General features: G+C 68.1%; 44 protein-coding genes and 1 pseudogene. 23 read left to right on the top strand and 22 right to left on the bottom strand.

The window, feature by feature from the left end:
- The first annotated feature begins 93 nt into the window (after nucleotides 1-93).
- The 6 genes from OHB12_RS23965 to OHB12_RS23940 all read left to right on the top strand — a co-directional run bounded on the left by OHB12_RS23965 (nucleotide 94) and on the right by OHB12_RS23940 (nucleotide 7007).
- Complete coding sequence (locus OHB12_RS23965) at nucleotides 94-1365, top strand: AI-2E family transporter (protein ID WP_327110833.1); 1272 nt, start codon at nucleotides 94-96, stop codon at nucleotides 1363-1365.
- Entirely contained in the window at nucleotides 1343-2536 is a 1194-nt protein-coding gene (gene macS, locus OHB12_RS23960) for a MacS family sensor histidine kinase (RefSeq protein WP_327110832.1), read from the top strand. The genes OHB12_RS23965 and macS overlap by 23 nt, the downstream gene beginning before the upstream one ends.
- A 76-nt stretch (nucleotides 2537-2612) precedes the next feature.
- Nucleotides 2613-3278 carry a response regulator transcription factor gene (locus tag OHB12_RS23955; RefSeq protein WP_327110830.1) on the top strand — a complete coding sequence of 222 codons (666 nt, stop codon included), beginning with the start codon at nucleotides 2613-2615 and terminating at the stop codon, nucleotides 3276-3278.
- A gap of 82 nt (nucleotides 3279-3360) precedes the next feature.
- Nucleotides 3361-4044, top strand: coding sequence for a DUF1707 SHOCT-like domain-containing protein (locus OHB12_RS23950; RefSeq protein ID WP_327110828.1), 684 nt, complete (start codon nucleotides 3361-3363; stop codon nucleotides 4042-4044).
- A gap of 213 nt (nucleotides 4045-4257) precedes the next feature.
- Nucleotides 4258-4626, top strand: a complete 369-nt coding sequence (locus tag OHB12_RS23945; RefSeq protein WP_327110827.1) for a MerR family transcriptional regulator — start codon at nucleotides 4258-4260, stop codon at nucleotides 4624-4626.
- An 803-nt stretch (nucleotides 4627-5429) separates the two neighbouring features.
- Complete coding sequence (locus OHB12_RS23940) at nucleotides 5430-7007, top strand: DUF2339 domain-containing protein (protein ID WP_327110826.1); 1578 nt, start codon at nucleotides 5430-5432, stop codon at nucleotides 7005-7007.
- Nucleotides 7008-7030: 23 nt separating this feature from the next.
- On the opposite strand, the gene OHB12_RS23935 is transcribed toward OHB12_RS23940, so the two are convergent.
- From OHB12_RS23935 to OHB12_RS23920, 4 genes are read right to left on the bottom strand one after another with little or no spacing between them, the layout of a single operon-like run.
- Entirely contained in the window at nucleotides 7031-10234 is a 3204-nt protein-coding gene (locus OHB12_RS23935) for an MMPL family transporter (RefSeq protein ID WP_327110824.1), read from the bottom strand.
- Nucleotides 10234-10962, bottom strand: a complete 729-nt coding sequence (locus OHB12_RS23930) for an NYN domain-containing protein (protein ID WP_327110823.1) — start codon at nucleotides 10960-10962, stop codon at nucleotides 10234-10236. The genes OHB12_RS23935 and OHB12_RS23930 overlap by 1 nt, the downstream gene beginning before the upstream one ends.
- Nucleotides 10959-11771: a tRNA (guanosine(46)-N7)-methyltransferase TrmB gene (gene trmB / locus OHB12_RS23925; protein ID WP_327110822.1), complete on the bottom strand. Its 813-nt coding sequence runs from the start codon at nucleotides 11769-11771 to the stop codon at nucleotides 10959-10961. The genes OHB12_RS23930 and trmB overlap by 4 nt, the downstream gene beginning before the upstream one ends.
- A gap of 59 nt (nucleotides 11772-11830) precedes the next feature.
- Entirely contained in the window at nucleotides 11831-13177 is a 1347-nt protein-coding gene (locus OHB12_RS23920) for a lipase family protein (protein WP_327110821.1), read from the bottom strand.
- A gap of 193 nt (nucleotides 13178-13370) precedes the next feature.
- Here OHB12_RS23920 and OHB12_RS23915 point away from each other — a divergent pair, with 193 nt between their 5' ends.
- From OHB12_RS23915 to OHB12_RS23900, 4 genes are all read left to right on the top strand, one after another.
- A complete protein-coding gene (locus tag OHB12_RS23915) occupies nucleotides 13371-13574 on the top strand; it encodes a hypothetical protein (protein ID WP_327110820.1) in 204 nt (67 codons plus the stop codon).
- Nucleotides 13575-13639: 65 nt separating this feature from the next.
- Entirely contained in the window at nucleotides 13640-14773 is a 1134-nt protein-coding gene (locus OHB12_RS23910) for a hypothetical protein (protein ID WP_327110819.1), read from the top strand.
- Entirely contained in the window at nucleotides 14760-16391 is a 1632-nt protein-coding gene (locus OHB12_RS23905) for a hypothetical protein (protein ID WP_327110818.1), read from the top strand. The genes OHB12_RS23910 and OHB12_RS23905 overlap by 14 nt, the downstream gene beginning before the upstream one ends.
- 234 nt (nucleotides 16392-16625) lie before the next feature.
- Nucleotides 16626-18458: a phosphoenolpyruvate carboxykinase (GTP) gene (locus tag OHB12_RS23900; RefSeq protein WP_327110817.1), complete on the top strand. Its 1833-nt coding sequence runs from the start codon at nucleotides 16626-16628 to the stop codon at nucleotides 18456-18458.
- Between the two features lie 103 nt (nucleotides 18459-18561).
- On the opposite strand, the gene OHB12_RS23895 is transcribed toward OHB12_RS23900, so the two are convergent.
- Nucleotides 18562-19161, bottom strand: a complete 600-nt coding sequence (locus tag OHB12_RS23895) for a hypothetical protein (RefSeq protein WP_327110816.1) — start codon at nucleotides 19159-19161, stop codon at nucleotides 18562-18564.
- Between the two features lie 675 nt (nucleotides 19162-19836).
- Nucleotides 19837-21009: a glycosyltransferase family 4 protein gene (locus tag OHB12_RS23890; RefSeq protein ID WP_327110815.1), complete on the bottom strand. Its 1173-nt coding sequence runs from the start codon at nucleotides 21007-21009 to the stop codon at nucleotides 19837-19839.
- Between the two features lie 115 nt (nucleotides 21010-21124).
- Between OHB12_RS23890 and OHB12_RS23885 the strand changes: the two genes are divergently transcribed.
- Complete coding sequence (locus OHB12_RS23885) at nucleotides 21125-21910, top strand: class I SAM-dependent methyltransferase (RefSeq protein ID WP_327121375.1); 786 nt, start codon at nucleotides 21125-21127, stop codon at nucleotides 21908-21910.
- Between the two features lie 5 nt (nucleotides 21911-21915).
- On the opposite strand, the gene OHB12_RS23880 is transcribed toward OHB12_RS23885, so the two are convergent.
- Entirely contained in the window at nucleotides 21916-22218 is a 303-nt protein-coding gene (locus OHB12_RS23880) for a hypothetical protein (protein WP_327110814.1), read from the bottom strand.
- A gap of 208 nt (nucleotides 22219-22426) precedes the next feature.
- On the opposite strand from OHB12_RS23880, the gene OHB12_RS23875 reads away from it, so the two are divergent.
- Nucleotides 22427-23872: an aldehyde dehydrogenase gene (locus OHB12_RS23875; protein ID WP_327110813.1), complete on the top strand. Its 1446-nt coding sequence runs from the start codon at nucleotides 22427-22429 to the stop codon at nucleotides 23870-23872.
- Here OHB12_RS23875 and OHB12_RS23870 read toward each other — a convergent pair whose 3' ends face one another.
- The 3 genes and pseudogenes from OHB12_RS23870 to OHB12_RS23860 all read right to left on the bottom strand — a co-directional run.
- Nucleotides 23873-24076 carry a hypothetical protein gene (locus tag OHB12_RS23870; protein WP_327110812.1) on the bottom strand — a complete coding sequence of 68 codons (204 nt, stop codon included), beginning with the start codon at nucleotides 24074-24076 and terminating at the stop codon, nucleotides 23873-23875. It abuts the gene before it with no gap.
- 322 nt (nucleotides 24077-24398) lie between these two features.
- The gene (locus tag OHB12_RS23865) at nucleotides 24399-25349 is read right to left on the bottom strand and encodes a GlxA family transcriptional regulator (protein ID WP_327110811.1); all 951 of its coding nucleotides are present in this window, start codon (nucleotides 25347-25349) and stop codon (nucleotides 24399-24401) included.
- Between the two features lie 130 nt (nucleotides 25350-25479).
- Nucleotides 25480-25587 (bottom strand): annotated as a pseudogene (locus OHB12_RS23860) (helix-turn-helix domain-containing protein); the annotation flags it as partial.
- A gap of 483 nt (nucleotides 25588-26070) precedes the next feature.
- Between OHB12_RS23860 and OHB12_RS23855 the strand changes: the two are divergent.
- From OHB12_RS23855 to OHB12_RS23845, 3 genes are all read left to right on the top strand, one after another.
- Nucleotides 26071-27363, top strand: coding sequence for an ATP-grasp domain-containing protein (locus OHB12_RS23855; RefSeq protein WP_327110810.1), 1293 nt, complete (start codon nucleotides 26071-26073; stop codon nucleotides 27361-27363).
- A complete protein-coding gene (locus OHB12_RS23850) occupies nucleotides 27360-28592 on the top strand; it encodes an MFS transporter (RefSeq protein WP_327110809.1) in 1233 nt (410 codons plus the stop codon). Before OHB12_RS23855 ends, OHB12_RS23850 begins: the two co-directional genes overlap by 4 nt.
- Before the next feature lie 66 nt (nucleotides 28593-28658).
- Nucleotides 28659-29492 carry a phosphohydrolase gene (locus OHB12_RS23845; RefSeq protein ID WP_442800127.1) on the top strand — a complete coding sequence of 278 codons (834 nt, stop codon included), beginning with the start codon at nucleotides 28659-28661 and terminating at the stop codon, nucleotides 29490-29492.
- Between the two features lie 42 nt (nucleotides 29493-29534).
- On the opposite strand, the gene OHB12_RS23840 is transcribed toward OHB12_RS23845, so the two are convergent.
- A complete protein-coding gene (locus tag OHB12_RS23840; RefSeq protein WP_327110807.1) occupies nucleotides 29535-31304 on the bottom strand; it encodes a hypothetical protein in 1770 nt (589 codons plus the stop codon).
- Between the two features lie 163 nt (nucleotides 31305-31467).
- On the opposite strand from OHB12_RS23840, the gene OHB12_RS23835 reads away from it, so the two are divergent.
- Nucleotides 31468-32712: a polysaccharide biosynthesis protein gene (locus OHB12_RS23835; protein WP_327110806.1), complete on the top strand. Its 1245-nt coding sequence runs from the start codon at nucleotides 31468-31470 to the stop codon at nucleotides 32710-32712.
- A gap of 110 nt (nucleotides 32713-32822) precedes the next feature.
- On the opposite strand, the gene OHB12_RS23830 is transcribed toward OHB12_RS23835, so the two are convergent.
- On the bottom strand, nucleotides 32823-33977 hold the full coding sequence (locus tag OHB12_RS23830; RefSeq protein ID WP_327110805.1) for a porin PorA family protein: 1155 nt from the start codon (nucleotides 33975-33977) through the stop codon (nucleotides 32823-32825).
- Between the two features lie 202 nt (nucleotides 33978-34179).
- Here OHB12_RS23830 and OHB12_RS23825 point away from each other — a divergent pair, with 202 nt between their 5' ends.
- On the top strand, nucleotides 34180-35472 hold the full coding sequence (locus OHB12_RS23825; RefSeq protein WP_327121373.1) for an acyltransferase family protein: 1293 nt from the start codon (nucleotides 34180-34182) through the stop codon (nucleotides 35470-35472).
- Between the two features lie 17 nt (nucleotides 35473-35489).
- Here the strand turns inward: OHB12_RS23825 and OHB12_RS23820 are convergent, their stop codons facing one another.
- From OHB12_RS23820 to OHB12_RS23800, 5 genes are all read right to left on the bottom strand, one after another.
- Nucleotides 35490-35909, bottom strand: coding sequence for a DinB family protein (locus tag OHB12_RS23820; RefSeq protein ID WP_442800126.1), 420 nt, complete (start codon nucleotides 35907-35909; stop codon nucleotides 35490-35492).
- A gap of 191 nt (nucleotides 35910-36100) precedes the next feature.
- Nucleotides 36101-40660, bottom strand: coding sequence for an alpha-(1->3)-arabinofuranosyltransferase domain-containing protein (locus OHB12_RS23815; RefSeq protein WP_442800125.1), 4560 nt, complete (start codon nucleotides 40658-40660; stop codon nucleotides 36101-36103).
- Nucleotides 40661-40664: 4 nt separating this feature from the next.
- Entirely contained in the window at nucleotides 40665-40835 is a 171-nt protein-coding gene (locus OHB12_RS23810) for a DUF2613 domain-containing protein (RefSeq protein WP_327110802.1), read from the bottom strand.
- Between the two features lie 188 nt (nucleotides 40836-41023).
- Nucleotides 41024-42118 (bottom strand): isochorismate synthase, encoded by a 1095-nt coding sequence (locus tag OHB12_RS23805; RefSeq protein ID WP_327110801.1) that lies wholly within the window; start codon nucleotides 42116-42118, stop codon nucleotides 41024-41026.
- A 122-nt stretch (nucleotides 42119-42240) separates the two neighbouring features.
- Complete coding sequence (locus OHB12_RS23800) at nucleotides 42241-42714, bottom strand: universal stress protein (protein ID WP_327110800.1); 474 nt, start codon at nucleotides 42712-42714, stop codon at nucleotides 42241-42243.
- A 184-nt stretch (nucleotides 42715-42898) separates the two neighbouring features.
- Here OHB12_RS23800 and OHB12_RS23795 point away from each other — a divergent pair, with 184 nt between their 5' ends.
- The 3 genes from OHB12_RS23795 to OHB12_RS23785 all read left to right on the top strand — a co-directional run bounded on the left by OHB12_RS23795 (nucleotide 42899) and on the right by OHB12_RS23785 (nucleotide 46135).
- On the top strand, nucleotides 42899-44062 hold the full coding sequence (locus OHB12_RS23795) for a glycoside hydrolase family 3 N-terminal domain-containing protein (protein WP_327110799.1): 1164 nt from the start codon (nucleotides 42899-42901) through the stop codon (nucleotides 44060-44062).
- Between the two features lie 99 nt (nucleotides 44063-44161).
- Complete coding sequence (locus OHB12_RS23790) at nucleotides 44162-44761, top strand: TetR/AcrR family transcriptional regulator (RefSeq protein WP_327110798.1); 600 nt, start codon at nucleotides 44162-44164, stop codon at nucleotides 44759-44761.
- Between the two features lie 120 nt (nucleotides 44762-44881).
- Nucleotides 44882-46135, top strand: coding sequence for a DUF5685 family protein (locus OHB12_RS23785; RefSeq protein ID WP_327110797.1), 1254 nt, complete (start codon nucleotides 44882-44884; stop codon nucleotides 46133-46135).
- Nucleotides 46136-46229: 94 nt separating this feature from the next.
- Here the strand turns inward: OHB12_RS23785 and OHB12_RS23780 are convergent, their stop codons facing one another.
- Both OHB12_RS23780 and OHB12_RS23775 read right to left on the bottom strand, forming a co-directional pair.
- Complete coding sequence (locus OHB12_RS23780; RefSeq protein ID WP_327110796.1) at nucleotides 46230-47093, bottom strand: MaoC family dehydratase; 864 nt, start codon at nucleotides 47091-47093, stop codon at nucleotides 46230-46232.
- Entirely contained in the window at nucleotides 47090-48448 is a 1359-nt protein-coding gene (locus tag OHB12_RS23775; protein ID WP_327110795.1) for a 3-oxoacyl-ACP reductase, read from the bottom strand. The genes OHB12_RS23780 and OHB12_RS23775 overlap by 4 nt, the downstream gene beginning before the upstream one ends.
- A 209-nt stretch (nucleotides 48449-48657) precedes the next feature.
- Here OHB12_RS23775 and OHB12_RS23770 point away from each other — a divergent pair, with 209 nt between their 5' ends.
- Complete coding sequence (locus OHB12_RS23770; protein ID WP_327110794.1) at nucleotides 48658-49980, top strand: acetyl-CoA C-acetyltransferase; 1323 nt, start codon at nucleotides 48658-48660, stop codon at nucleotides 49978-49980.
- A gap of 62 nt (nucleotides 49981-50042) precedes the next feature.
- Here OHB12_RS23770 and gnd read toward each other — a convergent pair whose 3' ends face one another.
- Nucleotides 50043-51071, bottom strand: a complete 1029-nt coding sequence (gnd, locus tag OHB12_RS23765; protein ID WP_327110793.1) for a phosphogluconate dehydrogenase (NAD(+)-dependent, decarboxylating) — start codon at nucleotides 51069-51071, stop codon at nucleotides 50043-50045.
- A 316-nt stretch (nucleotides 51072-51387) separates the two neighbouring features.
- On the opposite strand from gnd, the gene OHB12_RS23760 reads away from it, so the two are divergent.
- On the top strand, nucleotides 51388-53283 hold the full coding sequence (locus tag OHB12_RS23760; protein ID WP_327110792.1) for a VanW family protein: 1896 nt from the start codon (nucleotides 51388-51390) through the stop codon (nucleotides 53281-53283).
- An 11-nt stretch (nucleotides 53284-53294) separates the two neighbouring features.
- Here OHB12_RS23760 and OHB12_RS23755 read toward each other — a convergent pair whose 3' ends face one another.
- Together OHB12_RS23755 and OHB12_RS23750 are read right to left on the bottom strand one after the other, a co-directional pair.
- The gene (locus tag OHB12_RS23755) at nucleotides 53295-54380 is read right to left on the bottom strand and encodes a DUF4185 domain-containing protein (protein WP_327110791.1); all 1086 of its coding nucleotides are present in this window, start codon (nucleotides 54378-54380) and stop codon (nucleotides 53295-53297) included.
- 347 nt (nucleotides 54381-54727) lie between these two features.
- A complete protein-coding gene (locus OHB12_RS23750; RefSeq protein WP_327110790.1) occupies nucleotides 54728-56587 on the bottom strand; it encodes an acyl-CoA dehydrogenase in 1860 nt (619 codons plus the stop codon).
- Between the two features lie 483 nt (nucleotides 56588-57070).
- Here OHB12_RS23750 and OHB12_RS23745 point away from each other — a divergent pair, with 483 nt between their 5' ends.
- Nucleotides 57071-57661 carry an alpha/beta hydrolase family protein gene (locus OHB12_RS23745; protein WP_327110789.1) on the top strand — a complete coding sequence of 197 codons (591 nt, stop codon included), beginning with the start codon at nucleotides 57071-57073 and terminating at the stop codon, nucleotides 57659-57661.
- Nucleotides 57662-57671 lie beyond the last annotated feature (10 nt).

Below are 57671 nucleotides of genomic sequence, written 5' to 3'. Positions count from 1 at the left end.
GGCTGTGTCCGATATGCGGCTGCCTCGGCGTTGCCCGGCCCGGTGGGGCTTGCTGGCGGACAGAGTCCTGCTGCGCCCGTTAGGCTCACGGAGATGACCGACCCGAAGTCAAGTTCAGCGCGGAAGGGCGGCCTGGCGGGGCCCGCCGCGGAAGCGGTGCATCCGATCGTGCGCGTGTCGGCGGAGTGGGGCTGGCGGCTGCTGGTGCTGTTCGCGCTGGCGATCGCACTCGCGACCATCGTGCAACGACTGGCCACGGTGGTCATCCCGCTCGCCATCGCGCTGCTCGCGGCCGCGCTGCTCGCGCCGCTGGTGGATTGGATGCAGCGGCTGGGGGTGCCTCGCGCGGTGGGGGTCTTCGTCGCGCTGGTCGGGTCGCTCGGCGTGGTCGCGGGCATCATGACCTTCGTCGTCGAGCAGTTCGTCGCCGGTGTGCCGCAGCTGACCGACGAGTTCACCCACAGCATCCATCAGATCCAGGACTGGCTGATCAGCGGGCCGCTGCAGCTGAGCAACGAGCAAATTCGCAACGCGGGCGACACTATCGTCAAGGCCATCCAGTCCAATCAGGACAGCCTGACCAGCGGTGCGCTCACCACCGCGACTGTCATCGGCGAATTGCTCACCGGCATTTTTCTGACACTGTTCATCCTCATCTTCTTCCTCTACAGCGGCGATCAGATCTGGCAGTTCGTCACCAGGATCATCCCTGCTCGACAGCGGGAGCGGGTGCGCACCGCGGGGCAGCTCGGGTTCGGGACGCTGGTCGGGTTCGTCCGCGCGACCGTTGCGGTCGCGGCGGTGGATGCCATCGGCATCGGTGCGGGGCTCGGCATTCTCGGTGTGCCGCTGGCGCTTCCGCTGGCCTCGCTGGTGTTCATCGGCGCGTTCATCCCGATCATCGGCGCTTTCCTCGCCGGGTTCATCGCTGTGTTCATCGCGCTGGTGACCAAGGGCCTAGTCACCGCCCTGATCGTGCTCGGCATCATCATCGCGGTGATGCAGCTCGAGGGGCACGTGCTGCAGCCGCTGCTGCTCGGCAGGGCGGTCAGCATCCATCCGCTCGCCGTGGTGCTGGCGATCACCGCGGGCGTGGTGCTCGGCGGGATCGCGGGTGGTCTGCTCGCCGTGCCGTTCGTCGCGGTGATGAACACGGCGATCCGGTCGCTGCTCGCGGACAGTCCCGAGGAGCTGTTCGAGGAACTGCGGACCGGTGACGAACACCGCAAGCTGTATTCGGCCGAACCGGATCAACCCGATCCCGGCCGGTTCGACGTGGCCGCGACGTTGGTCGAGGCGGCGGAGAAGAAGGCGGAATCCGCCTCCACCGGTCCGGAACCCGATGACGGCACGTCGAAGGGCTGAGCCGCGCTCGGCCGACGTGGCGACCACTCCGCTGTGGCGGGCAGCCCAGGCGCTGCGGCTGGTGACACTGCTGTACGCGGTCGGCCAGCAGATCGCCTCGGTGCCGTACTACACGAACCAGCGGCTGAGCTGGGTGCTCATCGCGTTGATGGCGGTGTGGTCGGGCGTGTCGGCGATCATGTCGGCGCAATGGCATTTTCCCGATGCGGTCCGGCTGCGCCGCTGGGTGGTGGCTGGCGACCATCTGGTGGTGATCGGACTGATGGCCGCCACGCGGCTGGTCGCCGACTACGACTGGTACCACGGGCATCAGACGTTGCCGACGACGCTCTGGGCCACCAATGCCGTGATCGGGGCCGCGATCCTGCGCGGTCCGATCGCGGGCGTGCTGTCCGGCGCGCTGATCTCCTCAGTGGCGCTGACCGTACGCGACCAGTGGGGACAGGACGTGTGGACGGATGCGACCGTGCCGGTGCTCGTCTCGGTCGGACTGGCACTGGGGCTTGCCGCCAACACCGCGCGCCGCGCCCAGGATCAGTTGGAGCGTGCCGTGCGCCTGACCGCGGCTACCGAAGAGCGCGAACGCCTTTCGCGCGAGGTGCACGACGGCGTGTTGCAGGTACTCAGCTTCATCAAGCGGCGTGGAAGCGAGATCGGCGGCGCCACCGCGGAATTGGCGCATCGAGCCGGGGAACAAGAAGTGGCGCTGCGGGTGCTGATCTCCGAGCAGGCCGATCGCCGTGACTCCGGCGGGGCCGAGGTCGATCTGCGGCCTCTGCTCACCGCGCAGGCCACGCCGAAGGTGTCGGTGTCGACGCCCGGCACTCCGGTTCAGGTCGGGCGATGGGCGGCGAACGAGATCGCTGCGGCCGTCGCCACCGCGCTGTCGAATGTCGACCTGCACGCCGGGCCGGACGCGAATGCTTATGTGCTGCTGGAGGACACCGGTGACGAGCTGGTGGTCACCGTGCGTGACGACGGCGTCGGTATCCCGCCGGGACGGCTGGCCGAGGCGGAAGCTGAAGGGCGGATGGGGGTATCGCGGTCGATCGTCGGGCGGATTGCGGCGCTCGGCGGGAGCGCGGACCTGCTGACCGAGATCGACGGCGGTGTCGGGTTCGGCACCGAATGGGAAATCCGGGTATCGCGGACATCAGCGAGCGGACAATGACCGCAGCCGAATTTTTCGGTCATGGTGGAGCCGAGCGCTAGTGGGGTGGAGGCGTGAGCGAGCGTAGGAGGCGCGGATGATGGACGAGGGGGCTCGGACCATTTCGGTGATGGTGGTGGACGACCACCCGATGTGGCGGGAAGGCGTGTCCCGCGACCTCACCGAGGCCGGATTTCAGGTGACGGCCACGGCCGACGGCGTCGGCGCGGCGACCAGGCGGGCCGCGGCGGTGCGACCGGACGTGGTGCTGATGGATATGCAGCTGCCCGACGGCAACGGAGCGCAGGCCACCGCCGAGGTGCTTCGGGTGTCGCCGGAGAGTCGGGTGCTGGTGCTCTCGGCGTCGGCCGAGCGCGCCGACGTGCTGGACGCGATCAAGGCCGGGGCGTCGGGGTACCTGGTGAAGAGCGCGTCGGCGGCGGAGCTGATCGCGGCCGTGCGCGCGACCGCCGCAGGTCAGCCGGTGTTCACGCCTGGGCTTGCGGGGCTGGTGCTCGGCGAGTACCGGCGGATGGCCACCGCACCGGCTCAGCCCGACGAGCCGCACCGGCCCGCGCTCACCGAACGGGAGACCGAGGTGCTCCGGATGGTGGCGAAAGGAATGTCCGCAAAGCAGATCGCGTCACGGCTCGGACTCAGCCACCGCACGGTGGAGAACCATGTACAGGCCACGTTGCGAAAACTGCAGCTGGCGAACCGGGTCGAACTGACCCGCTACGCCATTGAGCAGGGGCTCGAATAATCGGAGGATGTGACCCGGAGGGGCCGTGAATCGGGGATCGCCCTGATGTGTCCGGAGCCGAACGCTCGGTAACCTCGACAGCATGGGCGGCCTCGAATCGGTATCCAATGTGGTCGGCTCCGGCGGCGGAGTAGGCGACCGGGAACTGCGCGTATCCGATGTGGAGCGCGAACACGTCGGTCAACTGCTGCAGCGCGCCGTCGGGCTCGGCATGCTCTCGCTCGGCGAGTTCACCGAGCGGATGGACACCGCGCTGGTCGCCAAGACTCGTGGCGAACTGAACGCCGTGCTCATCGATCTGCCCGGCGTCCGGCTGGTCGGCCGGCCCGCCGTACCGCCTCCGACCTTCGTGAACACTTCGCCCTCGCTGGTCAAGAGCCAGCCCGGCACCGTGAACGCGGGCAGCGTGATCCGTGCGCGGATGTCCGGGGTGAACCGGCGCGGCCCGTGGCAGGTGGCGCCCTCGCTGTACCTGAACACGTGGCTGTCCGGCGTCACCTTGGACTTCACCGAGGCGATCATGTCCACCCAGGTGGTCGAGTTGCGCGTCGACGACTACTGCAGTTCGCTCAACCTGATCGTGCCCGCGGCGGCGACGGTGGACCTGAACGGTCTGGACCTGCTCGGCTCCAGTGTGAACAACAAGGTCCGCACCGGACCGCCGCTGGGGCCGCTGCACCTGGTTGTGCACGGCCGGATGCGATTCGGGTCGGTGACCGCCAAACATCCGTTCATCGCGCACTGGCGCCGTTTGATGGGTCGCTGAGCCGGAGTTCGGACGGCCGGGGTCGGCCAGGAAGGAACGGTCCGCGTAGTGCGCGGCCATGAGCGGAGTCGGGGTGCCGTCCGCCGCGGCGGACGCAGGTCATCGGGGCCACCACCGGAAGAGATCGGTGGCCATTGCGTTCGTCATGCGGGTATGGTCAAAATTTGACACTGATGTGAGATTTAAGTCGGAACGTGAAAGGCGAGGTGAGAGATGCGAATCGGGGAGCTTGCCGCACGCACCGGCGTCAGCGAGCGGTCGCTGCGCTACTACGAGGAACAGAAGATGCTGGTATCCGACCGCACACCCGGCGGCCATCGCGACTACCCGGAACGGGCGGTGGATCGGGTCATCCACATTCAGGAGTTGCTCGCGGCAGGCCTCACCAGCAAGAAGATCGCACAGATCCTGCCGTGCATGCGGGATGCGGACGGCGGCCCCAACGAGTACGCCACCCCGAAGCTGGTGGCCGAGCTGGAGACCGAACGGGATCGCATCACCCGTACCATCGCCGATCTCGTTCGCTCGCGCGACGTGCTCGACGAGGTGATCGATCGGGCGGCCGAGCACCGCGCGGTCTAGGTGTCGACCCCGATGCGCCGCGCGAACGCGCGCAGCGGCACTCGCCGGTCGTGGTGCAAATCGTTGGCCACGATCGGATCCGCTTTCGTCGGTGGGGTTCCACTCGGCTGCTGGGGTGGGCTGGTCCGTGTTTCGGGGACCGTCCGCGCAGAGCCGATTCGGACGAACCGGCCACATGGTGGGGCGACGTGGCGAATGTCGGGTAGATATCGGCTGTCTACCGGGGGTTTCTACTCATGCTCGGGAGGGGCGGCGGCACTGAGCATGGGGCTATGACTACATCTATCGATCCGGCGCTGATTTCGCGGCTTTCCGGTGGGTTCGCTGCGTTGGGGACGCAAATGGGTGTGCTCGGGCGGGATCTGGAGTTGCTGCGAGAGCAGGTTGCGACGGATTCGGCTGGAGTGCAGAGGAGCCAGGCTGCTGGTTATGCGGACGGTCTGGTGCCGGGTGGGACCGACGCGTCCGCTTCCCATGGTGTTGCGGCTTGGGCGTCCGGTGGGCTCGGGGACCCGGCGGGAGATCGGGTCTCGGCTTCGACCCCGCCAGGTGGGTCGATGGCGGTACCACCGGTGCCACCGCCTTGGCCCGGGCATGGTCCGATGGCCGGAGCAGCGATTCCCGCGTCGCCCGCGTACGTTTCGCGTTTCGGCACGCCGCCCGGCGGTGCCTGGGGCGGAGGTGCTTCGTGGTCGCCGAATGCGCGCGGGCCGATGCCGGGAGCCGTGCCGCCGCATCCGCCTGTCCCACCGCGTGGGCGTGGGCCTCGGGCTCCGCGGACCCCGTGGTGGCAGCGGGACGGTGTGATCAGTCGGATTCTGGCGGTGGCCGGCGTAGCGGTGACCCTGATCGGTGTGGTGATGCTGCTGGTACTTGCCGCGCAAGCCGGATTCTTCGGGCCGATGCCGAGGGTTGCCGCCGGTGCGGTGTTCTCGGCGGTGCTGGTAGGTGCGGGTGCACGAGTATTCGGGCGGACCGGAGGACGGGTTGGCGGCATCGCCCTGGCAGCCACCGGTATTGCGGGCGCATACCTGAATGTCGTCGCTGTGACTGCGATCTATCACTGGCTGCACCCGGTGCTCGGGTTTGCGGTGGCGCTCGGTGTCGCGGCTGGAGGCATCGGGGTGGCGATGCAGTGGCGGTCGCAGCCGTTGGCGGTGCTGGTCGTGCTCGGTGCTGCGCTTCTGTCGCCGGTGTTGACCACGGAGCTTGTGCTGCTCGCGTTCTTGATTGTGCTGCAGTTGGCCTGCGTGCCGGTGCATATGGTTCGGAAATGGCCGTATCTGCACGCGGCGCGGACGGTACCGGCCGTGCTGGCGACGTTCGTGTTCGTCGCGGGCGCGGTCCTCGACAGTCCCGCTCCGGGAGAGCGGATATGGCTGCTCGCGGCCGCGGCTGCGGTCGCGCTGGTCGGGCTCGCCGGGACGATCGTCGTCGTGCGGCGCACTCCCGCCGACCTCACCGCCTCGCTGATGACGGCGCTGGCGACGGTGCCGATGCTGACCGCGCCGGGTCTGTACCACCAGCGGCTCGGCGCGGTAGTCGTCGCGTCGGCTACCGCCGCGGTGCTGCTGCTCGTCGCCGCGGCGCCCATGGTGCCGAAACTGCGAGAGCACGCGAGGATTCCGGCGCACACGGCCGGGGTCGCCGCCGTGGCGGGCTCGATCGCGGTGCTCGAGGCGTGCGTCGGCGTGACTCGGCCGCACACCTTGCCCATCGCCTGGTTCCTGGTGGCGCTGGCCTTCCTCGGTGTGGCCGGCCAACAGCGGTCCCGGGTCGCGGCGGGAATCGGATCGACTTTCGCGGTGCTCGGCGGGTTCGTGCTGCTGAATGTCGCGGGGCCGGAAGTTCTCGCCTCGCAGCAGCGTTCGGAGGCGAGCCTCGGCGTTGCTACCGTGCTCGGCGCGGTGCTCGCGCTCGCGGTGGTCGCGGTGGCGCTGTCGTGTGCGCGGCGGCTGCTCGGCACGGCGACGAGCAGCGGGGTGCGGTGGATCGCCGCGAGTACCGCCGGGCTCTACGCCGTGACCGCCACGACGGTGTCCATCGGTGTCGCGACCGGCGCGCAGAACGGATTCCTCATCGGCCACAGCGCCGCGACGATTTTGTGGATGTCAGGCGCCACCGCCGCCCTGTTGTTCGGCCTCCGCAGGCTCGCCCGCTCACCCGCTGTCACGAGACTCGCCCTCGGCTCCGGATTGCTGGTCACCGCGGCCGCTTTGGCCAAGCTGTTCCTCTTCGACCTGGCGACCCTGGACGGTCTGGTCCGCGTCGCCGCGTTCCTGATCGTGGGCGTTCTGCTCCTCCTAGCCGGAACCCGCTACGCCCGCACTTTCGCCGAGGCGGGAGCCGGCCGCGACCCCGGTGATGCGGCGGTCCGCTGAGACGACCCAGTTACGGTGGTTGTTCACTCGCGATCGCGGCGGCGCAGCAGCTCGTTCACGCTGACCGTGCGTCCGTCGCCGCCATGGTGGCGGCCTTCGTCGGGCTTGCCGATGGGGCGACGGGAGGAACGGAGTTCGGCCATCCAGTTCTCGATGCTGCTGCGGTTGCTGTCCGGGCCGGCGGCGGATTCCGCGGTCGGCTCGTCGCTGGGCGCGGCGTGATGGGTGGGACTACTGGTGGCGTCACCCGGGGTAGTGGGTGGCCGAGGATCCGGTGGCGTGGTGGCAGGCCGCGGTGCCCCGTCGACCGCCGGGCCGTGCGCGATGCCCGACTCGACGGTCGGAATCTGTGCGAGGTCCGAGAGCGGTCCCGGCGCGGTGCTCGAGAGCCGGTGCCGTTCCGGCGCGATGCCCGAGTGTCGGTGCGGTTCCGGTGCGGTGCCTGAATGCGGGTGTGGTTCTGGTGCGAAGCTCGAGGGTGGGCGGAGCTCTGGTGCGGTGCCCGAGAACGGTTGCGGGTCCGGTGCGGCCGCGGTCGTGGGGGTCGGCCGCGGTTCGGGTGGCAGCACCGACGGCGTGATGGGGCGCGGACTATGCTCCGGGGGCGTCGACGGTGCACTTCCGCGTGGCCCGTTCGGCTCCCGCGTGAAGCCCGCGGACGGATTCGAACGCGGGCCCGTCGGATCATGCGGAATGGACATCGACGGCGGTCGCGGGTCACCCTGGTCGGGCGGTGCGGAGCGCGCGCCGTTCAGGGTCCACGGGCGGGGGTGATCGCCCTGTGTCGGTAGGGAGTTCGCTGCTGGTGCCGGTCGCGGCCGGGTCGGATCCAGGGGTGCGGGCGCCTGCGGTGTGGAAGGTGCGGGCGTTGCCGCAGGCGGCATCCGGTCGAACCGCCGGGTGGGCGCCTCGGCCTCGATCTCCTCGACGGTGCGCGGCCTGCGCGGTTTACGCGGCACCTTGTTCGGGTCGGCGACCGCGGCCATCTGCATGGTCACCGGGTCGGTAATCGGAGTGGTCTTGACCAGGTCGACGAGTTCGCCGCCGTCGGCACGCTCATCGTCCAGAATCGGTTCGCCGAGCCCGATCTTCTCCTGCACCTTCTTCATCCAGGCAGGCGCCCACCAGCAGTCGTCGCCGAGGAGTTTCATCGTGGCCGGAACGAGCAACATGCGCAGCACCGTCGCGTCGATGAACAACGCTGCGATCATGCCGTAGGCGATGTACTGCATCATCACCAGGTCGGAGAACGCGAACGCGCCGGTGACGACCAGCAGGATCAGCGCCGCCGCGGTAATGATGCGCCCGGTCTGCGCGGTACCGATCCGGACCGCTTCGGTCGTGCTCGCCCCCGTTGCGCGCGCCTCGACCATGCGCGACATCAGGAAGACCTCGTAGTCGGTCGACAGACCGTAGATGATCGAGATGATCAGCACCAGCACCGGCGACATGATCGGCTGGGGCGTGAAGTTCAACAGGCGCGCGGCATGACCGTCGACGAAGATCCAGGTCAGGATGCCGAGGGTGGACCCTAGTCCGAGCGCGCTCATCAGCGCCGCCTTGATGGGCAGCACCAGCGATCCGAAGGTCAGGAACATCAGCAGCGTCGTGACCAGCAGCACCAGCCCGATCATCAGCGGCATCCGGCCCAGCAGCGCGTCGATGCTGTCCTTCTGAATCGCCGGTTGGCCGCCGACCAACATCGTGACGCCATCGGGCAGTTCCATCGATCGTAGGAACTCGATGGTCGGATCGGCGTGTTCCGAATCGGTCAGCGTCGTCGCGGTCTTGAAGATGGTGCGATCGTTCGGCGCCGTACTCGGCGGGTAGGAGAACTCTCCCGCGAGCCCGGGCGCCTGGCTCGCGTTCTTGACCGCCTGACCCACCGCGGGTGTCAGGTCGGTGCTGTCGATCACGAAGACCAGTTCGATCGGATCGGACTTGCGCAGCGGGAAGACGCTGTCGAATTCTTTCTGCGCCAGCCGAGTCGCGTTGTCGGGCGGCAGGTAACGCTCGTTGATGCCGCCGAACTGGAGATTCTTGACCGGGATGATCAGCAGCAGCAAGACGATGCACAGCGGGATCGCGATCTTGAGCGGGTGCTTCATCACCCATCGGGTGGATCGGCCCCAGAACCCGCTCTCCACCTCCTCGGCGGTCTTGGTCTTGCGGAACCGCCTGAAGCCCAACATGTCGACGCGTTTGCCGAGCACGCCGAGCATGGCGGGCAACACCGTGATCGAGGTCAGCGCCGCCAGCGTGACCGTCGCGATCGCGCCATAGGCGACCGATTTGAGAAAGCCTTGCGGGAACAGCAGCATGCCGCCGAGGCTGGCGACGATCATGGTCGCGGAGAACACGACCGTGCGACCGGCGGTCATCACCGATCTGCGCACGGCGGCCCGGGTGCTGTACCCCTCCGCGAGTTCCTCACGGAATCGGCTCACGATGAACAAGCCGTAGTCGATGGCCAGCCCGAGTCCGATCATCGAAACGACTGGCGAAACGAACGAGTTCACCTCGGTGAACTCGGTGATGAAGCGGACGATTCCCCACGCGCCGATCACCGTGAGCCCACCGACGATCAGGGGAAGCGCGGCGGCGACGATCCCGCCGAAGATGAAAAACAGCAGCACGGCCACGGCCGGGATGGCGAGGATCTCCATCCGTTTCTGGTCGTCGGCCATGGTGTCGTTCAAGGTGCCTGCGACCGCCTGCAACCCGGCAACCTGCACGTCCACGCCCGGGATATCGAAGACGTCCTTCACCTTGCGGTAGTTGCGCACCATCTCGGTGTCGTTGTCGCCCCTGATGGCGATCGAGGCGAAGGCGTACTTCTTGTCCTTCGACCCGAAAAGGCTGGTCTGCGCGGGCGCCGCTTCGGTGCGCCAGTACGTCCCGTTGATCTTGGTGATCTCGTTCGGGTGATCGCGCGGCAGGCTGTTCAGGTTCGCGACGATCTTGCTGCTGAATTCGGGATCGTCGACGGTCTTCCCCTGCGGCGCCGTGTACAGCACGATGACGTCGGAGTTGTGGTCCCGGTCGAATGCCGCGTCCTTGATCTTCGCCGCGCGTGCGGATTCCGACGTGGGATCATCCCACCCGCTGGAGCTGAGGTGGTCTTCCAGACCGAGGCCGTAGGCACCGAGAGCCAGGAGCCCGGCCATGAGGACGCCGATGGTGGCGAAGCGCAGCCGGTAGACCAGATCGCCCCAGCGTGTGAACACTAAGCGACTCCTTGGGCGGGGCGAGAGGTGAGCAGTGCCGACAGCGGCCGGAACGGCTGCAGCCAAGCACCCTCGTCGGGCAGCGATTCGAGGCTCACTCGGGGCAGCGGTTCACGGAACACGCCCGGAATGTCCTCGAGGTCGATGAATTCGAGAGTATCGGATGTTACGGCCCAACTCGCGTGCTCGCGGAAGCCGAGTACCTGAACCGGCACGCCGGTGGTGGCGAGCTCCTCCAACGGTTCGCGGAACGCCTGGCCGTCGGCCGAGGCGACCATGATGCCTGCCAGGCCCGCGCCGCGGCTGCGTAGCGCGATATGCGCGAGCATGTCGGCGTCGACATCGGAGTCCTCATCGATCTTCGGTTTCGCGAAGACCGCGTAACCGACGTTGCGCAGTGCCTCCACCCATGGCCGCACGACGTCCGCGGTGCCCGGCGCGATGTTGGTGAAGACAGTGGCTTCGGGCTCGACCCGGTGCGCGCTGCCAACCGACAGTTCGGCGGTTCGTGCCAGCAGCCAGCGGCCGAGCGCGTCGAAACGGGGGCGGTAGGCGGCGGTCGGCCGCCCGCCCAGGATGGCGCCGAGGCCCATGTCGAGGTTCGGGGCGTCCCACACCAGCAGGGCCCGGCGGACGTCCGGCGTCACACCGCCGAGCCCTTCCGCTCCGCCCCCCTGCACCTCCCCGGCAACATCGACCACTTCGTGGGCAATCGCACTGACGCTCATCGGTCGATCTTCCCCCATATGAGCTCTGTGATGGCGCTACCGGCGCGATGTGCCTTGCCTTCGAATTTCGTGACCGGTCGTTCGAAGCCGATCGGCGCGGTCGCCCGATGCTCGGCGCTGACCCCTCCCGTGGTTTCGTTCAGTCCTCTGAGCAGTGGTTCTGCCATGCCGACCTGGTAGATGTGCTCCGCGTAGCCTGCGTGGTCGGTGGCGACGTGCAACACGCCGCCTTCCTTCAGACGATTCGCGATCAACGCGACCGTCGCAGGCTGCAGCAGCCGCCGCTTGTGGTGCCGCGCCTTGGGCCACGGGTCGGGGAAGAAGACGCGAACGCCCATGAGCGATTTCGCGGCAATCATGTTTTCCAGCACATCGACGGCGTCGCCGCGCAGCAGTCGGATGTTCTCGATCCGCTCGCGCTCGATGCGCTGCACCAGCTGGGCGAGGCCGGGTTGGTAGACCTCTATGCCGATCAGGTTCAGGTGTGGTTCGGCCTGTGCCATGGTGGCCGTCGCGGTGCCGGTGCCACAACCGATTTCGATCACCAGAGGGGCGTCGCGGCCGAACCAGGCGGACACGTCCAACGGCTCATCGGCGACTTCGCGGCCGATCGTCGGCCACATCCGGTCCCAGGATTGCTGTTGGGTCGCGGTCAGCGCACCACGGCGGGACCGGAAGCTGGTAACCCGTGGATACAGGCGGGAGCCGGTCTTGCGTCGGGGCCCGCCTTCAGCCGGAGCCGAAGCTGTGGACGGCGGGCCCGGAACTGACTCGGCAGTATGGTTCGCGGCGTCGTTCACGGCATCCATTGTCCAGCATCGAGCGATCGGTGCGGCAGTCGGTCGCGCTCGGATCACTGAGCGGGAGGTCAGGCGGCGCGCGCAGGCGCGATCCGTGCCGCGTGCGCCTGCTCCTGGCGCAGCGGACGGCCCAGTGCGACCTTGGCCGCGGTCACCGCCATGCCTAGCAGGCCGCGCATTCCCGCGGCCGAGGCCGCGACCGACCATACGGTCGTATCCCTGGCGTCGCTCACCGGTTGCCCGGCGAAACGCTCGGCCAGCCAATCCAGGCTGATCGGAGTGGACAGCGGCAGCAGCGAGAAGTGCTCGCTGAGCCGGTCGCGTACATAGGTCACCCTCGCGCCGCCGCGCCGGTAACGCGCTACCTGACCGTCGATGCCGTCCACATGGATGATTTGGTCGTGCACTGGCTGCACTACGAGCAGTGGGCAGGCGGGTGTCGTGTTGCCGAGCCGCAGATCATCGAACATCGCCCGCAGTTGCGGTGTGTCGAGCACCTCGGCGAGCGGGCGGCTGAGGAAGTCGTCCACCTTCTTGTTGGCCAGCCCGAGGATCGCGCCCAACGGTGTCGCGTTCTCCGCGCGGATGACGAAGCGGTGGCCCTCCGGCGTCAGCTCGTTGTCGATCACCGCGGCTAGGGCGGGATACAGCCTGCGCAGTGCGGCGATCACGATGGCGGGCAGGCCCGAGTAGGGGGTCCCGTTCAGACGGTCGAACACCTGGCGGGGGTCGCCGACCGGTGCGCCGAGCACCGCGCCGACGATGTCGAGCTCCGGCGCGTACGTCGGCGCCATCTCGACTGCCCACGAGCTGGCCATTCCGCCGCCGGAGTAGCCCCACACCGCCACGCGGGTGTCGGCGCCGAGTCCGAGCGGGGCGAACCGCAGGGCGGCGCGAATGCCGTCGAGTGTCCGGTAGCCGGGCTCGCGCGGGGCACCGAAGTTTCCGTGCGGGCCCTCGTGGTCGGCGATGGTGACAGCCCAGCCGCGGCGCAGCGCGTTCGCGACGAGCAGCCATTCGAGCTGGGTGACCGAGCCGAGCGCGTCGGCGCCGTGGCGCAACGCATACGACGGCGAACACTTCTCCGTGACCGCGTCGATCGCGGTCTGGAACGCCAGTAGTGGGCGGTCCTCGTCCGGCTCGGCGCCGATCGGCAGCAGAACCGTCGTGACCGCCGCTTCCGGGGCGCCGTGCAGGTCAGAGCTGCGGTACAGTAGCTGCCACGCCGAGACCTGTTGGGGGACAACACCGAAAAGCGCCAGCTCGATCTTCCTGCTGCGGAGGATGGTGCCGGGTGTCTTCGCCCCGAACCCCTTCGGTGGCCGGTGGAATGGATCCCTGCTCGGCAACGGGGGCGTGTGGTCCGCGGCTGAAGCGGGCTCCGGATCGACAGTGCCGATGACATTCGCGGTCATGACACCTCCTCATCGTCGAGTCGGTTGCTGCATTCGAACGTTGCGTTGATCGAAGCGTTATTCGAACATTGCGTTTTGGTAACGGCCGGACCATAGGAGGGTATATGACCGACCGCAGGTCTGGGAACCCCCTGGTACGAGGCCGCGGGACTAGAATTCCCGGCATAAGCAGACCGGCAGTGTTCATCGCGTAGTGACCGGGACGACGAAGTCGTTGGGCGTGCGGCTGACCTCGGACGATGTCGCCGCCGGAATCTGGGACGCCACGCGCGGGCGCGGCAGGCTGCCGAAGGTGCACTACGAGATCGGCGCGCGGGCAAAGGTACTGGCGACCGTCGCCAAGTACGCGCCGAACTGGGCAGTGCGGACCGTGAACAAATACTTCAGCGGCCGCTGAGCGGTCGAGCCTGTCCCGAGACCCGACTTCTGACAGAATTGCGCCCCGTAAAGGGGGTGCGCAGCATGCAGACAGCCACCGAATCTCATGGACCGCTGCGGGAGCGCGGCGTACCAGCGTCCGAACGCGAACAGCTGGACAAACTGCTCGCCGAGTTGCGCTTCGGGACGGGCCGGGACGTGCAGATCGGGTATGCCGCGGCCGCGGCCGTCAGCGCCTGGCGTAAACCGCCACGCATCCAGGTGACCGGTCGCGCGCACGCGGGACGGACCACGGTGCTGCACGCGCTCGCGCTCATGTCCGCGGTGGAGACCGAGCCGGTGGACGAGCCGGGGCTACCCGATCCGGTGCTCGACGCTGACATCGTCGTGTATGTGCTGTCGGCCGCGCCGACGCCCGCCGACCGTAGGATGCTCGTCTCGCTGCCGCCGGGGCGGACGGTCGTGGTGCTGAACAAGGCCGACGCGATCGGCGCCCGCTGGGGTGACGCGGTCGCCGCGGCTGAGCAGTACGGCAGGGAACTCGGTATCCCGGTGCTTCCGGTGGTTGCGTCGCTGGCGGCGCGCACCAGGGCGGGTGCGGTGACCGGCGACGATCTCGCCCTGCTGCGCAGGCTCGCCGCCGAGGCGGACCCGTCGCTGATTCTCTCGCCGGATCTGTTCGTCGCGCCGGGGCCGGATCTCGCGGAGCGCGAGCAGTTGTTGCAACGTTGGGATCTATACGGCGTGGTCTGCGCCTGCGCCGCCCTGCGCCACCACCCGGAGCTCGCTGCGCAGGCGCTGCTGCAGATCCTGCACGCCGCGAGTGGAATCGACGCGCTGCATCGGCTACTGCACCGCCGCTACGAACAGGTCTCCGCGCTGCGCGGCGGCGAACTGCTCGACGACCTGGCCCGGCTCGCCGCCCGCGCGGTGCCGGGCGAGGGCGAGCGCGCCCGCGACGTCCTCGAGTCCTATCTCTATGGTGATGACGCCCTCTGGCTCGGACTCTGTGCGGGGCTGGCCCGGCCCGAGGTCGCACACCTCGCCGCGGGCTATCCGTCCCCGGCGCCCTCCGACGCCGACGACGCGATATCGCGCGCCGCCCGCTGGCGCGCCGTCGTCTCCAGCGACATGCCGCCCGCCGCCCGCCGCGCGGCACTTCGCGTGCACAACGGTTACATCCGACTATGGGAACGGATGAGTAGTGCCGGACTCTGAACCTGCGGAACCGCCGACGGTGACGTCCACTGGCGAGACGGCTGATTCCTACCTCGAGCGGCCCGCCGCGGCAGAGCGGGCGGAGCACGCAGTCGTCCACCCCGCCGACGATCCGCCTGAGCCCGCGCCGTCCCCCGAGGTCGAGGCGGTGGTGGCTCGATGGAACCCACAGGGCATCGCCCTGCTGCGCGCGGTGCACGGGTCCGGCGCCGCGAGCGCGGTCACGGTGATCGGCCCCGCCGATGCCGACGCCGCGCTGCTGCGGACCGAACTGGCCCGGTTCGAGCCGCGCGTCGAACTGTCCGAGCCGCTGCCGGCCGCGAGCACGGCGGTGGAGACCACCGCGTCGCCCTCGGGCAGCGTGCCGTCGGCGGTCGCGCTGATCCTGCTGGACGCGGGCACCACCATCGGCGCGGACATGCTCGGCCTGATCGGGAGGCTGCGCGCGGACGGAACGCGAATTCTGCTCGCCATGAACGGCATCCACGCCTACCAGGACTGGCGTGCCGTGCAGTCGCGCAACCTGGAGCTGTTGGCCGCCCAGGGTGCGGCCGACCTGGCCATCGTGCCGGTCTCGGTGCGGCTCGCGGTGGCGGCCCGCACCGCGGGTGACGCAGGACTGCTGGATCGTTCCGGCCTCGGCGCGCTGCATGCGGAGCTGACCGCCGCGGCTTCGGGCGCCCACGCGGCAAGCGATGAACGGCTCGCGGCGGTCACCGGCCGGGTCCTGGCCGATACGCGTCAGCGGGTGGTCGAGCAGGTGTCCGCGCTGCGCTCCGGCTCCGAATCGGCGCGGCTGCGCGAGGAGCGGGCGGTGCTGCTCGCGGGCCGCGACGGTGGACGCGCCACCGCGATGTCGGCACTGCGCGGGCAGCTGCACCTGGCCAGAGTCGACCTGATGACTGATATCGGCGCGCAGGTCCGTGCGCTGCACACCACCGTTCGCGGCGAGCTCGAGCGGCTGCGCCGCGCCGACCTCGACGGCTACCCCGACCGGCTCCAGCAGGCCGTCACCGAACTGGCCGGCGCCGTCGACCGCACCATCGACCACCGTCTGGCCGAACTCCGCTCTCGCATGGACAGCGTCGAGGGTGATATGCCACCGCGACGGCGTGATCCGGCCCCGCGTGTCGGCCCGGACCCAGAGCCGAGACATCGGGGTGTCGAAGATCACCTCATGATCGCGCTCGGCGCGTCGGCGGGTGTCGGCCTCGGTCGCCTGCTGGTTGCTCCGCTGTCGCTGCTGCCCGCGCTCGACGTCGCCAGTGTGCCGGTCACTCTGCTGCTCGGCGGCGGCGCCGCGGCCTGGGTGGTCCGTGCGCGCGGACAGCTGGCCGATCGAGCGCACATCCGGCAATGGGTGGCCGACGCATTGGTCAATGTAAAAGCCCAGCTCGAGCAGCGGGTGGCGACCGCGCTCGTGGAAACCGAAACCGTGTTGGCCGATCGCGTGGTGCAGGCAAGCACCGCGCGAATGGTCGACACCGACCGCCGCGTCACCGAACTGGAGGCCCGGCTGCGGCGGAAGGCGGCCGAACAACCGGGTCAGCTCGCCGCATGCGAGCGCGATATCCGAATTATCGATCGCTGGATCTTGCCTGTTGAAGTAGGTAACTGATTGGGTACACAGTGAGGAACCCGATTCCGTACCGGTCGTCACATCGCGTTAACCTCTAATCAGGAACTTGGGTGTCCGCTAAGTCCTGGTACGCCGCCCATCCTGGGTGCGCTTTCGACCGGTCGTAGCGGGTGCCTTCCCGCCAACGGTGGCGCTCGGTGCATTCGCGCTGGTCATGGGCCTAGGGCCAGGCGGCGAAGCATCGAACAGCCGCCCATCTCAGGAGAGTTTTTCATGACCTCAGCGACCATTCCTGGTCTTCGTGGATCCGACGGCAAGGCGCCGACCGAGCACAGCGAACTACTCGCCTGGGTACTGGAAGTCGCAGAACTCACTCAGCCGGAGCGAGTGGTCTGGGCTGATGGTTCGGACGAGGAATGGGACCGGCTGACCGAGCAGCTCGTCACGGCGGGGACGTTCAAGCGGTTGGACGAGAAGAAGAAGCCGAACTCCTTCCTCGCGCTCTCCGACCCCTCCGACGTCGCCCGGGTGGAATCCCGCACGTTCATCTGTTCCAAGACCGAGGCCGATGCGGGCCCGACCAACAATTGGGTCGACCCGGCCGAGATGCGCGCCATGATGATCGAGCTGTACCGCGGCTCGATGAAGGGCCGCACCATGTACGTGGTGCCGTTCTGTATGGGCCCGCTGGGCGCCGAGGATCCGAAGCTGGGTGTCGAGATCACCGACTCCGAGTACGTCGTCGTGTCGATGCGTGTGATGACCCGCATGGGTACCGCCGCCTTGGAGAAGCTCGGCACCGACAAGCCGTTCGTGAGGGCGCTGCACTCCGTTGGCGCGCCGCTGGACGAGGGCCAGCCCGACGTGCCGTGGCCGTGTAACGACACCAAATACATCACCCACTTCCCCGAGGACCGGGAGATCTGGAGCTACGGCTCCGGCTACGGCGGCAACGCACTGCTGGGCAAGAAGTGTTACTCGCTGCGGATCGCGTCGGCGATGGCCCATGACGAGGGCTGGCTGGCCGAGCACATGCTGATCCTCAAGCTGATCTCCCCGGAGAACAAGGCCTACTACATCGCCGCCGCGTTCCCGAGCGCCTGCGGCAAGACCAACCTCGCGATGATCCAGCCGACCGTGCCGGGCTGGCGGGCGGAGACCCTGGGCGACGACATCGCCTGGATGCGTTTCGGCAAGGACGGCCGCCTCTACGCGGTGAACCCGGAGTTCGGCTTCTTCGGTGTCGCGCCGGGTACCAACCGCAGCTCCAACCCCAACGCCATGGCGACCATGGAGGCGGGCAACACCGTCTACACCAACGTCGCGCTGACCGACGACGACGACGTCTGGTGGGAAGGTCTGGAGGGCGAGCACGACCACCTGATCGACTGGAAGGGCAACGACTGGTACCTCCGGGAGACCGAAACGCTTGCCGCCCACCCGAATTCGCGCTACTGCACGCCGATGGCGCAGTGCCCGACCCTGGCTCCCGAGTGGGACGACCCGCAGGGAGTGCCGATTTCGGCGATCCTGTTCGGCGGCCGCCGCAAGACCACGGTCCCGCTGGTGACCGAGTCCTTCGACTGGCAGCACGGCGTGTTCATGGGCGCCACGTTGTCCTCGGAGCAGACCGCCGCCGCCGAGGGCAAGGTCGGCACCGTGCGTCGCGACCCGATGGCCATGCTGCCGTTCATGGGCTACCACGTCGGCGACTACCTGGGTCACTGGATCAACGTCGGCAAGAACGCGGACGCCGCGAAGCTGCCGAAGATCTTCTACGTCAACTGGTTCCGCCGCGGCGCCGACGGCCGGTTCCTGTGGCCGGGCTTCGGTGAGAACTCCCGCGTGCTGGAGTGGATCATCGGACGCATCGAGGGTTCGGCCGACGCCGAGGCGACCGCGATCGGCAATGTGCCCACCGCCGCGCAACTCGACCTGGACGGACTCGACGTCGACGCCGAGGATGTCGACGAGGCGCTCGTGGTGAGCGCCGACGAGTGGCGCAAGGAGATCCCGCTGATCGAGGAATGGTTCGAGTTCGTCGGCGACAGGCTGCCTTCCGGTGTGCGTGACGAGTTCGAAGCGCTGAAGCAGCGTCTGGGCTGACACTCCTCCAAAACTAGCACCGCCCGCACCATCTGGCAGATGGTGCGGGCGGTTTTCTATTGCGCGGCAGGCTTTTTCCCGTGGCGGAGGCCGAGTCGGAACCTCACTCCTTGTCGCCGGCCGGCTTTTCCTCGTCGTACGGCTGGTTCATGGTGTTCTGGAACTTGATCGCAGAGGCAATGCCCACCGGGATACCGAGCACCGCGGCGCCGACGATGGCACCCAGCCCGCCGAGCAGACCGGCACCGGCAAGGCAGCCTGCGATGACGGTGAGGCCTGCGGCATCGAGGATGGGCGCCCCGAAGACCGCACCGGCCACAGCACCGACACCGCAGCCGACGGCCACGCCGATCGCGCCACCAGCCAGAGTTCCGATCGAGGTGGCCATCTGGAACTCGTTGACAGCGGCCTGTATCGCCGCGTCGAACCGCTCGGTGCGGGGATCACCGCCGATTTCGTCGAGATGCATATCCGGCGTCGCGGCTTGCGCAGCCGCCTTCACTTCCGCCGGAGCCTGCACGGCTTCGAGGGCCTTCGGCTCGACCGCGAAAGACGCCACGCCGGCCACTGTGTTGCCAGTCGCGTCCTTCACCTGGAACTGTCCGCCCTGAGTGATGAGGGTGGATATCCCGGTCTCGATGACCACGGATTGGTCCAGAGTGTTGCTGGTGTACTGCACCCCCGGCACGATCTCGGTACTCAATGTGCGCCCGTCCGGCATCGCCGGCCCGGCCACCGCCGTAGCGGACCCAATTCCCACGGCACTCACAACCGTCAAGGCAATAACGGTAGCGCGGGTGACTTTATTCATGTAGGCCCTTATCTCTGATATGCACTGACTGCGCAGTCTCGGTCGGTTCGTAAATGAGCCTTGCGCCGATCGTGGGTGCGAATCATCCGTACGCACCACACCGACGAACCTCATTTGCTATCCGCACCGTCCACTGAGCTCTCGACTTCAGGAAGGTAATTTAACGGAAACGATTTTCGTTGTCCATCGAACTTCCCATCAGAGAAGCGGTCTACGACATCTACCGGAAGTGTACGAAAGCGGCTGTATGGCAATGCATCACGACAGAATCTGAGACCGTGGACACATATGCGTGCCCGGCGTGACCCGTAGCTTACTGCGGCAATTGCCGACTCGTAGACCGTACGGCCGGCAAAGAACGCATGGCGGCGTTGTAGTGAGTCGGACACGACGGGCTCCTGCCCGAGGTTGTGAGAATTCTCGGAGGAATAAAGTGCAACCGCCATCACGAGTGGTGCGTCGAAGCATAACCGACAATCCTCGCAATTCGTACGCGGTAGATGGCATTGTCCAGGCGGTAGTCGAGGAGTCACACGCGACCGATAAGGCCGGCGGCTCGTCTGCGGATCAGTCGACTGGGCGTGGCGCGATCAAGCCCGCGATCGGCTCGCCACCGGCCACGGCGGACAGGACCTCGTAGACGCCGTTTCCCGTCTGCTCCCAGGAGAATTCGCGTGCGCGTGCGCGGGCCTTCTCTCCCATGACTGTGCGCATCGCCGGATCGTCGAGCAGATCGCCGACGGCAGCGGCCAATTGGGTGACGTCGTCGACCAAGATGCCGGTCGCGCCGTCGACGATGGAATCGGTGAGCCCGCGCGAGCTCCGGTAACCGATGGTCGGCACGCCGTGCTGGGCGGCCTCGATCACCGCGAGTCCCCATCCCTCCTTGCGCGAGGGCAGCACGTGCACCCACGCACGGGCGAGCAGTTCGTGTTTGTGGCGTTCGTCGACGTGGCCGTGAAAGGTGACAGCGTCGGCGATGTCGAGCTCGTGGGCGTTGTCCTTCAGGTTGTCGGCCCACCAGCCGTCGCCGATCACGTCGAGGCGCAGGCCGGGAACGCGGTCCCGCAGCCGGGCGACGACAGCGAGCGCGTCCTCGATCTGTTTGTGCGGCACCAGGCGTGAGAGCACCACGACGGTCGGTGCGGTTGTGCGCGTTTCCGCGGCGCCGGTGGGCGCGTCGACTGGAACCGGTTCGGCTCCGTTGCGGACCACTGCGATGCGTGAACGATCCACTCCGAGGGTGGCCAGTTCCTCGGCCGAAGGCAGCGAAACGGTTAGATATTGGTTGCCTCGATGCACGCGCGGCGACAGCCGCGACTCGATCCACCAACCGATCCGACCGACGAGCCGCCCGGCCACCGGCCACTGCTCGCGATGTCCGTGGTGCACCAGCACCACGGACGGCGCCCTGGTGACCGCGGTGGCGAAGAACGGGATGCCGTTCTGGGTGTCTATCACGGCGTCGGGGCGCACGCCGCGCATCGGGCCGAAGCCGAGTCTGCCCAGCGCGAGCGCGGCGAGCGCGCGCGGATACACGGTGTAGCGTCCGCCCGCCCTGCTGATGTCGATGCCGTCGATGCGTTCCCGCCGCGGCGCCCCTGGGTAACGGGCGGTGCGCAGGGTGACCTTGACCCCGCGTGCCGCGAGCTGCGCGCCGACCTGCTCGAGGTACCGCTCGCTGCCGCCACCCTGTGGGTGCCCGGTGTCACGCCAGCAGAGCAGGAGGACTTCGCGCACGGTGGAGCTTCTCTCGGTCAGGTGGTCGGGTGGGGAGTGTCGGATGTCGCGGTACACCCTAACCCGAGCACCCGCCCAGAACGCCGACCATCGGGGTTGTGCGAAACTCTGCGCCGTGCTCAAAGCCGAAACAGTGCCCACGTGGGGCAACTCGCCCCGGTTCGCCCGTCGGGCGACCCTGCGCCGATCACTGCGATTGCTCGGCAGTTTCCGGTTCGAGCAGACCGATCCCGCGCTGTTCTACGGCGGCCTTGCCGCCGACAGCACGACAATGATCGCAGACTTCTACGCCGACCTCACCGGCCGGTCGCTGGACGGCGCCACGATCCTCGACGTCGGCGGCGGACCGGGCTACTTCGCGGACGCGTTCGTTCGGACGGGTGCGCGCTACATCCCGGTGGAGCCGGACCCCTCGGAGATGCACGCCGCGGGGCTCTCGGTGGCGGGTGCGGTCCGCGGATCCGGGATGGCGCTGCCGTTCCGCGACGAGGCGGTGGACATCTGCTTCTCGTCGAACGTCGCCGAGCACGTGTCGCACCCCTGGTTGATGGCCGACGAGATGGTGCGGGTAACCAGGCCGGGCGGGCTGATCGTGCTGTCGTACACGGTGTGGCACGGACCGTTCGGCGGGCACGAGACCGGACCGTGGCACTACCTCGGCGGCGAATATGCCGCGCGGCGGTATCGGCGCAAGCACGGACGGGAGCCGAAAAACCGGTTCGGCACCTCACTGTTCGCGGTGCGCGCCGCGGACGGATTGCGTTGGGCGGCGCGCACTCCCGCCGACGTACGTACGGTCTTTCCCCGATATCACCCGCGCTGGGCCTGGTGGCTGGTTCGCATCCCGGCTGTGCGTGAGTTACTGGTGAGCAACCTGGTCGTTATAGCAGCTAAAAGTTAGCCGAGCTAATGCTCGGGCCATCCGCGACGCCAGCGCCGCTTACTGTACGGCGCGCGAAGCGGCTCGCTCCACGGCGATTCCAGGATGGCGAGTCCGACGGTCTCCAGCGGGGTGAGCCCGACCAGATCGGCCAGCGTCCGGACGGCGGCGACAGCTTCGGCGGCCTGCATGGCCGCGGTCGCTTGCTCGATCGTCAGGGTGCGTCCGGGTAGGAAGGAGACCACCCATCCTCCACTGCCGACGGACTTCGCTTGATGCTCGGTCTGATCGCTGGTCATCAGCGATCGGCGGATCACTTGCACAGCCATGACTCGGACTCCCCAGTTACGGTATCGGTTCATGAATCGAGCGAGCTGATCAGTAGCTACAGCATCCCTTGTCCAGCAGTAGAACGCAATAGTGCGTTCTGCGAAAAGCGAACCGAGGGGTCGGAATTCACACTGTTCAGGACGTTGCCGGGGTGAAAAATTAGAACAGGTTACAGACAGTCGGGGTGTAAAACTGTAACGTGTTCTCATGCACTACGACAGTTTGTTCATCGGCGGCCGCTGGGCCGCGCCAGCCACCGCCGAGCGCGTCCAGGTCTTCTCGCCAGCCACGGTCGAGGCGGTGGGCAGCGTCCCCGCGGTGACTCGGATCGATGTTGACGCCGCGGTCGACGCCGCACGTCACGCCTTCGACCACGGCCCGTGGCCGTCCACGCCGCCGGAGGAGCGCGCTGAGGTGCTCACCCGTGCCGCCCGCCTGATCGAGCAGCGCTCCGCCGATCTCCTGGCCGCCCTCGTCGCGGAGGTGGGCACGCCGCAGGTGATGGCGATGACGCTGAACCAGCTCCCCTCGGTCGCCGTGCTGGACGCCTATGCGGCGTTGGCGAAGTCGTTCCCGTGGCGCGAGACCCGCGTCGGCGGGTTCGGCACCACCCGGGTCACCCGCGAGCCGCGCGGCGTCGTCGCCGCGGTCACCGCGTGGAACGTCCCGCTGTTCCTCGCGGCAAACAAGCTCGCGCCCGCGCTGCTCGCGGGCTGCACCGTGGTGCTGAAGCCCGCTCCACTGACGCCGATCACCGCCAACCTGCTCGCGGACATCTTCACCGAGGCCGGCCTGCCGGAAGGCGTGCTCTCGGTCCTGCCCGCCGAACCCGACGCGGCCGAATACCTGGTCGCGCACCCCGGGGTGGACAAGGTGACCTTCACCGGAAGCACCGCGGTCGGCAAGAAGATCGGCGCGATCGCCACCGGACAGCTCAAGAGTGTGTCGCTCGAACTCGGCGGCAAATCCGCGGCGATCCTGTTGCCGGACATGGACCTCGCGGCCGACATCCCAGTGCTCGCATTCTCCGGCCTGATGAACAGCGGGCAGGGCTGCGTCGCACAGACCCGCATTCTCGCACCGCGCAGTCGGTACGACGAATTCCTCGAAGCGCTGGTCGAACACGTGAAGACAATGAAGGTCGGCGACCCGACAGACCCGAGTGTGCTGCTGGGCCCGCTGATTTCCGAACGCCAGCGCGACCGGGTCGAGGGCTACATCGCCAAGGGCAAGGCCGAAGGCGCGCGCCTGGTGCTCGGCGGCGGTCGTCCGGAAGGTCTTGACCGCGGCTGGTTCGTCGAGCCGACGATCTTCGCCGACGTGGACAACAAGTCCACCATCGCCCAGGAGGAGATCTTCGGCCCGGTGCTGTCGGTGATCCCGTACGAGACCGAGGACGAGGCCGTCGCCATTGCCAACGACTCGGTCTACGGCCTCGCGGGGTCGGTGTGGACCACCGACATCGAGCACGGCGCCGAGATCGCGGCGCGGGTGCGCACCGGCACCTACGCGATCAATTGGTATGCCTTCGACCCGAGTTCGCCGTTCGGCGGCTACAAGAACTCCGGGCTCGGGCGGGAGAACGGCCCGGAGGGTCTCGACTCGTTCTGCGAGCAGAAGTCGCTGCTCATGCCGCTCGGCTGGACGGGATGATCAGCCGGTCGGCATGACCACGCGCAGGACGGGGGATCCGTCGCTGTCCGGCCGGTTCGGCGCGTCGACGATCTCGACATGCCAACCGGGCGGCAGCACCGACTGCAGACGCCCCGCGGCGCGTCGCAGCGGCGTGCTCGCGGTCGCGAACTCGACTCCAGTAACCAACGGGGCAATGGATGCCGCCGTCTCCAGATCGGCCATGCTCCAACCACCTCTCGCGCGTCGATCACGACGTTCGCCGCGGGAATCGCGGGATCCGATGTCGGTAGGGAAGTAGTTCAGTCGATCGGTTAACAATCAGCAATCTTACTGGATGCTCGTAGAACGAAGAACACGTCAAGCATAAGATATGGCTACGCGAATCCTCTACAAGTACTTACCCCTCGACGCGTCGCGGTAAACCCATTCGCGGACATGAATTCGCGACCACTCGACCGGCATTGTCGGGTCGGCGCGAAAGGGAAGCGAATTTCGATGCCCGAACATGCTGTCGCACAACGATATCCGTGGATTGCCACGTCGGTCAGCGTCGTAGCGCTCGGCGATACGACGCCGGGGTGGTCCCCGTCGCTGCCCGCAGGTGCACCCGGAGCGCGGTGACGCTGCCGAATCCCGATTGCGCCGCAACGACTTCGACCGGCAACTGTGTGCTTTCCAGCAACTCGCGGGCACGCGCGGTGCGCTGCGCATCGAGCCACCGCCGCGGCGTGGTGCCCACCTCGGCCTTGAATCGACGGATGAACGTGCGCTCGCTCATCAGTGCGTGCGCGGCCAGGGCCGAAACGTCAACCGCCGCGGCTGGTTCGGCGCCGGCCCAGGCGAGCGTGGCGGCGAGGCCGCCGCCGGCCTGGTGTGTGCCGAGAGCATCCGGGATGTACTGCGCCTGACCGCCCTCACGGTGCGGCGCGGTCACGTTCCATCTGGCCAGTTCCGCCGCCGCGTGCGGGCCCAGTTCCCTGCGGATCAGATGCAGGCACAAATCCAGACCTGCCGAGAGGCCTGCCGACGTGAGCACGTCGCCGTCGTCCAGGTACAGCGCCGTCGGGTCCAGTTTCACCGCGGGATACAGCTCGGCGAACTCGTCGCAGTAGGCCCAGTGCGTGGTCGCGGGCCGCCCGTCCAACAGGCCGGCTTCGGCTAGGACGAACGCGCCGACACAGATGCTCACCATGGTCGCACCGCGCTCGGCCGCGTCCCGCAGTGCGGTCAGCGCCTCCTGCGGAGTGGGAAGCGTCGGAATGCCGATCCCTGGCACGACTACGATATCGGCGTCCGATAGCGCCTCGAGCCCGTGCTCCACCCGCAACTCGAAGCCGTTGGGCGTCCACACCGGTCCAGGACGCAGCCCGCAGGTCCGCATCTCGAACCCGCTCGGCTCACCGGTCTTACCTGGCCCGTGCCGGAACGCCTGGACGGCACAGGCCAGGTCGAAAGTCATGACGCCGTCCAGCGCGAGCGCGACAACTTTCTTCATCGAAACCAGTCTGGCACGACACCGAGTGCTACGGGGATTCCTGCCAGATGGCACCACCGGCAGAGCACGCTGTTTCCGGACCGGCGCACAGTCGACTCCGAGGATTCCGTGGTCGCTATGGCAAGCATGCCTACTCGATGCCGAAGTCCTTGACTCTGCGATAGATGGTCGCCCGGGACATCCCCAGCGCTGCGGCGGCTTCGGCCTTGTTGCCTCCGTTCTCCTGCAGGCTGCGAACCCGAATGGGCTCATCTTTCACACTCCGCGAACTGACAGCCAACTAACGCTTTATTAATCTTTAAGCAAAGGATCGGTTAACAGCTGGTTAGGTATGAGCTTTCGCTGCATGAATGCAACCATCTGGCCCCAGCGGTGGGAAGGGGCGTCGGCCGGCGTTGTAGGTCATCTGATCTACAGTCCTACTATGACATCCGTTACCCCTCTGGGCGTTCGGGCCGATGGCGTTTCCGGGCACTTGATTCGACGGGCGCCCAGGTGTCCTACGGCTCGCTCGTCGGGTGTGTTCGGCGATGACCTCTCGCTGAAGCACGCGACACTGTCGCACCTCTGCTTTCATCACGCATAGCTAGCGCACAGTTAGCTAGCAGCGAATAGTTGGCAATCGACAGTTGGAGGTGTTGCGGGCGCCGTAAGTATCGGCCCTTGGGGGGGTGAATTGTGCATGTATCGAATATTTTCGCTCCATCAAAGGTTCAAAATCGTGGTTACTCTTGTTGTTGCGTCGAGGCCCCCCATCGCTGCGTTGTTCCTCCAGCGGATCGAGGGCCCGGTGCACCTCTTGATTCCGGCCGAGACCGGACATCTCTGGCGCGCCGCCGGGGTGGATGTGCCATTGCATCCGGTGGCGTCATGGACCGATTACAACGATCTCGCCGCCGTGGTCGCGAAGCTGCCGGTGACACGCGTCATCGGCACCGACGAACTCACTGTCGCCGCAGCGGGTTTCCTGCGTTCACTGCTGGGCTTGCCCGGGCAGAGCTGGGATCAGGCGGTCGCGTTCACGGACAAGGCGGTGATGAAGCGTCGTCTCCGTGAGGGCGGAGTGCCGGTGGCGCGATGGGCGGTGGCGCACAGCTTCGCCGAGGCCGCGCAGGTGGCAGCCGAGATCGGGTGGCCGGTTGTCGTGAAGCCGCGCCGCGGTTTCTGTGCGCTGGGCACCACAAAGGTCACTTCGGCTCGGCAACTGGACGAATTCGTTGCCGCGGGCAAGTTCGACGGTCGGGTTCCGGCCGGAGATTCCGAGCGGATGCTGCAAGCGTCCGGTGTGTACGACGGGCTGACCGCCGCCCGTGACGGGTTCCTGGTCGAACGTTGCATCGACGTCGACGCGGAGTTCAGCTGTGACATCGTGGTGTGGCAGGGAGAGCCGTACCTGACGTTGACCACTCAATACCCCGTCACAGTCCTGGAGGCGATCGATACCGGCAATGTCTGGGAAGGCATCGCGCTACCCGACGACGATCCGGCCGCACGGGCGGTGCGGGCTCTGACCCTGCGTGCGATCGAGGTCATGGGCCTCACCAGCGGACAGGTGCACTGCGAGATCTTCCGCACCCGTGCCGGTGATTTCGTCCTGGGCGAGATCGCCTGTCGAGCAGGCGGCGCCGCGCTTCCGCTGCTTTCGGAGATCCTGTTCGGCGTCAACACGATTCGCGCCGGCGTCGATATCGCGGTCGACCGCGAACCACCACGCGCACGCGCTCGTACCCACCGCTTTGTCGCCGTTGTCGGTGTGCCGCTGGCGTCGGGACAGGTGCGAAAGGTACCAGCACAGGCCGACCTGGAAAATCTACCCGGGGTCCTGCGCGCGGACGTGCGGGTCCACGAGGGTGACGTGTACGGCGGCGGACTGGGCTCCATCGGTGCCGCCGCATACCTGTTCATCGAGGCAAATTCCGTTGATCCGATCGCTGCCAGGATGCGTGAGATCCGCGCTGCGGTGGAACCGATGTTCGTGGTCGACGATCTGGAACGGGACCTTTCACTGCGATGACCACAGAAGCATCCGAGGAAAACGCGATCGATCCGCCGACGGGCGCAGAGCCCGGCGTATCAGGTGGTCTGCTGCTGGTGCTGTTGCTCGCCTCCACCCTGGGCATGATGGCGGGCGCAATTGTCATGCCGGTCCTCGAACTCATCCGCAACGAGTTCGGAATCAGCGTCACCGCAGTAGGTTTCGTTGCCACGGCGCACTGCGCCCTGATCGCGGTGACCAGCCCGCTGGTGGGCAGGGCGATCGATCGCTGGGGCGTGCGTATCCCGCTCGGCGCCGGCCTTGTGCTGTACGGTGCCGCCGGGGGCGCCGGCTTGGTGACCAGTTCCTTTCCAGCACTCATCCTCACTCGTATGCTGCTGGGTGTCGGCGCTGCCGCGGTCTTCAGCGGTACCACGGTGGCCCTGCTGGCCGCGGGATCCGGTGCGCGACAGGATCGAATCATGGGCTGGCGCACCGCGGCGGTGACTGCGAGCGGGGTGATCTGGCCGATGCTCGCCGGGCTCTTGGGCGGGATCTCATGGCACGCCACATTCGCTATCTATCTGGTGGGGATTCCCCTTGGCGTGGCGACCCTGCTCCTGATGCCGAATGAGCGGAAACCGCCCTCGGGGCACACCCCGGTATTCGTGTTCGACCTGCTGCGCCGATATCCCACGCTGCTCGCGTGGAACGCGCTGATGGCCTGCATCGGCCTGATGATGTTCAGCCTGGTGGTGTTCGTACCGCAGCGGCTGGCGCAGATCGGGATCCACGAGCCGGTCTTCTCATCACTGTTCATGGCGCTACTGTCGCTCGCGTCGAGCCTCATCGGTCTGGGCTACGGGCGGATCCGCGCCCGTGCCGGATTCGATACGGTGTTGCGTACGGGAGTGGCGTGCTGGGTGGGTACTTTTCTGTTGCTGGGTGTGAGCAGTCACCCGGTGCCGATCTTCGCTGCCGCGGCGCTCTTCGGTATCGGCTACGGCCTGCTGCTGCCCGCGGTGACGGTGCTTATCGGCGAGACGCCACCCGCGTCACAGCGCGGCCAGGCGACGTCGCTGTCGGGAACCGCCGCATTCGTCGGTCAGTTCTTCTCCTCACTGATATTCGGGCCCCTGATGGGGGCGACATCGATCACCGCTGGCTATCTGCTCGCCGCCGGCATCATGACAGCGATAATGATCATCCTGCTACGCAGTCGAATTCGGGATCCGCGCCCGAAGCCGGTCGCGGTCGCAGGACGCTGAGTGGAGGCGAAACTCTAGTTCCCGATCCACTACATCAGGACCATTTTGGCACGGACCCGAGCATTACTGGCATATCCGCCACTCGTCGCGGACCCGAGCGCGCGTTTCACTGAACGCGAACCGAGTCCGACAACGAAGGAGAACGCCGTGGCGGCACCGACGAGTATCGATTGGGAATGGGCCACCCGGACCGGTGGCGCACTGTCCAAGGAGCAACGCCGCAGGCTGGCCGTCGAGACCGCCCGCACACTGCCCGCGGTGGTGCCCAACCGGGTCCGGCTCGCGTTGGGCCGTCGCGGCCGGGGCAAACTCGAGTTCGCCGGCCTGCGGCTGCCCGATTCCGCCCTGTCCGTCGCGGCGGAAACCGAAGCACGCGAATCCCTTTCCCCACATGTGCTGGAACATTCGCTCCGGACCTACTACTTCGGGCGGGTGCTGGCCGACCTGGACGGCGCGGCCTATGACAACGAGCTGGTATACGTCTCCTGCCTGCTCCACGACTTGCAGCTCGAACATCCCACACCGCAAAGGTGTTTCGCGGTGCACGGTGGCGAACGAGCCGTGGCGCTCGCACTCGGCGCAGGCGCTCCCCGTGAACGCGCCGACGCGATCGGCGCGGCCATCGCCGCCCACATCACCCCCGGCGTCGCCGACAACCTCAGCGACCCCGGCGGCTTCGTCTCCGCGGGCGCGTCGGTCGACGTCCTCGGCGCGCGCCTGGCCGAACTGGACAAGGACTGGGTCGCGGAACTACTGCGCCGCCACCCACGCCACGACTTCAAGCGACACGTGATCGCTGCTTTCGAAGCGGAAGCGAAAGCAGTGCCCGAAGGCCGGGTCCGCTGGCTCAACAAGGCGGGCTTCCTGCACATGATCCAAATGGCACCGTTCACCGAATAGCTCGAAATCCCGTTCCGGCACGGGCGCGGTCGATGATCCGTGCTACCTCTGGGCTCGCGATCGTGCGCGTGCGCCGAGGGCGATCAGCGGGCCGGCGATAAGAATTGCGCCCCAAAGGAAGTGGGCCGCACAGGCGAGGACGCGGTGCGTCGTCGATGATCCGCGCAGCTCGATGACGCCGGGCACGCGGTACAGCGCAAGTTCCGGATCCTGGTACCTCGGCTCGAGCTGAGCGAGCGTCGTCTCCGACGCGCCGAGTGGTCCGGGGGTGGCGAGTTCGACCAGCACCCAGCCGACTCCGAGGCGTGCCAGATCCGAGGCCGAACCACCATGCAGCAGAAGGGTTTCCACCTCCGCGGCGCGGGTTCCCTCGCCGGTGACGGTCCGGCCACGCACCGGAAGCTCCCCGGTCTGCAACACGTCATCGGGCAGCATGCGCGGCGCCGGGTCCAGCGCCGGTGCGGCGCCGCTGTAGCGGAACTTCCGGAACATCCCACCCGGTAGGACCGCGACATCGCCAGGATCGTCGATTCTTTCGGCGACCCGCTGCCAACTGCTCGGATATGCCACGGCCTGAACAGCTCCGCCGACGCCCCACGCGAGGTCGAACAGTGGGAGCACCAGTAGCGCGACGAACACCGCCGCGACTGTGAACGTCACGGCCGGGCGCGCCGTCTCGGGCGTGGCGGCGGGTGTCGTGGGCTTCGTGGTCCCTGCCGGGAAACGCCGGGCGAGCAGAGCGCATCCCGCCGCGGCGCACAGTGCGTAGGCGGGCATGGCCAAGGCCACGTACTTCTGGGTGTCGCGCAGCAGGCCCGCGCCGGGAACATTGGCGACCAGCCATTCCAGCACATGCATTCCCCACGCCGTCGCGCCCAGCGTGGGAAACAGGATCGCGACCGCGGCCAGCAGCAGCAGAGCGCGGCCGACGTGCCTGGCGCCCGGCTCGTCGGCACAGGTGGCGACCGCTCGCACACCCAACGCGACGATCACCAACAGCAGCACCGTCCCGATTGCCGCAAGCGGCGTCGTGCGCGAATCCGGTACGGCCTCCGAGTTCCAGATCCCCCCGAGCCCGATCAAGGTGCCCAGCGTCCCGAGACCGGGTTCGGCCCGCGCGGCGAAGGCCGCGATACCCGCGGGATCGGAGGGCTCGGAGCCCGAGCCGGACAGGAAGGTCGCGGTCAGCCACGGTGCCGACGCGGCCACCCACAGGGCGAGCGTCGCAGGCAGGTGCCGCGGTCGGACCAGGACGAGCGCGGTGCAACCCGCGAGCAGCGCGCCGGTCGGCGTGAGCCCCGCCGCGGCGAGCGAGCCCGCAAGCGCGCCCCACGCAGCACGGTTGCCTCGATGCCCCGCACGAATCCGATAGGCGGCCAACGCGGTCCACGGCAGCGCCGCGTAACCGGTCAAGAGACTCCAGTGCCCTTGCAGAAGGCGCTCAGCCACATACGGATTCCACAGCGCGACCGTCGAGGCGACCAGCTGCGGTCCGATCGACGCCCGCAGCAGTTCCCGCGCGAGCACCGCCGCCCCGTACGCAGCCGCCCACAGCGCCACCACCAGGACCACCTTGACGATCAGCCCCCCGTCCACTACCGGCGACAGCGCCGCGAGCAAGGCATCCTGCGGCACTGCCCGTGGCGCCGCGTCGCCCAGCCCGAGTGCGGAATCGGTCGGATAACTCCGTGGTGTACTGACCGCGTCTCGCAACAGCAGATACCCCGGTCCCAGCAGCGGCCCGGCCACGAGCAGCGCCCCCACGGCGCTGTACACCGCAGCCACCCATCGCCCCTGACCGCTCTCGTCCACGCCTGAGCACCCTACGTCCTGCCCGCACTGCCCTGCGTCGTCGGTATGGGCGGGGCGAGACGAGCGTCGGGTCGATTCGGCTCGCCGCCACGCACCGTCCGCGCAAACACGGCTCCCGAGGTCCGGCGGGGCGGGGCGAGAGTCGGGGGTTCGAGGTGGGACGATGGGCGGCGTGTCTGCTGCCCGTCGGTTTCCTATGGTGGCGGATCTGACGTTGGTCACAGCAGGGGCGATGACCGCGAACGTCGCGGGGTATCTGTTGCAATTGCTGGCCGGACGGTGGTTGGGGGTCACCGGGTACAGCGAGTTCGCGAGTCTGCTGGCGGCGCAGCTGTTGTGTGCGGTGCCGGCGCTGGCGTTGCAGAACGTGGTGGCCAGGGAACTGGTCCGCGGGGCGGGCGTGGCGGCGCTGCGCGGGTTGCGGTGGCGGTGCGCGGTGATCGTCGCCGTGGTCGCCGCGGTCCTGGTGCCGCTGGTGACCGTCACGCTGAACGTCGGTGTGGCCGCGGCCGCCGGGGCACTCGGTGCGGCGCCCGCGCTGGTGCTGTTGTCCGGTGAGCAAGGGATTCTGCAGGGCGGCAAACGGTTCCGGGCCTTGGGTGTCGTGCTCGGCGTGGCGGGAATCGCCAGGGTCGCTCCCGCGCTTGTGGTACTGGCGCTGGGCGGCGGTGCGGCGCCGGCGCTGTGGGCGGCGGCCTGCGGGATCGCGGTGGCGGCGCTGTTCGCCAGGGCCACCGCCGGTTCACCACGATCGCGGGTCCGCGCCGGAACCGGGGAGGGCGAGGTGGTCGCGGCCGCCGACGTGCTGCCGGTCCTGCGGGCCGCCCAGGTCCAAGCCGCGCTGATGGCACTGTCGTCAGCCGACCTCATCGTGGTCCGGATCGTGCTCGACGACGTGGACGCAAGCCGCTACGCGCTCGGCACCATCGCCGCCAAGATCGCGTTCTGGCTGCCGCAGGCCGTCGGCGTCGTGCTTTATCCGCGAATGGCCCAGCCGACCCACTCGGCGCACGCGATCAGGGCCGCGCTGGCGGTGCTCAGCGGAATCGGCATCGTCGCGGTGCTCGGCGCCGCGCTCGCCGCGCCGCTCGCGCCACTGCTCGCGGGCAAGGACTACGCGCCGATCCAGGGCCTGCTGTGGTTGTTCGCGCTGCATGGCGCGCTTCTGGCCGTGCTACAGGGTGCGATGCTCTCGGCTATCGCCGTTGACCGCACCGCGCTCGCCGTGGTCACCTGGTTGGGGCTGGCCGTCGAAGTCACGCTGATGGTGTCGTTCGCCCGCTCGGTTCCCGCCCTCATCACGACGGCCGCGTCGGTCGCGGCCACCACGACTCTGCTGGTCGCCGTGATCGTCCTGCGCACCGCCGATCACACGACGCGCGCGGAGCCGCTGCGCCCAGGCGGTTGACCGCACACGCGGTCGCGTATCCACTGACGGCGGCCAGAGCCTGAGCCCCGAAACGAATTCGGCTCCCCAGCCGGGATGGCGGGGAGCCGAATCGGTACTGCTCAGCGGGGTCAGGGCTGCTTGGTGATCCTGATCTGCTCGGTGGGCGCATCGTCGGCGCCTCGGTTCGGAGTGGCGCGCTTCGGAGCCGATCCGCTTGGACGCTGACCCGGGCGGCCGCCAGGGCGCGCGGGCGCCGGAGCCGACCCGCCACGGATACCGAGGAATACGCCGACGATCAGCGCGATCACGCCGAGGATGCCGAACACGATCGGCATAATCCGGCCGTACAGCGACAGCTTGTCGATGTTCTCCTTGGCCACCGCGATCTGGGATTCGATGGTGTTCTCGTCGAACACGAGGTGCGACTTCAGCGCGGTGACCTCCGGCTTGTCCGCGCTGCGCGCGTAGTAGAGGTGGATCTGCTCGCTGCCCTTGATCACCGTGCCGGTCTTGGGCTCAACCCATATGTCGCGGGTATTGGTGTAGAACCGGGTCATGGTGACCGGGGTCTCGCCACCCTCGACGCCCCACTTGGCGGCCGGCAGGCTCAGCCGGTTCGTCGGCGCCTGCACCACGTCCCACAGGCTCGTGGCCGGCACCGACTGCTGGAAGTGGTAGACCCTCATGTTGTTGATCTCAGTTTCTTCGACGAAGTTGGCGTCGGAGGTCTTGCGTGCGTTGAGATCGAAGTACGGGTAGCTCTTCTTCTCGGTGCCGATCGGGAACCGGTACTGCAGGCCGGTGTGCTGCACCGGGTCGGCGATGTTCTCGCCTTCTTTGGTCGTGGTGACCGCGATGGAGCCGTTGGGCTCCTTGTCCACCGGCATGCCGGTCTTGCGGTCGATGGTCACCCGGTCGATGGTCGCGGTCAGCAGGCCGGTGTCGCCCTGCTTGTCGATGCGACGCAGCGTCTGGCCCGCCTGCACCGTCATCTCGTCGGCGTCGGCCGGGTCCTCGACGGTGAGGAACCGCTGCGAGACCAGGGGAACATTGGTATCGACCTTCGCCGACCCCTCCGGCGCGGTGAGCGACTTGGCGTCGAGCACGAGGCTGTCCTCACCCGGCTGGTTCGTCGCGATCGTGGTGATCTCGATGTCGAGGGGAGTTTTCGCCAGTTTGCCGACGGTGTAGATCGGAATCATCAGCGCGGCGACGATCAGCAACGCGCCGAGACCCACGAGCAGGCAGGCCACCGTCCTTCTGGTACCGGCACTCAGTGCCATGCAAACTCTCCTCGTCGTAGAACACAGGTCCTTCCGCCGAGTACTGCGGGCAGGCCGCGGCACTCGTGAGCCCCGACACTAACAGTCCGATGTCGTAGCATGCGGCGTCGAGGCCGAAACGACCGAGAAATCGCCCGAGTCTAGCGTGAGATCTGAAACGCCGACCTATCACCTGTGGATCGGCAAGGCAGACTGGAGCCTGATGACCGCGACTCTGTCCATCGCTGCCCCCGCGACCGAACGGGTGCGCTCGCGCGCGTTCGTGCCCGCGCTGGAAGGCATGCGCGGCATGGCCGCTCTCGGAGTGCTACTGACCCACGTCGCTTTTCAGACCGGCGCCGCGGGTACGCCGGTCATCGGCCGGGTATGGGGCCGGTTCGACATGGCGGTCGCGGTGTTCTTCGCGCTGTCCGGATTCCTGCTGTGGCGCCCGCACGCGGCGGCGGCGCGTGGGCTGGGCAGCGCACCGTCGGTCGGGTACTACCTGCGGCATCGCGCCGCGCGTATCCTGCCCGCGTATTGGGTGGTGGTATGCGCGGTGCTGGTGCTGCTGCCGAGCGCGGCCGGGACCGCGGGCCTGCGGGTGTGGGTGTCGAATCTGGCGCTTCTGCAGGTGTTCGTGCCACTGACACTCACCGACGGGCTGACCCAGATGTGGAGCCTTTCGGTCGAGGTCGCCTTCTATCTGGTGCTGCCCGTGCTGGCGTTCGCGCTGGTCCGGTTGCGTGGGTCCGCGGCGCGCCTGCGGGTGCCGGTGATTCTCGCGCTCGGGGCGATCAGCCTGGTGTGGAACTTCATTCCGGTGCCCACGCCTGACGCCATCCACGCCGACAACTGGCTGCCCGGTTATCTGCCCTGGTTCGCGGCGGGCATGCTCCTCGCGGAGCTGGCCGATACCAGCGTGCGGCTATCGAACTGGTGGAAGGTCGCGGCGAACCAGCCGTTGATGTGGACAGTCGCGTCGGTCGCTTTCCTGCTCGCGGCGACCGATCTGGCCGGCCCGGCAGGGCTGGCCCGCGCCGAACCGTGGCAATACGCGGTGAAGATGGGGCTTGGCACGATCATCGGGTTCGCCCTGCTCGCGCCGCTGGTGCTACGGGATCCGGCGGCGCGACCGCACCGCTGGCGACTGCTTGCAGGTCGGTCGAAACAACACCGCTGGCGACTGCTTGCAGGTCGGTCGAAACAACACCGCTGGCGACTGCTTGCAGGTCGGTCGAAACAACACCGCTGGCTGGAATCACCGCTGGCCGCGACGATCGGACGCTGGTCCTACGGCATCTTCATCTGGCACCTCGCGGTGCTGTCGATCGTGTTCCCGGTGTTCGGAATTCTGCCCTTCCAAGGAGACTTCTGCTACGTCCTGATCCTCACGGTCGCCATCACCCTTCCCGTCGCGTCCGCAAGCTACGCGCTGGTCGAGGAGCCGGTGCGCCGCTGGGCTCGCGGCAGAGACCGGACGAAGCGGGCCCCGGCGATCGAACCCGCGCCCTGATCGGCGGTCCCGCGGCATCAGCCATCCAGCTGTCGATGCATGTCCAGCAGGTGGTGGCGCAGTTCGTGCAGGGTGTGTAGCGCGAGCCAGCGCAGCGAACGCTCCTGCGGCTCGGGGTAGGCGAATATCAGAGTGCGTTCCCAGTCCGCCTCGCCGAGCCGCTCCAGCACGTTCGCGAACAGCAGCGCGGCATCGCGGATCTGTCGGGCCACATCCGCGGGGTTCTGCTCCGCGTAGCCATCGTGCTCGACCCGTTCGTCGCGGCCCATCAGCGTCGCGGGCGGGTTGTCGATGCGGCGGGCGGTGAGCACGCGTTCACGCTGCGCGAGCAGCACGTCCCGCACATGGCAGGCGTACTCCAAGGGCGACCACACCTCGGGCTCCCTGTGCTGTCGTAGCTTGCCGGGATCGCCGCCGAGCAGGTCGGCGTACTCCACGGCGTGCTCCCGCGCCAGTGACGGCACGTCGGCCGCCGAAGCCAAGTCGTAGACGAAACCGCATTCGGCACAGGTATTCACGCGTGCTCACGTTAGCAACGAGCGCCTTTGCGGCGCACGCCGAATCGATGCGTTCGCGAGGGAATATCCGGTCGGCGATCAGCCCTCCGCGCTGGACTTCGGATCGCGGGCTAGCCTGCGCCTCGTCGGCGGGGCAGCGCCGCGACCCCCACGGCGACGACCGCGAGCAGCGCGGGCAGCTGCACGAGCAGCGACCCGCCCATGTAACCGTCGGGCGAGCGCCACGGTCCGGTGGACAACGCGGTGGCGGACAACGCCGTGCCGACGCCCGCCACGACGACGAGTGCGCGCGGAGCAGCGTGCGGCGCGAAACGGGTTGCGGCCAAGGCGATCACCGTTGCGACGGTACCGACCGGGCCCGCGATCAGCGTGGTCGCGGCGGCGAGCCCGACCGCTGCCTGCCACCATCTGCCCCAGGTGCGCGGTGCCGAATCCGCTCCCGTGCCCAGCTCCTCCTCCTCCTCCTGCGCGTCGACGGCGCGATCGGGGTCGGAAGCAGGTTGTTTCTCCCTCCGTGCGCGGCGAGGAATCGCGAGGACCGCGAGCGGAAGCAGCAGTAGCAGGCCGCCGAAGATGCCGAGTCGGTACCAGCGGTCGGCCGGGAAGGAGACCGTGACCGGGCCGGTGACGTCGATGGGCAGCAGCCAGGCTTGTTGCCAGCCGTTGGCCACCACCGGTTCGAGGACACGTCCATCCGTCGCCGTCGCACGCCAACCGACATTGGTGCTCAGCGGCAGCACGAGCAGACGAGTGTCCGCGTCCCACTGCTGCGGTGCGGGGGAGGTCGGCTCGGTGCGGTCCGTGCGCAGCGGATCGACCGAGAACAGGCCGGTGGGGTCAACCGTTACGTCGGCTTGGCTTTGCGACAGAAATTGTTTGCCCTGCGTCGCGGACGCCGGTTCGCTGCGGTTCAGGCGCAGCCGATCCACGAAGAACAGGTCGGTCGGCCCGACCGTTACGTCGACCCGGCCCTGCGGCAGGGCGTATTCGCCCTGGGGCGCGGTCTCTGGCTCGACGCGTTCGCCGGCGGTGCAGACTCGGGCTGGAACCGGTGCGCCAGAGCGGAGTTCGTCGAAGGTAGCGGTGACGGTGGTGTGCCGGACCTGGGCGCCGACGCTGATGGTTGGGCCGAGCGCGCACGGGACGGTGATCTCGCGGTCGAGCGGCGCGGGTTCGGGATAGTCCGGTCCGAGGACCGCCACCTCGGCGAGGCCGGGCGGCTGCGTCTGCACGAAGCCGAGTGCGGTCTGGTCAAGCACCGGTGTCCAGGTGCGCAGGCTGAGTTCGATCCGGTCGGTCACGGTGGGGTGCAGGGAGATTCGGGACGGTGCACCCGGGGAACGCTCGTCCAGCTCACGCACCTGAGGGCCGTCGCCGAGATTCACCGTCACCGAGGTGGGCGCCGCGGGCAGCCCGCCGAGCGAGGGGGTCAGCTCCAATCCGGTCACCAGGGCGGGTTCGGGCAGTTCGATCGTGAGCGTCGGCCTGCCACCGGTCAGGTCCCGGACCGAGCCCTCCGGCGCGGTCCAACTCGTGCGCGGGTCGCCGTCGGTCGCGGCGAACGCGGCGCCCCGTAGGTCGCCGACGTCGGCTTTGCCCCGGGCTACCGGCCGGCCGTCGTCGGTCAGCAGCGCCTCCAGCGCCGGACCTTGCCTGGTTCGGACCGTCAATTCCGGGGTCACCGACATCGGCTCCGGCACAGACAGGGTGCGCTCGAACGTTCCCGGTTCCTCCGGAGCCAACGCGAGGCCCTTGCTGCATCGAACCCGATCGGGCGAATCGAAACAGGCACTGCGGCCAGGGAATTCCTGCCCCAGATCCCATGCGCGGACCTGTGCGCCCGCCGGTGTGGGCGGCAGCACCGTGCGATGCCGGATAGCGACGCGGACCGGCGCATCACGCACCGAATAGTCGTTCAGGGCGAGTTCGCTGATGCCGAATTGTCCGCCGCGGGAACCACTTTCGGTGCGGATGGCCGTGATGGTCAGCCAGTCGGTCGTGCCTGCGGGCAGTGAGACCGAAACGGGCACACCAGGTTCGGGCACCCTGGCCGAGACGGTGCCGTTCGCGGTGCGCACCTCGACCCACTTGACCGGGTCACCGATGGCAGCCGAGCTGGTGGTCAGGTTCAGCTGTCCGGTCTTGATCGGGTGGTCGAGGTCCAGCCGAAGCCACTGCCCCAGTGCGCGCTCGATGCCGTTGCTGATCCAAGCGGTGGCCGGATCGCCGTCGACCACGGCCGCGGTCGAACTGCCCGGCGCCGCGCCACCGAGCTGGGTGGCGTCCGCGGCCGAGCTCGATGCGGTGATCGTCGCGCCCGACCACTCGCCGCGCACCAGCTCGGTGTCGGGCACCGGATAGTCGGGCACCAGATTGTGCGTGCGGCGCGCGTCGTCGGCAGCACGGAGCGCGGAATTGTGGTTGTCCACCCGGCCGAAATCGGCCTCGCGATCCATCGGAGTATCGGTGATCGTCACCGGGCCGAGGGGCAGTCCGGCCCGAGCCGCGTCCGCGGCGAGCAAGCTGGGAGTCTCGGTCGTTCCCGGATCGCGGTGCAGTCGTTCGAGCACCTCCGGGCCGCCTTGCACGACTGGGACCTGCCCGAGCGGGACGGTATAGGCGCCGGAGAACGAGTTCGGGGCGCCGGTCCCCCCGCGCACTTCGGTGGGCGTTCCCGGCGGACTCGTATCCACCCGATAGATCTCGATCGCCGGATATGGCGGGCGCAGATCGCCGTCGGCCACCAGACCGTCGGCGATCACCACCGATTCGATCGGGTTGCCGAACGCGGCGACCTTGCTCAAGCCGGGGGAGCCGTCGAGCGCTCGGTGCGCCAGAATCGGACGCGTCGACCGGGAAGTATCGGGATCGAGGTCGTTGCGCAGCACCACGATTCCGATACCCTGTCCGGCCAGTGTCTCGGCCAGCCCCGCCGACGGCCTGCCGTCGGCGATCAACCGCTGCACCGAATCCATCGCGCGGATGGTGCCCGGCGGGTTCAGCGGCACCGCGTCGCGAATCGCCCACGGTGTGCTCGCCAGCGCCTGCAGTGGTTCGTCCCGGGTCAGTCCCCAGACCTGGCTGCCGAACGGCGCGCCGGGCACCACAAGGGCGCGGGTGTCGGAGGCATTGTGCCGCAGCCAGTCCGCGGTCTGCTGCCAGTAGGCGGGCACCCGGTCGTAGGCACCGCGCGGTGCGAGCTTGGCGGTCCAAGCCAGCGACGTGGACAGCGCCAGTGCGGTCAGGATCAGCGCGGCGACCGCGACCGCGCGATCCCGCTCCGGGTGCGCGAACGCGGCGCGCCACACCCGCATGGGCACCGAGCCGGGCAGCGGAACCCTGGCAAGAAGTTGGGCGAGGCCGAGCACGAGGGGAATGCGGATCAGCGGTTCCAGTTTGTGCACGTTCCGCAGCGGGGCGCCGCCGGAATCCAGGAAGACCCGCACCGATTCCGCGAACGGCCCGCCCAGCTCGCCAACGTACCCTGCGCAGATGCCGACCAGCCCGACGCACAGGATCACGGCGAGCCTGCCGCGACACGGCATGGATCGCAGGGCGAGCCCGGCCATGCCCGCCGCCGCGAGCAACCCGGTCGCGAGCACCGCCGCGGGCTGGGTCACCAGTACCGCGCCCGCGATACGTTCCGGCGAGACGAACGGAGTCCAGCTGTCGGTGCCCCGCAGCACCTCGCCGAGCGAGGCCCACTGCGTGGTCACCCCGGAGGATTCGATGTAATCCAAGAACGGCGGACTCACCTTGCCGAGCAGCAGCAGCGGCACCACCCACCAGAACGTGGCGAGCACAAGCAACGGAATCCACGCCGCGGTGAACCGCCACCAGCGCCGGTTCAGGTGGTACGACGCCCATCGTGCGCTGTCGGACGTAGTCCGTCCGAAGCCTCGCGCCGGGCCGAGCGCAGGCGAGGCAGCCGCAGGTTGTGCGCTGTCGGACGTAGTCCGTCCGAAGCCTCGCGCCGGGCCGAGCGCAGGCGAGGCAGCCGCCCACCACAGCAGGGCGGGCAGGAAGGCGGCGACCGTCGCCACCGCGTTGACCGAGCCCATCAGTGCGAGCGCCAACGCGCTGCCCGCGGGCGATGTGGCGCCGCCCCGTCGCCGCTCGCGATGGGCGATACCGAGCGCGGCGGGCGCCAGCAGCACCCACGGTGCCAGCATCATCGGCAGCGTTTCCGACGAGATCGACCCGAGCGTGGTCAGCACCCGAGGCGACAGGGCGAACGCGACCGCCGCGACGACGCGCGACCCGCGCGTGCCGATGCCGAGCGTTTCACAGAGGCGGATGACCCCCCAGAATCCGGCGAGCAGCAGCAGCGCCCACCAGATCCGCTGGGTAGCCCAAGCGGGCATGCCGAGCGCGTGCCCGAGCGAGAAGAACGCGCCGTGTGGAAAGAAGTACCCATAGGCCTGGTTCTGCACCTGGCCCATCGGTGCCTGGCTGCTCCATAGATGGCTCGCGCGTTCCAAGAAGCCGAACGGGTTCTGTGCCAGGTCGTATTTCGTGTCGGCGACCGTGAGCCAGGGCGCCTGTGCGAAGGTCAGCAGAAATGCCGCGACGAGGGATGCGGCGAACCAGCGTCTACCCAGCGGCGCAGTGCTGTGCTGCCCCGGCGCCGCGGCGGATCCGAGCGAGTCGGCAGGGGAAGCGGAGGTCAGCAGCTCAGCGGCTGCCGTACTCAACGGTGTTCAGCAGGGAAGAGTCCTTGTCGCCGCTGCGGTCGATGTCCGGCCGCGAGTTCTGCTGCACCGCCACGGTGATGAGGAGAACACCGATCACGCCCAGCATGGCGCCGGCAACCGCACTCGCGACACCAGGGACAGCAAACTTCATCGGAGCACTCCAATACATCGATGCAGGCACATTCCCGGTCAACCTAGCAGGGCGTCCGGTCTTTGTATTCGTTCAGGCCGTGGAATCCCATCGGTGCGTCGCACGGCTCGCGGCAGTCGTCCGCCACTCGACGCCGAGAAATTCAGGACCAGTGGGCCGGGATGATCTTGACGGCGCCGAATTCGACCTCAGTGTGCGGGCAGCGCGCAGTGCAGTCCACCGAGCAGTGTGCGCAGCTTGGCGGTGGTCTCGTCGAGCTCGGCCTGCGGGTCGGAGGCCGCGACGATGCCGCCGCCCGCGTACGCGTGCACGGTGCGCCCGTCGGCCGACAGCTCGGCGCTGCGGATCGCGACCACCCACGCGCCGTCGCCGTTCGCGTCGCACCAACCGACGGCTCCGCCATAGAACCCGCGGTCCTCCTCCATGTCCGCGATGGTGTCGAGCGCGAGGCCGGTCGGGGTGCCGCAGACCGCGGGCGTCGGGTGCAGCAACAAGGCCAGGTCGAGCGCGGTGGTCGCGGCGTTGCGCAGGCGTCCGGTGATCGGCGTCGCGAGGTGCCACACTTCGTGGGTGTTGATCAGTTCCGGGCCGTCCGGAATGGACAGCTCGGAGCAGACCGGGTCGAGTCGCTCGCGGATCCAGTCGATCACGAACGCGTGCTCGTCCCGGTTCTTGGTGCTGGCCAAAAGTTCTCGGGCCTGCGCGGTGTCTGCGTCCGGGTCGGCGCGCCGCGGCAGGGTACCGGCCAGCGGACGGAGCGTGACCGTGTCGCTCTGGCGGCTGATCAACACCTCGGGTGTGGCGCCCACCAGCGTCGCTCCAGTCCGTCCCGCGGGCGTCAGGTCGACCGTGAACACGTTCGCGTGGGGATGCCTGGTCAGCAGATGTCCGGCGACCAGTTCCGGGTCCAGCGCCGCCCGCGCCTCGGCCAGCACGGAACGCGCCGCGACGATCTTACGCAGCGGCTGCGCCGAATCATTCAGCTGCTCAACCAGTTTCGTCACCCGCGCCACATGCTCTGCCGGGCTCGGTATCTCGGTGACGACTTGCACGACGGGCAGGTCGGGAAGTGCGGCGGGCCGCCAGGGGCCTGCCGTGTGCTCGGCGCGTTCGGGCACGCTCAGCGCGGCTGGACGACGCGGATCGAAGGGTAGCGCGCCGACGATCAGCTCCGCGGTCTTGTCCCGCAGCGCCGCCACGGCCCGGTCCGCTTCGTCGAAGGCGACCCGGCTGCCGTACGCCCGCACGACGCTGTCGGGCTGAGCGAGCAGGAATCCATCCATAGTTCCCCGACCCTAACCCCGCCCACGCTCCACACCCCGCCCAGAGCGACCGAAATCTCACGAGCGGCACATGCTGCGGCACACGCGGGAGACCTCGCCATGGTGTGTCACCCGGCGGCCGATTACGCGGTTTTTCCGGGTGGGACGAGGAGGACGGGTCGGTGGCAGTGCTTGAGCACGGCGTCGGCGACGCTGCTGTGCAGCAAGGCGCGGATGCCGGTGGCGCCGCGGGTGCCCGCGACGATGATGTCGGCATCCAACTCGTCGGCGCATTCGACGATGGCGTTCCAGATCGTTGTCGTGCATTCGGCGGTGCGCGCCTCGGCGTTCAGGCCCGCGAACTCGGCCAGCAGCACACCCTCGGTGTTGGTGGTGCGGGCGTCGACGTAGGCCACATCCTCGATCTCGTCGTCGGGCACCCAATCCGGTTGCATGACACCGGACAGCCCCGAGAGGCGTGCGGCCTGGCGCACCAGGGGTTCCCACGCGGTCAGCACGATCGCCCGATTCGCGCTGAGGAACCGCCCGGCGTATTCGATGGCCCGCTTGGCATTCTCCGAACCGTCGTAGGCGATGAGCATGAGATCGCAGGGCACGATGACCTCCTGATGGGAGACTCCGGCGATACCTCGAGATTACCCTCGCCGACCCCGGATGAACCCGAGTGGCGCACGCGGAAGACCTGCGCATACGCGGTCGAACTTGCGTGCGGCCGGTCTTTGTCCCGGTAGGGCGTAGCGGCTGGTCTCCGCTATTACCCCCCGAGTACCGTTGATGCCCATGCGGAAGACGCCTCTGCTCGTGCTTGCCGTTTTCGCCGCTGTCGCGACCGCGTGTTCGGGCGGCGGCTCCACCGATTCGACGTCGTCGCGGGCCACCACGCCGGATGCGACGACTGCCGCCGCCACACCGGTCACGGCACCGGCTCGGCAGGATTGCACTGCGGGGTATCTCGCGCAGTTCACGACCCGGGAGAAGCTGGCCCAGCTGCTGACAGTCGGCGTCACCGGCGCCGCGGACGCCACCGACGTGGTGCGTACCGAGCAGGTCGGTGGCATCTTCGTCGGTGGTTGGACCGACCAGGCGCTACTCGGTTCGGGTGAGATCGCGCAGGTAAAACAGGTCGCCAAGGTGCCGCTGATGGTAACCATCGACGAGGAGGGCGGCCGCGTCTCCCGGGTCCGCGACCTGATCGGGCCCGCGCCGTCGGCTCGCGTGACCGCGCAGACCATGACCCCCGAGCAGTTCTATGACGCGACCCTGACCAGGGGTCGGGCCTTGAAGGACCTCGGCGTGACGGTGGACTTCGCCCCCGATGTCGACGTCAGCAGCCAGCCCGATGACGCAGTGATCGGTGACCGCTCCTTCTCCGACGACCCTGCCGTCGTCACGCGCTACGCGGACGCCTACATCCGCGCGATGCGCGAGGTCGGCGTCGGCACGGTGATAAAGCATTTCCCCGGGCACGGCTCCGGCTCCGGCGACTCGCACACCGGCGCGGTCCGTACCCCGCCGCTGGACGCGATGCAGACCATCGACCTCGTGCCGTTTCGCGACCTGATCGGCTCGGGCGCGGCCGTGATGGTCGGCCACCTGGACGTGCCGGGCCTGACCACTCCGAACGTTCCGGCCAGCATCAGCCCGCAGGCGATGGCGCTGCTGCGGGAGGGCCAGGGTTACGGCGCAGCACCCTTCCAGGGGCCGATCTTCACCGACGACCTTGGCGGCATGGCCGCGATCAGTAGCCGGATGTCGATCGAGGACGCGGTCGAGGCCGCACTACTCGCCGGTGCCGACAACGCCCTGTGGATCACCACTGACGCGGTGCCCCAGGTGCTCGACCGGCTGGAACAGGCCGTATCGAGTGGACGCATGTCCATGGCGCAGGTGGATGCCTCGGTGCTGCGTATGGCCGGTTACAAGGGTTCGCTGCCGCGCTGCTGACGCGCGCCGCCCGGCGAAGCCGGGTGTGGGGGAGAGAATCGGAACCCCGGAACTTACCTTGGAGTAAGATATGAGACTCACCATGTGGTAGGAGTGTGGATGGCGGGCGGAACGAAGCGACTTCCACGGGCGGTTCGTGAGCAGCAGATGCTCGACGCCGCCGTGGAGGTCTTCTCGCGTAAGGGCTTCCACGACACGTCGATGGATGCCATCGCCGCCGAGGCGAAGATTTCGAAGCCGATGTTGTACCTGTACTACGGCTCCAAGGACGAACTGTTCCGCGCGTGCATCCAGCGCGAGGGGCTACGGTTCATCGAGTCCGTCGCGCCCGCGGGCAACCCTTTGCTGTCGCCGCACGAGCAGGTCCGCACCGCACTGGAGGGGTTCCTCGGCTTCGTCGACCGCAATCGCCGCTCCTGGCAGGTGCTCTACCGTCAGGCCATCGGCCAGCAAGCGTTCGCGTCGGAGATCGAGAACGCTCGTGAGCGCGTCATCGAGCTGACCGCCAAACTGCTCGAGTCCAGCGCCAAGCACGCGGAGCCCGGCACGAACTTCGACGTCGTCGCGGTCGCCGTGATCGGCGCGGGCGAGGCCATCGCAGACCGCTTGTCCAGCGGCCGAATCGAGGTCGCCGAGGCCGTCGACCTCCTCGACGATCTGGCCTGGCGCGGTCTGGCCGGCCGGAAGAAGGCCGAGTAGTCCGCCCGTCCCTCCTTCGGCGAACGCACCAGTTGCCACCAGGCAGACAGCCTGCCAGAGTGCTGGGGTTCAGAAACGCGGACCGGCTCATTCGAGCGAGCCGGGAGAAACGGGGCGGAAGTGTTCGGGTTGCTCAGGCCGTGTGCACACGGCGCTCAGAAGTATGGAATCGACGCGGCCGAGTGGCGCACGCAGCTATGCGGGTTGTGTCTCGGGCTGCGGGACGGGCACGGTCAGCTCGCTCGTGCCACCACCAACAAGGACGCGCTCGTGTTGAGCATGCTCACCGAGGCGCAGTCCGGCTCGGCGGCACGCACCACCGCCGCGCCCTGCCCGCTGCGTGGGATGCGACGTGCGTCGGTGGCGACCGCGGACTCCCCCGGCGTCCAGCTCGCAACCACCGCCTCGTTGCTGTTGGCGGCGGCCAAGATTCGCGACCACGTGGACGACGGGGACGTCGCCGCGCTCACCCGCGGGCCGTTGTCCAAGGCGGCGACGCGCTGGGCTGGGGAAGCACGCGCGAGCGCGGCGCGGATCGGTCTCGACGTCGAACCGCTCGTCGCCGCGCTCGGCGCCCAGGTGCACCTGGAGCAAGCGCCGAAAGACTTGGCCTCCGTAGACAATTCGAGCCTGACCGCGGAGTTCGTACCGGAACCGCTTGCTGCGTCGGCACATTGGTGTTCGGCGATGGCGCCGTCGGCCGACCCGCTGACCCGGCTGACCGCGCCGACCCAGCTGTGCGCGTCGGAGTTCTTCGCCCATACCGCCGTATTGGCCGACCGTCCGGAGAACGTCGACGCGCTCCGCGAAGCGGGGTGGCAGTTCGGCCGGATCGCACATCTGGCCGACGCCGTCGCGGACTATGACGACGACCTTGCACGGGACCACTTCAACCCGCTGGCGGCCACCGGAACAACTGTGCCCGAGGCCTACGATCTGCTGCGGCAATCGAATTCGAGCCTGCGCGCGGCGATCGCGGCGGCCGAGCTGAGCCGAGTGCCCACCGTGCGCTGGATGCTGCTCGATCCGCTGACTTCGGTGCTGCGACGACTCGGCAGCGGTATCGGGACGGTTGTCGCGCACACCTGCTCAGCCTCCCGTGACACCGCCGGTCTGCCGCATGCCCACGCCCGCCGCACCGGACATCGCCCGCCGACCCGCCCAGGTATCGGTGCATCCCTCGCGCTCGTCCTGGGGGCCTACTGCACTGGTTACGCCTGCTGCGCCGACCACACCCAGCCCTGCACCGGTGAACGCAAAGACGCCTGGATCAAGGACTGCGACTGCGAGGGCTGCGGCGAATGCTGTAGCTGCGGCGGCGATTGCTGTAGCTGCGGTGATTGCGGTTGCTGTGACTGCGGCTGTGACTGCTGATCCGGTTGCCCGCCATTCCGGCAGAGCATGGGAATGGCCGGAGCCGCATCCCGATTCGCGCGAATCGGGATGCGGCTCCGGCCATCGGGTTCGCTCAGCGCAGAGTAGCCGTCAGGTGCGGGTACCCCTTCTTCGGGTGGAGCAGTGCCAGATCCCAACCGCCGTCGACCTGGTCGGCGTACAGGTTCACGGTGGAGGGCAGCAGTATCGGCTTGCCGAACTTGACTTCGTAGGTGGTCGTTTCCGGGATGCGGCCTTCGACAGCACCGAGGACGGTCGCCGCCGACCACATGCCGTGCGCGATCGCCTTGGGGAAGCCGAATGCCTTGGCGCCCAACGCGGAGGTGTGGATCGGATTGCGGTCACCGGACGCGGACGCGTACCGGGTGATCGTCTTCTGGTCCACCCGAAGCGTGCGCAGCGGCGGCGGTGGAACCTCGTCCGGCTTGGGCTCCGGCTTCGGGCCGCCAGACAGCGAGGTCCGCTGCTGGTGCAGGAACGTGGTGACCTGGTGCCACACCAGCTCGCGCCCCACCTTCACGTCGCTGATCGCGTCGACCAGCAGGCCCTTCGGGTGCTCGCGCAGGTTCTCGACGTGCGTGCGGATGTCCAGCGGTTCGCTCACCGAGATGTCGCGGGTGCGCGCGATCAGGTTCTGTGCGTGCACCGCGCCCACCGCGACGAACGGGAAGTCCCGCGCCACCACCAGCTGCATGGCCAGCGGGAAGGTGAGGATGAACGGATAGGTCAGCGGCAGCGCGTCGCCGAACCGCAGACCGGCCGCCCGGCAATAGGCGGCCAGGTGATCCGGATCCACGCGCAGCCCGTCGAGTTGTATGGCGCGGTCCGGCACCGTCGACTTGCGCGCCGATACCAGCGGCACCGCGCCGAGCGCGGCCTTGACGAACAGACTGGTGTTCTTCGGCGGTTCGGTCAGCGAGATCGTTTGCGTCATCATGCCCCGATCAGGCTCTGCCCGCAGACCCGAACGATGTTGCCGGTCACTGCGTTCGAGGCCGGGCTCGCGAAGTACGCGATGGTCTCGGCCACGTCGACGGTCTGGCCGCCCTGCAGCAGCGAACTCATCAGGCGGCCCGCCTCCCTGGTGGCAAGCGGGATGGCGGCGGTCATCGCGGTCTCGATGAAGCCGGGCGCGACGGCGTTGATGGTGATGCCCTTCTCCGCAAGCTTCGGCGCCTCGGCGTCGACCATGCCGATGACGCCTGCCTTGGAGGCGCCGTAGTTGGTCTGGCCGCGGTTGCCCGCGATGCCCGCGATCGAGGACACGTCGATCACGCGACCGCCCGCTTTCAGCGCCCCCTTAGCCACCAGGCCCTCGGTGATCCGGTGCGGCGCGGCGAGATTCACGTTGATGACCGAGTTCCAGCGGCCCTCGTCCATGTTCGCCAGCAACTTGTCACGGGTGATGCCCGCGTTGTGCACGATGATGTCGATGCCGCCGAACCGTTCCGTGGCGAACTCGGCCAGCTTCTCGGCGGCGTCGGGGGCGGTGACGTCGAGCGCGAGCGCGGTGCCGCCGACCTTGTTCGCGGTCTGTGACAGCGCCTCACCCGCCGCCGGGATGTCGGCCACGATCACTTGCGCGCCGTCGCGGGCGAATACCTCGGCAATGGTGGCGCCGATGCCGCGCGCCGCCCCGGTGACCACGGCGACCTTGCCGTCCAGCGGGCGATCCCAGCCGGCTGGGGCGGACGCGTCGTCCTTGCCGACCCGGATGACCTGGCCGTCGACGAATGCCGACTTGGCCGAGAGCAGGAAACGCAGGGTCGACTCCAAGCCGGTCGCGGCGGCCGACGCCGCCGGGTGCAGGTACACCAGCTGGGCAGTCGAGCCGCGCCGCAGCTCCTTGCCGACCGAGCGGGTGAAGCCCTCCAGCGCGCGCTGCGCGATCTGTTCGTCCACGCTCGACGTCAGTTCGGGCGTGGTGCCGATGACCACGATCCGCCCGGACGGTGTGACACTGCGCATGGCGGGCTGGAAGAACTCGAACAGCTGCGAGAGGTCCTCGATCGAGCCGATGCCGGTGGCGTCGAACACCAGGGCGCCGTACTTGGTGCCGGTACTCGGCGCGTCGGCGAAGGTGTAATCCGACAGCAGAGCGCGGACCGGCTCGGCAACACGGCCCTTGCCGCCGATCAGCACCGGACCGGGCAGCGGCGGCTGGCCCTTGACGTAGCGACGCAGGTTCTCCGGCTGCGGCAGGCCGAGCTTGCCTGCCAGGAACGCGCCGGGGGCGGACTGTACGAACGATCCGTAGAGGTTGGGAGCACCCTTGCTTTTGCTGGCTGCCACTATTCCTACCTTTTCTGAGTTCTGTCTCTCGGTCTGGGGTCGCCCCGGCGCGGTCTGCTGGCGCACTTTTGCGGGGTGCAGTGTCGACATTAAACTTACTCCAGAGTAAGTTTAATGTAAACAATCGCGGCGGGGCGCCGATCCGCGTGGATCCTCCACGCCGACATCGGGCCGCCGAGACATCCATCCACGAGACCTTGGAGACTCGAGTGACCAGCAAAGCCCGTTCGGCGAAAAGCACCCCCAAAACCGGTAAGACCACCCGTCCGGTCGCGATCGTTGGCGGCAACCGGATTCCGTTCGCTCGCTCCGACAAGGCGTACGCGCACGCCTCCAACCAGGACATGTTCACCGCCGCGCTGGACGGCCTTGTCAGCCGCTTCGGCCTGCAGGGTGAGCGGCTTGGCATGGTCGTCGGCGGTGCCGTCCTGAAGCGGGTCGGGGAGCACGGCCTGATCCGGGAGAGCGTGCTCGGCAGCAAACTCAGCCCCTACACCCCGGCACACGATCTTCAGCTGGCCTGTGGCACCGGACTCCAGGCGATCGCCACCGTCGGTGACGCGATCGCCGCGAGCCGCATCGAGGCCGGCGTGGGCGGCGGCACCGATACCACCTCGGACGCACCGATCGGCGTCAGCGATGGCCTGCGCGAGTGGATGCTCGACGCCAACCGCGCCAAGACCAACAAGGACCGCCTCAAACTGGTCGGCCAGCTGCGCCCGAGCATGCTCGGCATCGAGATCCCGCGCAACGCCGAGCCGCGCACCGGTCTGTCCATGGGTGAGCACGCCGCCATCACCGCCAAGGAATTCGGCATCCCCCGCGCGGCGCAGGACGAGCTGGCCTACCTCTCGCACAAGAACATGGCCGCCGCCTACGATCGCGGCTTCTTCGACGACCTGATCACCCCGTTCCTCGGGCTGACTCGCGATGACAACCTGCGCCCGAACTCCTCGGTCGAGAAGCTGGCCACCCTGAAGCCGGTCTTCGGTGTCAAGGCGGGTGACGCGACCATGACCGCGGGCAACTCCACCCCGCTCACCGACGGCGCTTCCGCGGTGCTGCTGTCGAGCGAGGAGTGGGCCGCCGAGCACAACCTTCCGGTGCTGGCCCACCTGATCGACAGCGAGGTCGCCGCGGTCGATTACATCCACGGCCCCGACGGCCTGCTGATGGCGCCGACCTACGCGGTGCCGCGGCTGCTCGCCCGTAACGGCCTCACTCTGCAGGACTTCGACTACTACGAGATCCACGAGGCGTTCGCCTCCGTGGTGCTGGCCACCCTGGCCGCGTGGGAGTCCGACGCCTACTGCAAGGAGCGGCTCGGCCTGGACGGCGCGCTCGGTTCGATCGATCGCAGCAAGCTCAACGTCAACGGTTCCTCGCTGGCGGCCGGTCACCCGTTCGCCGCGACCGGCGGCCGCATCGTCGCCTCCACCGCGAAGCTGCTGGCGGAGAAGGGGTCCGGCCGTGCGCTGATCTCCATCTGCGCCGCGGGTGGCCAGGGCGTGGTCGCCATCGTCGAGCGGTAACACCCGCACAACGAACGTGCCCCCGATCGGAAGTTCCGGTCGGGGGCCACGTTCGTTGCCAGTTACTTCCCAGGCAGCTCGTTGTGCCCGCCGAATGCCAGGCGCATCGCCGAGAGCACCTTGTCCGCGTACAGTGACTCGCCTCGCGAGGAGAACCGCGCGAACAAGGCGGCCGACAGAACCGGCGCAGGCACGCCGGTGTCGATCGCCGCCTCGACCGTCCATCGGCCCTCGCCGGAATCCGACACCCGGCCGCCGAACGACTCCAGGCTCGGGTCGGCATGCAGCGCGGTCGCCGTGAGGTCCAGCAACCACGAGGCGACCACCGACCCGCGCCGCCACACCTCGGTGACCTCGGGTACGTCGATGTCGTACTGGTAGTACTCCGGGTGCTCCAGCGGCGTCTCCTCCGCGGAGGACTCGCCCGCGTGCGCGGCGCCGTAGTTCGCCTTGTGCAGGATGTTCAGACCCTCGGCGTAGGCGGCCATCGCGCCGTACTCGATACCGTTGTGCACCATCTTCACGAAGTGCCCTGCGCCCGCTGGTCCGCAGTGCAGGTAACCCTGCTCGGCGGTGGATGGCTCACCGGTGCGTCCCGGCGTGCGCTCGGCCGCGTCCAGGCCCGGCGCGATGGATTTCAGCAGCGGGTCCAGGTATTTCACCTGCTCGGCCTCGCCGCCGATCATGAGGCAGTAGCCGCGGGTCAGGCCGAACACGCCACCCGAGGTGCCGATGTCCAGGTAGTGGATGCCCTTGGGCTTCAGCTGCGCGGCCCGCTCGAGGTCCTCGTGGTAGCGGCTGTTGCCACCGTCGATGACGATGTCGCCGGGCTCGAGCAGTTCGGCCACCTGGTCGATCACCGCGCCGGTCGCGCCTGCGGGGATCATCACCCACACCACGCGCGGTGTCTCGAGCTTGCTCACGAAATCGGCGAGTTCGGTGCAGCCCTGGAAGCTGTCACCCAGCTCTTCGCGCAGTTCGTCGATGTGCTTGGGGCGACGTTCGTAGCCGACGGCGGTGTGTCCGTCCTCGACGATGCGGCGCACGATATTGGCGCCCATCCGGCCCAGGCCGATCATTCCCAGCTGCATGCCATCCATCTCCCTCGTAATGTGGCGAACTCCGGTGGCGAGAGGTCGTGGTCGATTGTCCCGCGTGGATCGGATCACAATTCGTCTGGCGTGTGTAACGCCTGCTGGCCCCCGTTGGATAAACAGGTTGGCTTCGCGCAGTTGCCAGACCCCCGACCCGGCAACTGTGCGGAGCCGCTTTCGTATGTGCAACCCGGTTCTTTGCACGAGGTTTGCTGCAGATTCCGCTCGCGGACGTTGTCGGCAAGGACCACTATCGTTGGCGGGGACTTGCGTTGTGCGAGTTTCCAATTCAATCGAATGGGGAGGACGGTTCGTGACGAGCCAGCCGAGCACCGGACCCCGCGGCCCACAACCGGGTGGCGACGTCGGCCTACGTCAGTTCCTCGGGCCGGACCGGTCCCACGAACCGGACCAGTCGGGCGAATGGGATGGCGGTTCGGCGCCGACCCAACCTCTGCAAGCCGGTCGGCGGCCCGTGCCGCCCGCCCCCCGCCGTGCACCTGGACGCCGTCCGATCGCCAACCCGCCGCCCAAGCGCCTCGATATCGCGGTGGTACGCCGGGCGGGCATCGCAGTTGGCGCTGTGCTCGCGGTGGCCGGCCTCGGCTATGCGGTGGACTGGGTGCTGTCCTCGGGTGACGTGCCGCGCGGCACAGTTGTCGCAGGCGTGGACGTCGGGGGCATGAACACGGCCGCGGCCGATGCCGCGCTGCGCGCCGAGCTCGAACCCAGATCCGGCAGCGAACTGCCGTTGCGCATCGGTGACGTGCAGACCCGTCTCGTGCCCAGCGCCGCGGGGCTCGCCGTGGACTGGGACGGCACCTGGTCGCGGATCGGTACGCAGCCGCTCAACCCGATCACCAGGCTCACCTCCTTCTTCACGACCCGCGATGTCGCGATCGCCAGCAAGATCGACGATCCCACCCTGGACCGCCAGCTGACCGACCTGCGGGTCTACGACCGCCCGTCGGTCGAGGGCACCATCCAGTTCGACAAGGACAGACCCGTCGCGGTGCCACCGGTTCCTGGACGGGTGCTCGACCTCGCCGCCGCACGTGCGGCGCTGGTCGACAACTGGATCACTGGTGCACCGCTGGATCTCCCGGTTGTTCCCGCACCGCTGAACGTGCGTCCCGAGGCGGTCGACCGGGCACTGCGCGAGATCGCCGAGCCCGCCGTGCGGGCGCCGATCACGTTCGCGGGCAAGGGCGCGGCGGCCAGGCTCGAACCGGAGCAGACCGCATCCGTGCTGACCTTCGGGCCGGACGGTCAGGGTGGTCTCACCGTGACCGTCAACCAGGATGCCGCCATCGGACTGCTGGCGCCGCAGCTCGCGCCCTCCGAAGTCGAGCCGAAGGACGCGACGTTCGCGCTGTCCGGCGGCAAGCCGACGGTCGTTCCCGCCGTTGTCGGCGACAAGGTCAACTGGCCCAAGACACTCGAGCAGTTCACCGCGCTGCTGGTCGCGCCGGGTGAGCGGACCGGGCAGGCGGTCTACGAGCGAGTCGAACCGAAACTGACCACCGAAGCGGTCCAGGCCCTCGGCGTCGTCGAAACCATGGGTTCGTTCACCACCAGCGGCTTCAGCGGCCCTTCCGGCGTCAATATCCGCACGGTGGCCAGGAAGGTCAACGGCGCGATCGTGAAGCCGGGCGACACGTTCTCGCTCAACGACTTCACCGGCCCCCGCGGCACCGCCGAGGGATATGTCGAGTCCGGCATCATCGACCACGGCCGCCCGAGCACCGCCGTCGGCGGCGGCATCAGCCAGTTCGCCACCACGCTCTACAACGCCGCGTACTTCGCCGGGTTGGAGGACGCGGGCCACACCGAGCACAGCTACTACATCTCCCGCTATCCGGCCGCCCGCGAGGCCACCGTCTTCGACGGCGCGATCGACCTGAAATTCCGCAACAACACCGGAACTGGCGTCTACATCGAGGCGTTCACCACCGACTCGGAGATCACCGTCCGGCTATGGGGCACCAAGACGGTCGATGTCGAATCCGTCACCGGCGAGCGCGCCAAGCCGACCGAGCCCACTACCATCACCCTGCCCAAGGGCAAGGACTGCATCGCCACCGAGGGCGCCCCGGGCTTCACCGTCTCCGACACCCGCATCATCACCGACCGCAAGACGGGGCGCGAAGTCTCCCGCAAAACCCGCACGGTCAAATACGACCCGGTACCAGTGGTGAAATGCGAATGAGCGAATAGAGATCAGAGCGGCGTTCGCATCAGCAGCACGTTGTATTGGGTGTGCTGGGTGACCATGAAGTAGAGATCGCTGCCCGTTTGGTACGGGAAGATCATCGGTGCGTAGGCGGTGGGCAGAGCGCGGGCGTCGATGAGGACGCGGGGCTCGCTCCACGGCCCCTCGGGGGCGGGGGCGGTGCGCATGACGACGCTGTTGGCCGGGTCGGTGGTCAGCATGACGAACTGGCGGAGGTAGCCGTTCCACATGACCGAGATTTCACCGACGTCTCCGACGACGGGGGCCGCGGTCTTGGCGTCGCCGGGTTTCCACGCGCGACCGTCCCAGTACTCGTAGGCGTCGAGGTCGGCGATGTCGGACTCGCTGGCGCGGGATACGAACCCTGGGTTGTTGCGCCCGGCAGGGGTGCCGTAGCGGTAGACGTAGCCCCCGGCCTTCACAAAGGCATTCTGCTGGAACTTCTCGTGGCCGTCGACGTTCGCGCGGCGGGTTGTGGCGAGTTGAGACCAGGTGGCGCCGCCGTCGCGGGAGGCGGCGAAGGTGGAGAAGTTGGTGCTCCATTTGCCGTTGTCGCCCCATTCCCGGACCGACATCAGGCTCATGTACTGTACGCCGCCTACCGAAATGCCCGCGGTCGGAATGAAACTGATTTCGATGCCGGGGATCTTGGGGCTCGGCAAGGGATTCGGCACGACGTCGTCGAAGACGATTCCGTCGGACGGGTTGTGGTCGGAGCTGCGGAACAGCACATTGCTGGTCCAGGCCCAGATGCTGCCCGCGAGGAGGTTGGGGAAGCCCAGACCGGCGCTGTCGCCGAAGGCGGTGATCATCCGGCCGCTGCCGTCGTCCCACATGATGCCGAGGTCGGTGCCGAGCACGTTGACATTCTGGGTGCGGTTCGGGCTGTCCATGCCGGTCACCTGGTACACGGCCTTCGTCGGGCCGGGGAGCTCGGGCAGGCTGTGGATGCCGTTGAGCGCCGGGATCGGCATGACGTTGTTCGGGTCGGCTATGGCGGGCGCTGCCACGGCGAGCGAGAGGACCGCGGCGAGCGCACCGGCTCTGGCGAGAGCGGACAGCGATCGAGTCATCCGGACAGTCCCTTCTCTTGCGCCGGTCTGCCCGGACATTGTGCCTGCTCGCGGCCGCTATGTCCCGTACATCGGCGGGCGATCCCGGTCGTTCGGGCGATTGTCACCAATCGGTACAGCCACCACGGCCGTGCCAGGACGGTAGACCCGCACGCTCATCCGGCGGATCTGGTTTGCCGCGGGATCGTGCACCAGGTGTCCGCCGCGTGGGATGTCCTCCGGCGCGGGCAGGCTGCCCGGGTCGGCCCAGCCGTTGGGGCGGTACGCGGGTCCGGGCCGGCCGCGACACGACAAACGGCCCGGAGAAATCTCCGGGCCGTTGTGTCGTACGCGGGTTGTGTGAACCGTCAGAAGGCGGCTTCGTCCAGTTCCATGATGTCGTTGTCCAGGGTGGACAGCACGGCGCGAGTGGCGGTCAGCTCGGGCAGGATGTTGCGCGCGAAAAACTGCGCTACCGCGATTTTGCCCTGGTAGAACGCCTTGTCGGTACCCGTGCCGCCTGCTTGCGAGTCGGACGAAACCACACCGTCGAGCGCCGCGATGGCGACCTCGGCTTGGCGCAGCAGCTGCCAACCGATGAGCAGGTCGCCGACCGCGAGCAGGAACCGCACCGAACCGAGGCCGACCTTGTACAGCTCGGTCTGCTGCTCCTGGGCGCCCATCAAGTAGCCGGTGAGCGTGGCGGCCATGGCCTGCACGTCCTCCAGCGCGGTGGCCAGCAGCTTGCGCTCGGCCTTCAGGCGGCCGTTGCCCGCCTCGGACTCGATGAACTTCTGCACCTGGCCGGCCACGTGGGCCAGCGCGGCGCCGCGGTCACGGGCGATCTTGCGGAAGAAGAAGTCCTGCGCCTGGATGGCGGTGGTGCCTTCGTACAGCGAGTCGATCTTCGCGTCCCGGATGTACTGCTCGATCGGGTAATCCTGCAGGAAGCCGGAACCACCGAAGGTCTGCAGCGACTCGGTCAGGTACTGGTAGGCCCGCTCGGAACCGACGCCCTTGACGATCGGCAGCAGCAGGTCGTTCACCCGCGCGGCCAGATCGGCGTCGGCGCCCGAGACGTGCTGCGCTATATCGGCGTTCTGGTGGGCGGCGGTGTACAGGTACACCGCGCGCAGGCCCTCGGCGTACGCCTTCTGGGTCGCCAGCGAACGACGCACGTCCGGGTGGTGGGAGATGGTCACGCGGGGCGCGGCCTTGTCGGTCATCTGGGTCAGGTCGGCGCCCTGCACCCGCTCCTTGGCATAGTCGCGGGCGTTCAGGTAGCCGGTCGACAGGGTCGCGATGGCCTTGGTACCCACCATCATCCGCGCGTGCTCGATGATGTCGAACATCTGTGCGATGCCGTTGTGTACCTCGCCGACCAGCCAGCCCGTGGCCGGGACCCCGTGACCGCCGAAGGTGACCTCGCAGGTGGCGGAGACCTTCAGGCCCATCTTGTGCTCGACGTTGGTGACGAAGACGCCGTTGCGCTCGCCCAGCTCGCCGGTCTCGTGGTCGAAGTGGAACTTCGGTACGAAGAACAGCGAAAGGCCCTTGGTGCCAGGGCCTGCGCCCTCGGGACGCGCCAGCACCAAGTGCATGATGTTCGGGAACAGGTCGTCGGCGTCGCCCGAGGTGATGAATCGCTTCACACCCTCGATGTGCCAGGAGCCGTCTTCCTGCTCGATGGCCTTGGTGCGGCCTGCGCCGACGTCCGAACCGGCATCGGGCTCGGTCAGCACCATGGTGGCGCCCCAGCCCTGGTCGGCGGCGATCTTCGCCCAACCTTTCTGCTCTTCGGTGGCGTTGTTGTAGAAGATGTTCGCGAAGCCGGCGCCCGCGGCGTACATGAAGGCGGCCGGCTGCGCGCCAAGGAGTAGTTCCGCGATGGCCCAGTAGGCCGCGCGCGGGACCGGCATGCCGCCGAGCTCCTCGGCGACGCCCAGCCGATCCCAGCCGCCGTCCTGGATGGTGCGGTAGCTCTTCTTGAAGGACTCGGGCAGCGTGACCGTGTGGGTCGCGGGGTCGAAGACCGGCGGATTGCGGTCGCCGTCGGCGAACGATTCACCGAGCGGGCCCTCAGCGAGGCGGCGCACCTCGTTGAGCATCTCCTTGACGGTGTCCGTGTCGAGGTCGCCGTAGGCGCCGCTGTCCAGGATGGAGCCGAGGCCGAGGACCTCGAAGAGGTTGAACTCCAGGTCGCGGACGTTGCTCTTGTAGTGACCCATCTCAGTGCTCTCTCCGTTGAGTTCGGGTGCGGTCGGTTGGATGCCGTTCCCGCCCGTTGTTCGCTCCACCGGGTAGTCGTGCCGGTTTTCCGCATACTACCCGCGGGTAACTTATGGATCATATTACCGACCGGTAATGAGTCGGCAAAGAGCGAAGCGTGCAATGTGACGCGATAAACACGACGGCTCTCGCGAGCAGGCTCGCATCATGCTGTCGCGTCTACGACAACGTTGCACCGGCCGTCACCCCACCGGTATGCCCCGACCATCCGGGTCCCACGCCCGCCTCTCGCAACCACACCGGCCCAACCCCCCGCTTCCGAGCGCAGCGAGACCGGGCATTGCCTGTTCGCGGCCCGGCTCGCGTCCGAGCGGCCGACGCGTCCGCGACGAAGTCGCCAGCGTCGGCCGCTCGGACGCGAGCCACAAGGGGGCCGCGAACCCGCCGCGCCCGCGCGGCCAAAAACACAGCTACCGTGGGGTGTGCGAATCGAGACGAGTGCCGGACCGGCTGAGATCGAGCTCGAACAACCCCGCAAACCCGCGTTCCTACTGCTGCTCACGCATGGTTCCGGCGGCGGGGTCGATGCGAAAGATCTTCTCGTGGTGCGTGATTCGGCGCTGCGGATGGGCGGTGCGGTCGCAAGGGTTGTGCAACCGTATCGGGTCGCTGGTCGTCGTGCGCCCGGTTCGGTAGTCAAGCAGGACGAGGCGTGGCTCGAAATCGTCGCCCACCTGCGCGGCCGCAAGCGCATCCCCCTGATCCAGGGCGGGCGCAGCAACGGAGCCAGGGTCGCCTGTCGCACGGCTGTCGCGGCCGGCGCACGCGGCGTGCTTGCGCTCTCATTCCCCCTGCACCCACCCGGAAAACCGGAGAAGTCCCGCCGCGAGGAACTCCTCGCTGCCGGAGCCATCGAGGTAGTGGTCATCAACGGCGCCAAAGACCCCTTCGGTATCCCCGACCCCGCCGACGCCGCCGAAGTCTGTGTCATCCCCGGTCAGCCCCACTCCTTCGGCGCCGGCTTCGACTTCATCGCCGACACCGTCACCCCCTGGCTCGCTCGCTGGTGCTGACATCACGGCT

Origin of the sequence: Nocardia sp. NBC_01730, assembly GCF_035920445.1 — a bacterium.
Lineage (GTDB): Bacteria > Actinomycetota > Actinomycetes > Mycobacteriales > Mycobacteriaceae > Nocardia.
Note: the sequence above shows the minus strand (reverse complement) of the source record. Positions and strands in the feature narration are given on the sequence as shown.

Coding starts and splice junctions, on each gene's coding strand:
- OHB12_RS23965 (WP_327110833.1), top strand. CDS start 94: ATGACCGACCCGAAGTCAAGTTCAGCGCGGAAGGGCGGCCTGGCGGGG.
- macS (WP_327110832.1), top strand. CDS start 1,343: ATGACGGCACGTCGAAGGGCTGAGCCGCGCTCGGCCGACGTGGCGACC.
- OHB12_RS23955 (WP_327110830.1), top strand. CDS start 2,613: ATGATGGACGAGGGGGCTCGGACCATTTCGGTGATGGTGGTGGACGAC.
- OHB12_RS23950 (WP_327110828.1), top strand. CDS start 3,361: ATGGGCGGCCTCGAATCGGTATCCAATGTGGTCGGCTCCGGCGGCGGA.
- OHB12_RS23945 (WP_327110827.1), top strand. CDS start 4,258: ATGCGAATCGGGGAGCTTGCCGCACGCACCGGCGTCAGCGAGCGGTCG.
- OHB12_RS23930 (WP_327110823.1), bottom strand. CDS start 10,962: ATGAGCGTCAGTGCGATTGCCCACGAAGTGGTCGATGTTGCCGGGGAG.
- trmB (WP_327110822.1), bottom strand. CDS start 11,771: ATGGATGCCGTGAACGACGCCGCGAACCATACTGCCGAGTCAGTTCCG.
- OHB12_RS23920 (WP_327110821.1), bottom strand. CDS start 13,177: ATGACCGCGAATGTCATCGGCACTGTCGATCCGGAGCCCGCTTCAGCC.
- OHB12_RS23910 (WP_327110819.1), top strand. CDS start 13,640: ATGCAGACAGCCACCGAATCTCATGGACCGCTGCGGGAGCGCGGCGTA.
- OHB12_RS23900 (WP_327110817.1), top strand. CDS start 16,626: ATGACCTCAGCGACCATTCCTGGTCTTCGTGGATCCGACGGCAAGGCG.
- OHB12_RS23880 (WP_327110814.1), bottom strand. CDS start 22,218: ATGGCTGTGCAAGTGATCCGCCGATCGCTGATGACCAGCGATCAGACC.
- OHB12_RS23875 (WP_327110813.1), top strand. CDS start 22,427: ATGCACTACGACAGTTTGTTCATCGGCGGCCGCTGGGCCGCGCCAGCC.
- OHB12_RS23870 (WP_327110812.1), bottom strand. CDS start 24,076: ATGGCCGATCTGGAGACGGCGGCATCCATTGCCCCGTTGGTTACTGGA.
- OHB12_RS23865 (WP_327110811.1), bottom strand. CDS start 25,349: ATGAAGAAAGTTGTCGCGCTCGCGCTGGACGGCGTCATGACTTTCGAC.
- OHB12_RS23850 (WP_327110809.1), top strand. CDS start 27,360: ATGACCACAGAAGCATCCGAGGAAAACGCGATCGATCCGCCGACGGGC.
- OHB12_RS23835 (WP_327110806.1), top strand. CDS start 31,468: ATGGGCGGCGTGTCTGCTGCCCGTCGGTTTCCTATGGTGGCGGATCTG.
- OHB12_RS23830 (WP_327110805.1), bottom strand. CDS start 33,977: ATGGCACTGAGTGCCGGTACCAGAAGGACGGTGGCCTGCCTGCTCGTG.
- OHB12_RS23825 (WP_327121373.1), top strand. CDS start 34,180: ATGACCGCGACTCTGTCCATCGCTGCCCCCGCGACCGAACGGGTGCGC.
- OHB12_RS23810 (WP_327110802.1), bottom strand. CDS start 40,835: ATGAAGTTTGCTGTCCCTGGTGTCGCGAGTGCGGTTGCCGGCGCCATG.
- OHB12_RS23805 (WP_327110801.1), bottom strand. CDS start 42,118: ATGGATGGATTCCTGCTCGCTCAGCCCGACAGCGTCGTGCGGGCGTAC.
- OHB12_RS23795 (WP_327110799.1), top strand. CDS start 42,899: ATGCGGAAGACGCCTCTGCTCGTGCTTGCCGTTTTCGCCGCTGTCGCG.
- OHB12_RS23790 (WP_327110798.1), top strand. CDS start 44,162: ATGGCGGGCGGAACGAAGCGACTTCCACGGGCGGTTCGTGAGCAGCAG.
- OHB12_RS23780 (WP_327110796.1), bottom strand. CDS start 47,093: ATGATGACGCAAACGATCTCGCTGACCGAACCGCCGAAGAACACCAGT.
- gnd (WP_327110793.1), bottom strand. CDS start 51,071: ATGCAGCTGGGAATGATCGGCCTGGGCCGGATGGGCGCCAATATCGTG.
- OHB12_RS23755 (WP_327110791.1), bottom strand. CDS start 54,380: ATGACTCGATCGCTGTCCGCTCTCGCCAGAGCCGGTGCGCTCGCCGCG.
- OHB12_RS23750 (WP_327110790.1), bottom strand. CDS start 56,587: ATGGGTCACTACAAGAGCAACGTCCGCGACCTGGAGTTCAACCTCTTC.